This is a genomic window from Stenotrophomonas maltophilia group sp. msm4 (assembly GCF_032025605.1).
GTDB lineage: Bacteria > Pseudomonadota > Gammaproteobacteria > Xanthomonadales > Xanthomonadaceae > Stenotrophomonas > Stenotrophomonas sepilia.
This window is the reverse complement of sequence record NZ_JAVSKK010000001.1, coordinates 1,872,649-1,923,687: the sequence shown is the minus strand read 5'-3', so window position 1 is coordinate 1,923,687 and position 51,039 is coordinate 1,872,649. Positions and strand designations below refer to the sequence as shown.

The window sequence follows — 51,039 nt, the reverse complement described above, 5'->3', positions numbered from 1 at the left end:
CCCAAGGGTGAGGGCGCTTTGCTTGCGAAGCACTGCTTCGCAAGCGCCCGAACGCCCAGCCGCCAGCGGCTGGGCCGGACCGCGGAGCGGAGTTTACGGCGTGTCCTGCCCACCCACACCGCCCCACCTCTGACAAATTCCTTCGGCTGTTGGTAGGTGTCGACCTTGGTCGACACGGTAGATCCACGCGTGGATGACGTTTCCGGTGGCGGCGATGGGGTCAGATCCCTTTTCCGTCGGAAAAGGGATCTGACCCCAGGGCCGTCAACCGACTTCGTACAGTTCCAGCGGCAGGCCGTCGGGGTCGGCGAAGAAGGTGAAGCGGCGGCCGGTGTATTCGTCCACGCGGATCGGTTCGCAGTCCACGCCGTGGCTGGCCAGGCGTTCGATGAACGGCTCCAGCGCAGCGACCCGGAACGCGAGGTGGCGCAGGCCCTGGGCCTCCGGGCGGCTGGGGCGGGGCGGTGGCGAGGGGAACGAGAACAGTTCCAGCTGTCCGCCGTCGGGCAGGGCTAGGTCCAGTTTCCAGGAATCGCGCGCAGCGCGGTGGTTCTCGGCCAGTACGCGCAGGCCGAGGATACGGACGTAGAAGTCTTTTGAACGCGCGTAATCGCTGCAGATCAGTGCCGCATGGTGGATGCCCAGCAGGGCGTCGGAACCAGTGTTCATTGCAGGGTGTCCAGCCAGCGCTGGGCGATCTTCAGTGCCAGCGGATAAGGTTCGGGGGCGTTGCGGTTGGTCAGCACGATCACGGTCAGGTGCTTTTCCGGGTGTCGCACGACCACATTGCGGAAGCCGATGCTTTCGCCACTGTGCCATTGCACCGGGCCGTTCAGGCGCCAGCCGAAGCCGTAGTGCGGCACATCCGGTTCGGATGTCGATGTGGCCGGGCTGAACATCGCGCGGCGCGAGGCCTTCGACAGCAGGCGGTCGTCGTACAGCGCCGCATCCCAGCGGGCGAGGTCGTCCAGCGAGGAGTAGATCCCGCCATCGCCGAGCACGGCACTGGTGGCGCTCTGGTCGGTGCGCTGCCAGCGGCCATCGATCCAGCTGTAGCCATAGGCGCGTGCGGCGATGGTATCCATGCCGTCCTGATGGGCCACAGTGTGGGCCATGCCTAGCGGGCGGAAGATGCGCTGTTGCAGGAAGGCTGCGAAATCCAGGCCGGAGGCGCGGCCGACGATCAGTGCCAGCAGCGCATAGCCGCTGTTGCTGTAGTGGTACTGCGTGCCCGGCGCGAAGTTCAGCCGGTCCTGGCGTGACAGCAGGGTCAGCACATCGGCGTCATGCACCTGCCGAGTGTCAGCCGGATCCATCAGGTCTTCGTAGTCGAGCAGGCCGCCGGTGTGCGAGAGCAGCTGGCGGATCGTGATGGCCGCGGCAGCCGGTGGCAGTTCGGGCAGCCACTGCCGGGCGGGTTGATCCAGCCCAAGCCGGCCATCCTCCACCAGCAGCAGCACCGCCGCAGCGGTGAACTGCTTGCTGACCGAGGCCAGCCGGAAGTTGCTGGCCGGGGTGACCGCAGTGCCGTCCTCCACCACCGCCAGGCCGTAGCCACGGCGGAACACCGCTTGCCCGTCGTGCAGCACCAGGACTGCAGCACCGGGTACCTGGCCGTCGTAGGCCTGCATCAGCCCGTCGATGCCCGCATCCGGTGGCGTCAGCACCGGTGCGGCGATACCCGTTGAAGGCAGCAGGCCCAGCACGACGGCGAACAGGGCGACGGCAGGGCGCATGGTGGCTCCGGAGGGGTCAAGGAGAAGGCGTGGGCGTAGTGCTGGCCGGCTGAACCATCCAGCGTTCCATCTTGCGGTCAAGCACGTCCAGCGGCATCGAGCCGTCCTTCAGCAGTTCGGCGTGGAAGCGGCGCAGGTCGAAGGCGGCGCCCTGGCGTGCCTTGGCCTTGTCGCGCAGGGCAACGATGGTGGTCAGGCCGGCGACATTCGACAGCGCCTGGCCGGGCTGGGCCATGATCCGCTCGACTTCGGCGTTGGCATCGTCGCTGCTCATGTCCACGGTCTTCTGCAGGTAGGTGACAGCCTGCTGCTTGCTCCAGCCCTGGGCGTTCACGCCGGTGTCGGCCACCACGCGGGCGGCGCGCAGCAGGCGCGAGTACAGGTAGCCGATGCGGTCGTAGGGATCGGTGTAGATGCCCAGATCCTCGCCCAGCGTTTCTGCGTACAGGCCCCAGCCTTCGACGAAGGCGAGATCGCCACCGAGGCGGCGGAAGCGTGGCAGCTTGGCCAGCTCCTGCTGCAGGCCCAGCTGCACGTGGTGGCCCGGGATCGCTTCATGCAGGTACTGCACCGGCACGTTCCAGCGCTTGCGGCTGGGCAGGTCGCGGGTATTGATGTACAGCACGCCCGGTTGACCGGCCGCCGACGGCTGATAGGCGGCAGCGGCGGCGGTCAGTGCACGTTCCGGTTCCACCGCACGGACTTCCAGCGGTGCCTGCGGCAAGGTATCCAGCACCTGCGGCAGGCGTGCGCTGACCTGCTGCTGCACCTGGCGGTAGCGGTTGATCAGCGCGTTGGCGTCGCCGTACTGGAACTGGCGGTCGTTGCGCATGCTGCGCAGCAGCTTGGTGGGAGAGCCGCGCAGCTTGGCGTCCTTCATCACCGTGGCGATCTGCGCCTGCAGTTCCTGCACGCGCTGTTCGCCCAGCGCATGCAGTTGTGCGGCGGTCTGGTCGCTGGCGGTGGTCTGCACGATCAGGTTGGCGTACCAGGCCTGGCCATCGGGCAATGCGCCCAGGCCGCTGCTGGTGCGTGTGGCCGGCAGGTATTCGGTGGCGATGAAGCCGCGCAGGGCACGGTAGGCCGGCATGATGCGCAGCTCGATCATGCGCTTGTATTCGGCGCTGATGCGCGCCTTGTCCTCAGCCGGGATGGTGTTCGGCATGGTGCGGATCGGCGACCAGAAAATGCTTTCCTCGGCGGTGGGCTTGATCACCGCATCCAGCTGCGGCAGCACTTTTTCCATCAGGTCGCGTGGTTGCACCACGCCGGCCTTCATGCCCTGGCGCATGTTGTCGATGGCCTGGTCGAACAGCTCGGGAATGCCCAGCGAACGGCGTGACCAGGTGTCGTAGTCCTGCACGGTGTTGAATGGCTGTGCGCCCGCACCGGAGCCGAGGATCGCCATGATGCTGCCGATGTTGTAGTACTGGCTGATCGGCATCATCCAGCTCGGGTAGCGCTCGGCGGCCAGTGATGCGCGCGCGTCGCGCACGAAGATCTCGTAGCTGAGCAGGTCCTGGCCCTGCAGGCCGTCACTGCCGAGCTTCTCGACCTTGCCCAGCCATTGCGTGGTGAAGTCGTGCGACTGCTGGCGCCAGGCGGCGGACAGGATGTTGGGCAGCTGGTCGTTGTAGCGGGCCTCGCCCTGGAAGGTGGCCTGCAGCGGGTTCAACCGCATCGAGGCATCCCAGTACTCGTCGTACAGGCGCTCCAGCTGCACCTGCTTGGGTACGGCCCGGGCCGGGGCGACCGGGCGCGGCGCGGCGCGGCGCGCCGAGCTGCCACGCGCCGGCGCGGTGGCGCGGGCGGGCCTGGCCTTGGGCTTGGCAGCCTGGCGGGTCTGCGCGGCGGCAGGGCGGCTGGCCTTTTTCTTCGCTGCTTCGGCCGACGGTACGGCACTGAACAGGAACAACGCGGCAATGGCGGCGGCCAGGGCGCGGGTGCGATGCGGCATCAGGAGCTTCCGTGGAACACAGACCGTGGAGCTTGCACGATCCGGCCGCGTACGGCCAGCGTGAAGGCGCAGTCAGCTTGCCGTCGCTGGGGCTTCAGTCAGCCGCGGCGGCGGCGCGCAGCGCGGCGGCCCTGTCTGCGCCCAGGTAGCGGGTGATCGCACGCCGCATCAGGTACAGCAGTGGAATCAAGGCAATCGCAAAGCCCATCTTGTAGATGTAGTTGACGCTGCTGACGGCCAGGAACAGTGAGGTCGGCCAGTGCTGCGGGCCGAGCACGAAGGCGATCCAGATCACTACAAAGCTGTCCACCACCTGGGAGATCGCGGTGGATCCGGTCGCACGCAGCCACACGTGGCGCTCGCCGGTGGCCTGGCGGATGCGGTGGAACACGGCCACGTCGATCAGCTGGCCGAGCAGGAAGGCCACCAGCGAACCGGCGATGGTCCACATGCCCTGGCCGAACACCGCTGCGAATGCCGCCTGGTAGTCCGGCACGCCGTGGCCGTCCATCGAGGTGACCCACCAGCTGGCCGGCGCCAGCGAGATCGCTGCGAAGGCGAACAGGAAGCCATAGGCGATCAGCACCACGGCCAACCACGAGATGAAGCGCACGCCGCGCTTGCCGAAAAACTCGTTGATCGTGTCGGTCATGATGAACACCACCGGCCACAGCAGGGTACCGGCGGTGAAGCTGAGCGAACCGGTCTGGCCAAACAGGTTCCAGTTCAGCGGATCGATGCCGAGGGTGTCTTCCAGCGCGAAGATCTTCACCCCGATCAGTTCGGCCAGCACGGCGTTGCCGCAGAAGAACGCGGCCAGCACGATGAACAGCAGGACCGCGCGGTCCTGCAGCGGGCGCTCGATTGGCGCCGCGGTGGTCATTCGCTGCGTTCGCCTGCGCGCGTGAACGGAACGCTGGACGGTGCGACGGCACCGCCGGAAATGATGAAGCTCATGGCCTGGTCGACGGTCCAGTCGGTCGGGGTCAGCAGCTCCACCGGCACGATCTCCAGGTAACCCGAGGTCGGGTTCGGCGTGGTTGGCACGTACACCGCGGCCAGTTCACGGTCGGTGCCCTGTTCCTTGATCACGCGGGTGACCAGCCCGACCGACTTCATGTCGCGGTGCGGGAAATCGATCAGCACCACGCGCTGGGTGCTGCCCGGCTCGGTCTGCAGCATGTCCAGCAGCTTCTTGGCGCTGTCGTAGATGATGCTGGCCAGCGGAATGCGCTTGATCACCGCGCCGACCCAGCGCAGCAGGCGCTGGCCGAGCACGCGGCGGCTGGCCACGCCCACCGCCAGGATCACCAGCAGGGTGGCGAGCAGGGCGATGGTGTTCTGGATCCACTCGGCACGGACCCAGCCGAGGTAATGCGGGAAGCTTGTCGCGATCTGCTCGGAAAGCGGCACCACCAATGGGCTGGAAATGCCCGAAAGGAGCACGAACACGAATTTGACCACGACCCAGGTCAGCCAGATCGGCAGCAGGGTCAGCAGGCCGGTCAGGAACAGGCGCTGCAGGGAGGGGCGGGGGACCAGGACGGGGGCTTCGAGCGACATGCGCGCATTGTAGCGGCCACAGCCGGTCGATTACGCTGGGGGATCGACTGCGGCAACGATGCATGGAAGGGAAGCAGTGTTGAAGATTCTGCGCGGACTGGGCTGGGCCCTGGCAGGACTGCTGGTGCTGGCCATCGTGGCGTGGTGTGCCTCGCGCATGTGGCCCGTGCCGGAATCACGGCTGCAGGCCCAGCAGCGGTTGCAGGCCCGCCTGCCCGCTGATGGCCGCAACGGCTTTGCGCTGCTGTGGACACTCGCGTTCGACGATCTCGACCCGGGGGGGGGGCGGGGGGGGGGGGGGCCGGGGGGGGCCGCCCGGGACGTACAGCGCTGGGAGGCGGATCCGCGCGGCAAGGGCGGCGCCCGTCCGCAGCTGGCAGAGGACCACGTCGAGCTGCAATCACGGCCTTCGGCCAGCTGCGGACCAACCGCCAGTGACTGCCTCGCCCAGGTGCGCGCGGACCCGCAGCGCTTCGTCGATGCCCACGCTGGCCACCAGCAGCTGCATGCGCGCCTGGACCAGCTGGCCGATGCGGATCACTTCGTGTCGCCGTTCCGGCCCAAAGGGGAAGGCATCCTCGTGCCGATGCCGACCTATGGTTTGGTGATCGACGCCACCAGCGCACGCGCGCTGGCCTATGTGCAGGGTGATATCGACGGTGCGCTGCGTGGCAGTTGCCGCGGGCTGCAGCTGGGCCGCCGGCTGGTGACGGGCGGCAGCTACCTGGTGGAGAGCATCATCGGTGCCAGCCTGGTGCAGGCCAATGCCCAGCTGCTGGCCGACATGCTGGTTGAACTGCCGGCCGACCAGCCGCTGCCTGCGGAATGCGAGCAGGCGATGAAGCCGATGCGGGCCGCCGAACAGAGCCTGTGCCGTGCGATGCAGGGCGAGTATGCGATGAGCAGGGCTGCGATCGAAACCTCGGCGCAGGAGTTCGGTGGTGTGCTGGTACTCGATCGCAGCAGCACCCTGGCGCGTGTGGCGGGCAACCTGGGCTGGGCCTGTGGCGCGGCGGCGATGACCGCGCTGGAGGCGGATCGCCCGCTGCCGGTGCCGGCACCGCCGCAGCATGACTTCGGCTGCCTGTCGAACATCATGGGGTGCGTGCTGGCCGATATCGCGGGCCCGGCCTATCCCGCCTATTCGTCACGGCCCCAGGATGCCGCCGCGATGGTGCGGCTGATCGGTGCGCAACGCTGGCTGCGACAGCAGGCCGAGGACCCTGTGGATGCGCTGAAGCGCTTGCCTGCCCAGTTCCGCTCGCAGGTGCGGGCACCGCAGTTGTCGGCCGATGGCCGCCGCCTGCAGGTAGCGCGGCGCTCAGCGCCGCGCAGCACCGACGAGAGCCCATGGTTGTCGGTACCGATGGTGGCGGGGGACGCCCCGGCCGCCGCCGCGCGCGACTGAGCAGCGGCGGCCAGTGCGCGCTGTCCCCGTCATCCTCGCGGCTGCCTTCGCTCCGCAGGTGCACACGCGCATACGGGCGCATCGGAGCCTCCCTGGCAGGGCAGCAGAGGACAGCGCCCGCGCCGGATCAGCGCGCGTGTGGCTTCAACCGCAGATAGACCTGCTTGCGCACCTGGGCGACCACCTCGCCGCTGTCGTCGACGACGTCGTTGCTGAACCAGCGCAGCACCTTCTCGCCGCCCGCTGCTTCGGCACGCAGTTCGGCCAGCAGCGCATCGTCGATGCGGAACGAGGTGCGCACCGTGCCCCGGCCAGGCTTGAGGAAATCGATCGCACCGGCCCGGTCCCACACGTAGTAGTCACGGCCGAGGATGTGCAGCAGGCCCAGCATCCAGAACGGGTCGGTCATCGCGAACAGGCTGCCGCCGAAATGCGTGCCGACGTAGTTGCGGTTCCACGGGCGCAGCCGCAGCTCGACGTCGATCTGCCGATAATCGGGCGTGATGCGGGTGACATGGATGCCGGTGAACAGGAACGGTGGCCACAGGTTGATGCCGAAGCGGAACAGGCGGGCGTTCATGCGGGTCCGGGGGCGCGAGGCGAGGCGCCCAGTCTAACCATTCGCATGCGTATGTTGCACCCCGGGCGTGTGTCCTACGGCGGCGTGCATGTCCTGCCTCATGGGCCGTCGATCATGTACCCGTCGCGGCCGTTGGCCTTGGCCTGATAAAGGGCGGTGTCGGCGCCTTCCACGAAATGGTGGGGCTGCAGTTCGCCGTCGGGCACGCGGGTGAATACGCCGATGGTGAGCGTGACGGTATCGTCGCTGCCATCGCCCGGCGCCGGCAAGGCGCGCACGCAGGCAATCAGGTCCTCGATCACCTGGCGTGCGCCCTCGGCCGGTGTATCCGGCAGCACCAGCGCGAATTCGTCGCCACCGTAGCGTGCCGCCATGTCGCGCGGGCGGCGCGCATGGGCGCCGATCAGGCGGGCGACATCACGCAGCACGCGGTCGCCGACCTGGTGCCCGTGGCGATCGTTATGGCGCTTGAAGTGGTCGACGTCGATCAGCGCCAGGCTCAATGGCTTGCCGCTGCGCCGCGCTGCATCACATTCCTGCTGCAGCGACTGCTCGAAGCGGAGGCGGTTGCCCAGGCCGGTAAGGGCGTCGCGGTTGGCCTGGCGGTGCCAGGCCGAGATCCGCCACACCGCCCAGACCAGCAGTGCCAGCGTCACGCCCAGCATCGCGCTGGCCGGCGCCCACCACAGGTCACTCGTGCGCAGCAGCAGCCAGCTCAGCAGGGCAGGCATCGGCAACGAACACAGCGCGACCAGCCAGGGCAGGCGCAGGCCGAGCAGGATCACGCACAGCGCCACCAGCACACCGCTGGTGGCGTGCTGCCAGGCATGCGGTAGAACATCGATCTGCCTGTGCTGCAGCAGCATCGAGGTGATGTTGGCCTGGTACTCGCTGCCGCTCATCCAGAACTCGCGGGTGGTCGGGGTCAGCAGGCGGGGCGCGATGCCGCTGGCCGTCATGCCAACTACGATGCGGCGGCCATGCAGCATCGCCATGTCCACGTGGCCATCGAGAACGTCCGCATAGGACACCTGCGGCAGCCGCTCGGGGGGGCCGGCGTAGCGCACGCGAACGTAATCGTCGCGACGCCATTGATAGGGCGAGCCCAGTTCCGGGTCGGGATCGGGCAGGCCGCGTACGGCACCGGCAGGCAGGTCGGCCAGTGCCAGGCCCAGTGCCGGCCAGTGCGGCTGGCCGATACCTGCGTGCAGATAGACGCCACGGGCGACGCCGTCGCCATCCACCTCGACATCGGTGTGGCCGATGGCGGCAGCACTGGCAGCGATCTGTGGGATCGGCAGCATCTCCTCGGCCATGCGGTCGCCGGCCGCCGGTGCGGCCAGCACCGGCAGCACCACCCGGCCATTGCGTCGGATGGCGGCCGCCAGTTGATCATCCTGTCGGCTGTCACGGCGATCCGGTTCGGACAGCATCAGGTCCAGCGCGACGCGTTCGGCGCCGGCATCGGTCAGGCGGTCAAGCAGGCGTGCATGCACCGAGCGGGGCCAGGGCCACTGGCCGATGCGCTGCAGGCTGCCTTCGTCGATGGCGACGATCAGCACGCTGGGATCGGGGCGGTAATCCCAGTTGCCGACCAGCGCGTCATAGGCCGCCTCGTCCTGCCGCCACAGCCATTGTCCCTGGCTGGCCACGATGGTCAGCACGCCGGCCAGCAGGGCCAGCAGGATCCGCTTCGACCATGGCAGCGGCGAGCGCCTCACAACAACAACCAGAGCAGCAGGGCACCGCCACCCGCGCCGTAGCACAGGCGGCACGGCAGCGGGACCTGCTGGGCAGGCGAGAACGCGCTGGCGTGGCCGTCATCGTCGATGTACTGCACGCGTACATGCAGGGTGCCGCTCCAGGGGCGCTTGAAGCTCACCTGCGGCTGGTCCACGGTTTCGTCGACCAGCGGTGCCTTGAAGTCGCCGCGGCGATCCACCTGCACCCGGTAGCGCTGGCCGTCGCTGCCGGCCTGCCAGCGCAGCGTCAGCTCGCCGTGTGCGGCCTCGGGTGGTTGCAGGGCCGGGTCCACCGGTTCGTTGCTCAGCTGCAGCGGCAACGCCTGGCCATAGCGGCCCTGTCGGCCTTCGCCATCGCGCGAGGCCACGCGCCAGTAGTACTGGCCGGGCGGCAGCGGTTGCGCCAGGCGCAGGTCGGTCGCATGGGTGGCCTGCTCCTGCAGGGGCTGCAGGAAGCTGGGTTCGGTGGCGATCTGCAGGACGCTGCTGCGCGCACCGGGGGCCTGGCTCCAGCGGAAACGCGGGCGGTCGCTGTTGATCGTCTGCCCATGCAGCGGCGATACGGTCAGCGGCGGTGGTGGCTGGTCACCGAGCTCGAAATCGGCGCTGGCATCCAGGCCTTCGACCCCCTGGGCGTCGACCGCGCGCAACAGGATGCGCAGTTGGCCAGGCGGCAGATCGCCGATCGCCAGCCGGGTGTCGGCGGTGGTGGCGGCGAACAGCAGGATCTCCGGCGTTGCCGCCTGCACCACTTCCACCCGGTAATGATCGGCGCCATTGACCGGTTCCCAGGCAAGCACGGTCGGCAGCGGCGCCAGGCGCAGCGCGTCATTGCGCAGCGCCGGCGCCGGCAGCAGTGCGGAGACCGCAGCGGGCGCCGCATCGGCACTGCTGCTGCGGGTCGCCTGGCCCGGCCGGACCAGGCGCTGGCCATGGGAGTTGCCGACCTGCACCTTGCCCTGCAGGACCTCGGTGGCACCGACGTGCCCGTTATCCCCGGCGCTGACCCGGAACACCGTGCCGCGCACGCTGCTGGTCGCGGTGGGCGCATCGATGATGTAACGCGAGGCGGGGCCGCGCGCCGGCGTCACCCGGTTGCTGGCTCGCCCCTGCTGCAGGCGCAGTCGGGTGTCGACCATGCCGGTGTGGCCGTAACGGCTCAGCTGGTCCAGGCGCAGGCGCGAGTACTCGCGCAGCTGCAGGCGCGAGGCATCGGCGAATTCCAGGGTGATGCTGGAATCGCCTTCGGTCTCCACGGTGTCACCGATATGCAGCTGTTCGCCGGCCTGGAGCGCGCGGGTCGCCGTGCCATCGGCGCCTGCCAGCGCGACCTTGCCGCGCACGGACAGCACCCGGGCCGGCGCCGGTTCGGTGCGCAGCCAGCTGATCGGGAAGCGCAGCAGCTGGCCCGGCGGCAACTGGTAGGGGTTGTCGATGCGGTTGTGCTGCTGCAGCTGCTGCCAGCGTACCGAGGGCTTCAGGTAGAGCCCGCCCAGGTCCCACAGGGTATCGCCGGGCCGGACCCGGTAGTTCCAGTCCTGGGCGCCGGCAATGGCGGGCATCAGGAAGAGGGCGCAGAGCAGAGCGCCCGTTAAATGCATGGCGAACGACAGAGAGCGGACGACGGTCACAGTTTGCAATCCCGGCAATGCGGGGGTGCAGCTGCAAGACCCCATGGCCCCGACCTCATCCCCCCGAACGGATCGTGGCGACCGCGTGGCCACCAGCGCGGGCATTATTGCCCGCGTTCAGTGCAGGGATTCTGAACGGAGCGGGTTCCCGTTCAGAACAGCAGCGACGCCATCCTGCGGCGGTACTGGCCGACCAGATCCTCGTCGGAGATCACATTGAAGGCGTCGATCAGCGCCTTGCGCGGCAGGCCTTCCTCGAATCCGCGGTCGATCCGCAGCATTTCCAGGAACTGGGCCAGCGCGGCCTCGTCATGACCGCCGAGCAGCAGTTGCACGCCGCGCAGGTGGCGGGCCTTGAGGTCCTTGCCGTCAGCGGCGATGCGTGCGTCCAGTACCTCGGCGGCCGGTGCATCCTTCAGCGCGGCGGCGAAGGCCAGGCGGGCGCGGGCACGCACGGCGCGGTCGTCGGTGGCCAGGTTGGCAGGCAGGCCGTCGATCAGGGTGCCTGCCTCGTCCACGCCACCGATCTGCAGCAGGGCCAGGGCCAGGTCGAGCTTCAGTTCATCCTTGTCCGGCTCGGCGGCGATCTGCGCACGCAGCACATCGACCTGCGCCTGCGGATCCAGCGGGGTGTCATCTTCGGGGACAGCATCGCCCACATCGGCCGGTACGATGCCGTGCTGGGCCAGGAACTCACGCAGCTGGCCTTCCGGAATGGCGCCGGGGAAGCCGTCCACCAGCTGGCCGCCCTTGACCAGGAACACGGTCGGCACCGAGCGGATCTGGAAGGCCGCAGCGATCTGCTGTTCCTTGTCGACATCGACCTTGGCCAGCTCGAACGCACCGTTGTACTCGGCAGCCAGCTTTTCCAGCATCGGGCCGAGGGTCTTGCACGGCCCGCACCAGGTGGCCCAGAAGTCGACCAGCACCGGCGTCTGCAGCGACTTCTGCAGGACTTCGGCCTCGAAGGTCGCAGTGGTGGCGTCGAATACGTAGGTCGTCTCGGTCATGGGGAAAGCATCGCTTGGCATCTGGAGACCGATTCTATGGTGACGATCGATGTCCGTCTCAACCCTGCCATCACATCGCGCGCGACGGCCTCGGGGGCGTGGCACGCAGTACAGCTCGTGGATCACCCGCTTTCCGGAGCTGACCGGCGTAGTGGTCGCGGTGCGCCGGAAGCACCCGGCCTCGGTCGCGCGCTTGGCGCACCGCGTCGCTGCCGCGACAATGCGCTGATCCATTCTTTTCCGGGTGACTGCGCGCAATGTCCATGGTCCGGCTTGATCGTTGGTTGGGACTGCTTGCTGCAGTCGTGTTCGTCCTGGCTGTGTCTGGCTTCGGTGCCGGCCTGGAGGGTTATGCACAGGCGCGCCACCCGGTGGCGCTGCTGGGTGCGCGGGGTGTACCGCATGCGCTGGCCTTCAATCTGCTTGGATTTGTGCTGCCCGGCGTGCTCGCCGCGGTGGTGGCTGAGCGCCTGCGCCGCAGCCTGCCCGCCACTGCCGGCTGGGCATCGAGGGTCGGCAGCCAGATGCTGCTGCTGGCTGGCCTGGGCTTTGCCGCGATGGGCTTGCTGCCGCTGGACGTGGACGATCTGCATGGGCCGGCCAGCCAGCTGCATGCCAGTGCCTGGATGATTTGGGTGCTGGGCTTCGTCGCCGGAACCCTGTTGCTGGGCACGACACAGCTGCGTCAGGCGCATGGCCGCGCCCTGGGCGCCTTGGCCCTGGGCTGCGGCATGCTGGCTGCGGTGGCCGCGTTTGCCCTGCAGGGCGTCCTGCCGGCGCCGCTGGCACAACGGCTGGCGTTCGCCTGCTGGGTGGCCTGGCTGGCCACCGCACTGCCGCTGTCGCGCCAACGCTGAGACGGCTCCCGGGGCATCGCGGCGCCCACCCCCAGCAGGCAGGATTGGAGACGTTTGCCGCACTGCGGTACGCTGTACCGCTTTGCCGCCGCATCCGCGTGTTCCATGACCAGCGCTGAAACCAACGCCTACGACCCGCAGCAGGTTGAATCCGCCGCCCAGCAGTACTGGGACGCCACCCGTGCCTTCGAGGTCGACGAGACCTCGGACAAGCCGAAGTACTACTGCCTGTCGATGCTTCCGTACCCGTCCGGTGCGCTGCACATGGGCCACGTGCGCAATTACACGATTGGCGACGTGATCAGCCGCTACAAGCGCATGACCGGCCACAACGTGCTGCAGCCGATGGGCTGGGACGCGTTCGGCCTGCCGGCGGAAAACGCCGCGATCAAGAACAAGACCGCGCCGGCGGCGTGGACCTACAAGAACATCGACCACATGCGCAGCCAGCTGAAATCGCTGGGCTATGCCATCGACTGGTCGCGCGAGTTCGCCACCTGCCGTCCGGACTATTACGTCCACGAGCAGCGCATGTTCACCCGCCTGATGCGCAAGGGCCTGGCCTATCGCCGCAACGCGGTGGTGAACTGGGACCCGGTCGACCAGACCGTGCTGGCCAACGAGCAGGTCATCGACGGCCGCGGCTGGCGCTCCGGTGCGCTGGTGGAGAAGCGTGAGATCCCGCAGTGGTTCCTGCGCATCACCGACTACGCCCAGGAACTGCTGGATGGCCTGGACGAGCTGGACGGCTGGCCGGAATCGGTCAAGACCATGCAACGCAACTGGATCGGCCGCTCGGAGGGCCTGGAAATCCAGTTCGACGTGCGCGACGTCGATGGTGGCGTGCTGGATCCGCTGCGCGTGTTCACCACCCGCCCGGACACGGTGATGGGCGTGACCTTCGTGTCGATCGCCGCCGAACACCCACTGGCGCTGCACGCAGCGAAGAACAACCCGGAACTGGCCGCGATGCTGGCCGACCTGAAGCAGGGCGGTGTGTCCGAGGCCGAGCTGGAGACCCAGGAAAAGCGCGGCATGGACACCGGCCTGCGCGCGCTGCACCCGGTCACCGGCGAGCCGGTCCCGGTGTGGGTCGCCAATTTCGTGCTGATGGGCTACGGCACCGGTGCGGTGATGGCGGTGCCGGGCCATGACCAGCGCGACAATGAAGTGGCCAACAAGTACGGCCTGCCGATCAAGCAGGTCATCGCGCTGAAGGACCCGCGTACTGAAGAAGAACGCAACTGGGACGGCAGCCGCTGGCAGGACTGGTACAGCGACAAGAACCGTGCCTTCGAACTGGTCAACTCGGCCGAATTCGACGGCTTGGACTTCCAGGGCGCGTTCGAAGCGCTGGCCGAACGTTTCGAGCGCAAGGCCCAGGGCCAGCGCCGCGTCAACTACCGCCTGCGCGACTGGGGCGTGAGCCGCCAGCGCTACTGGGGTTGCCCGATTCCGGTGATCTACTGCGCCAAGTGCGGTGCGGTGCCGGTGCCGGAGGAGCAGCTGCCGGTGGTACTGCCGGAGGACGTGGCGTTCTCCGGGACCGGTTCGCCGATCAAGACCGACCCGGAATGGCGCAAGACCACCTGCCCGGAATGCGGTGGCGCCGCCGAGCGCGAGACCGACACCTTCGACACCTTCATGGAGTCGAGCTGGTACTACGCCCGCTACACCTCGCCGGGTGCCCGTGACGCCGTCGACAAGCGCGGCAACTACTGGCTGCCGGTCGACCAGTACATCGGTGGCATCGAGCACGCGATCCTGCACCTGATGTATTTCCGCTTCTATCACAAGCTGCTGCGCGACGCGCGGATGGTGGACAGCAACGAGCCGGCGCGCAACCTGCTGTGCCAGGGCATGGTGATCGCCGAGACCTACTACCGCCCGAATCCGGACGGTTCGAAGGACTGGATCAACCCGGCCGATGTGGAAGTGCAGCGTGACGAGCGCGGCCGCATCACCGGCGCCACCCTGATCGCCGACGGCCAGCCGGTGGTGGTCGGTGGCACCGAGAAGATGTCCAAGTCGAAGAACAACGGCGTGGACCCGCAGGCGATGGTCGGCAAGTACGGCGCCGACACCGTGCGCCTGTTCTCGATGTTCGCCGCGCCGCCGGAGCAGTCGCTGGAGTGGAACGAGGCCGGCGTGGACGGCATGGCGCGCTTCCTGCGCCGCCTGTGGGCCCAGGTGCAGAAGCATGCTGCCGACGGTGCCGCCCCGGCGCTGGACGTTGCAGCACTGGATGCCAACCAGAAGGCGCTGCGCCGCAAGACCCATGAAACCATCGGCAAGGTCGGTGACGACTACGGCCGCCGCCACAGCTTCAATACCGCCATCGCAGCGGTGATGGAGCTGATGAACGCGCTGGCCAGGTTCGAGGACGACAGCGAGCAGGGCCGCGCGGTGCGCCAGGAAGCGCTGCAGGCCGTCGTGCTGCTGCTGAACCCGATCACGCCGCATGCCAGCCACGCCCTCTGGCAGGTGCTTGGCCATGGCGAGACGCTGCTGGAAGACCAGCCGTTCCCGCAGGCCGACAGCAGTGCGCTGGTACGCGATGCGCTGACCCTGGCGGTGCAGGTCAACGGCAAGCTGCGCGGCACCATCGAGGTGGCGGCCGATGCCGCGCGCGAGCAGGTCGAGGCGCTGGCGCTGGCCGAGCCCAACGCGGCCAGGTTCATGGAAGGCCTGACGGTGCGCAAGATCATCATCGTCCCGGGCAAGATCGTGAACATCGTCGCCGCCTGATGTACCTCGCACCGGCCACCCGCGCGGTGGCCGGTGCCTTTCCAGAAGCAGGGCCGGGTGCTTGATGGCCCTGCATTCACGCGGCTTCGGGCACGCTGTGTGTTGCCGTGATCGCCCGGCTCCGCCAGACTGTCTCCATGACCCGAATCCTGCTTGCCCTCGTTCTTGTCCTCGGCCTTGCCGGCTGCGGCTTCCATCTGCGCAACAAGCTGATGCTGCCGACCGACACCGCCCCGGTGAAGGTGGTCTCCACCGCCCCGTACAGTGAACTGGTCAAGCTGCTCAATCGCAGCCTGCTGGCCTCCGGTGCCAGGCTGGCCGATGAGGACAGCAAGGAACCCAGTACCCAGCTGCAGGTGTTGTCCGAGCGCTGGGGTGACCTCCCGATCGCCATCGACTCGCAAGGTCGTGCGCAGGAGTACAGCCTGCGCTATGCGGTGATCTTCATCTTCCGCCGCGAGGATGGCAGCGAACTGGTGCCGCAGCAGGTGATCGAACTGTCGCGCGACTACGTGTCGCCGCCGACCGACGCCACCGGCACCACCACCGAACGCGAAATCCTGGCCACGGAGCTGCGCCGGGAAATGTCCGCCTCGATCATCCGCCGTATCGACAGCGTGGTCCGCGCCGAGATCGAGAAGGGGGGCAGCCTGTCCGCGCCGAAGGCCAAGCCGATCGAGGGCGCGGTGCCGGCAGAGCCGGCCGCCGCCGTCAAGCACTGAGCGGCAGCGACGATGGAACTGCGTCCGGAGCAGCTGGCCAGCCAGGGCGCTGACACGGCGTTGGCGCCGGTATACCTGATCGCAGGCCCGGAAACACTGCGCGTGCTGGAGGCCGCAGATGCCATCCGCGCGCGTGCGCGCGCCTCGGGCATCGGCGAACGCGAAGTGTTCGACGCCGACGGGCGTGATTTCGACTGGAACCAGCTTGACGCCAGTTTCAATGCGCCCAGCCTGTTCAGCGCCCGCCGCCTGGTCGAGGTGCGCCTGCCCAGCGGCAAGCCGGGCAAGGAGGGCGCCGAGGTGATCAGCCAGTTCTGCGCCAACCCGGCGCCGGACGTGGTGTTGATGATCACCGCCAATGAATGGAGCAAGGCCCACCAGGGCAAGTGGGCCGAGGCGGTCAACCGCATCGGCGTGCTGTCGGTGGCATGGGCGATCAAGCCGCATGAACTGCCGGACTGGATCGAGCGCCGCCTGCGCGGCAAGGGCCTGCGTGCCGACCCGGCTGCCGTGCAGCGCCTGGCCGAGCGGGTGGAGGGCAACCTGCTGGCCGCCGCCCAGGAAATCGACAAGCTGGCGCTGTTGGCCGACGGCCAGCCGTTGGATGTGGAACGGATGGAGTCGCTGGTGGCTGACGCTGCCCGCTACGACGTGTTCCGCTTGGTGGAGGCGACGTTCTCCGGCCAGCCGCCGGCGGTGCTGCGCATGCTGGCCGGCCTGCGCGGTGAAGGGGAGGCGGTGGCCGCATTGATGCCGATCGTGATCCGCGAGCTGCTGGCGGGCGCAGGCCTGGCCCGCGTGCAGGCGCGTGGTGGCAACCTGGCCGCTGAAATGAAATCGCGCGGCATCTGGGAATCGCGGCAGGCGCCTTACAAGCGCGCGCTGCAGCGGCACCCGGAAGGCAAGCGCTGGGAGCGCTTCGTGGCCGAGGCGGGGCTGGTCGACCGCATTGCCAAGGGGCGCGCTGACGGCGACGCCTGGCTGGCGCTGGAACGCCTGCTGGTGGCCGTGGCCGAGCCGCGTGCCGTGCGCCTGCTGGTGCGGGCCTGAGTGATGAGCCTGCGGATCTACTACGGGGGCACCTTCGATCCGGTGCACCTCGGGCACCTGGCGATCGCGCGTGCGGCCCGTGATGAACTGCAGGTCGCCGTGCGCATGCTGCCGGCCGCCGATCCGCCGCACCGCGCGGTGCCCGGTGCCACTGCTGAGCAGCGCTGCACGATGTTGTCGCTGGCCATCGGCGACGAGCCGGGGCTGCTGCTGGACCGTCGCGAACTGGATCGTGCCACCCGCTGCCCCGGTCGCCCGTCGTACACCGTCGACACGCTGCGCGAGCTGCGTGGCGAGCTGGGCCCGAGCCGGCCGCTGGCCTGGCTGGTGGGCGCCGACAGCCTGCTGGGGCTGTCCGGCTGGCATGAATGGGAGGCCCTGTTCGGTCTGGCCCACTTCGTGGTGGCCGAACGGCCGGGCAGTCCGTTGCAGGCGTCGATCGATGGCGAGCTGGGGCGCGCCCTGCAAGGGCGCTGGGCCGACAATGAGCAGGCCCTGTTCGCCAGCCCGGCCGGGCGCATCCTGCGCCTGCACCACCCACTGCGCGAGGAATCGGCCAGCGCCGTGCGCTCGCAGATTGCCGCTGGCGGTCCCTGGCGCGCACTGCTGCCACCGGCCGTGGCCGACTATGTCGCTGCACACGGGCTGTACCGCCCGGCCACGGCGTGAATGGCGCGGCCGCGCCATCCCCGTATAATCGCCCCCACGTTTATCGAGTCGATCCATTTTGAGCAACCAGACCCAGCCCCAGACCATCAAGGTCGATCTGCCCAGCCCGCCGCCGTCCGTGCCGGAACTGCTGGCCAGCGTCCGCCAAGCCACCGAAGACCTGAAGGCCAAGGACCTGGTCGAGATCGACGTGCGCGGCCGGTCCAGCGTTGCCGACTACATGATCGTCGTTTCGGGCACTTCGACCCGCCACGTCAAGTCGATTGCCGATGAAGTCGTGCGCTTCGCCAAGAACATCGACGTGATGCCGCTGGGTGTTGAAGGCGAGCGCGAAGCGGAGTGGGTGCTGGTCGATCTGGGCGACGTGATCGTCCACGTGATGCTGCCGCGCGTGCGTGAGTTCTACGCGCTCGAGCGCCTGTGGACCGTCGGCGACCAGCCGCCGTCCAGCGACGACGAAGTGGCCTGAGCCGCACGTTGACGCATCCCTTCGACGGCGCCGGGGGCGCCGTCGACGTTTTGGAGGACCGTTGATGAAAGCCCGCCTGATCGCCACCGGTGAACGCGCGCCCAGCTGGGTCGCGCAGGGGTTCGCCGAATACCAGAAGCGGCTGTCGCATTGGCTGCCGTTCGAGCTGGTGGAAATCGAACCCGGCCTGCGCGGCAAGGGGCGCGATCCGCGCCGTGCCACCGAGGATGAAGGCAAGCGGGTCATCGCCGCGCTGCCGAAGAACGCTTACGTGGTGGCACTGGACGTGCCGGGGCGGCAGTTGAGTTCCGAGCAGCTGGCGCAGCGCCTGGAGCATTGGCGCGGGCAGGGCCGGGACCTGGCGTTCCTGATCGGTGGCCCGGAAGGGCATTCGCCAGAGGTCTCCGCGCTGGCCGACGAAAAGTGGTCGATCGGACCGCTGACGCTGCCGCACATGCTGGTGCGTCTGGTGGTGGCCGAGCAGCTGTATCGGGCTGCCGCAATGATTGCCAATCACCCCTACCATCGCGCGTGAAGAGTGGTTATACTAGTCGTCTGCCCGAATAGCTCAGCCGGTTAGAGCACTTGACTGTTAATCAGGGGGTCGTTGGTTCGAGTCCAACTTCGGGCGCCATATGATTCAAGCACTTAGGCCGCGCATCGTCGCGGCCTTCGTCTTTTGTGGGTTGCTGAAAACACGAAAGCAACACAGAAGCGTCACCCTCGCTGCTTAGACCCCTTCCGCGTCTTCGGTGACGTCGCACGCCCACGCTGCGCCAGGTACTCGCCCAGCAGCTCCTGCGGGGCGACGCCCATGGCCTCGGCGAACTCCACCAACTCCACGGCGTCGATGCGCCGCTCCCCGCGCTCGCACTTGGACACGAAGGTCTGCGTGTTACCCAGGCGCTCGGCCAGCTCGATCTGCGTCACGCCCACCCGCTTACGGACCGCCTTCAGGACGGCCAGCAGGAGTTGGTAATCGCGGTTGTGGGTCGATTGGGCCATCGCGCGGTGACATGAAGTTCACCGCACGCTAGAGTCCGTGTTGGATTAGTCCAAAATGGACTATTCAAAGCCACCACATCAAGGGGACATAAACATGAGACTTTTGGCCTTCCTGTTCTTCGCCATGCTCACCGGGTGCTCGACCACTACGGGCAGCGGCGCCAACGTCACCCGCAGCGGATTCGACGGCGCGCGGGTCGTGACCATCAACGGTCACGGCAACGCCTGCAAGTCGATGCGCTGCACCGGCCTAGGCGCGCAGTGGACCTCCAAGAACCCGAAGGAGTCGGTCCTGATCGTCTATCTCTTTAACGACATCAAGGGCATCACTGGCGCATCGCTCAACATCGACGGACAGACCTACGACCTCTCGACCATGCAGCCCTTCACCAACTTCAATGAGTTCGGCGCGGCGACGCAGGAGTCTCGCAAGGGGTTCCTCGTGCCACTTGACCTCATCCGCAAGATCACCGCATCGCAGCGGACGTGGCTGAGGGTTCAGACCACCGGGGGATACGTCGAGGACGCGGTCATCGACGGGCAGACCGATAGCAAGGCGTACCACGCGCTCAAGCGCTTTCTGGCCTCAGTGGATCAGGGCTAATCCACAGTCGCGCGACGGCGCACAAGGCAATGAAAGGAGGGCCACCTTCGCGGCGGCCCTTTCTTGTACACGGCGGGAGAACGGCGTCAGCCGTCGGACGGCGCGGGCTCGACCACGCGCACGGTGGACAGCGCCTCGGCGGACTGCTCCCCGTCCATGTCGGCTGGGTGGTGCTTCTGACGAGGCGGCACCTCGACGCCTTTCTTGCGCATGTCGTTGGCATACCACCGAACTGACTTGGCCGTCGCCGCCGCGCCCTCAATCTGCGCGTTGACCATCTCGGCCACTAGCGCGTGGGGGAAGCCAGCGGGGTCCATCAGGATCGCGCGGGCGAGCGCGCCGACGCCCTTGCCGTGGAGCTTCTTCTCTGTCGCTTCGGGTGCCTCGGCGGCCTCGGCTTTCGGCTCTGCGCGCTCCTTGGTCGCCTTGGGCTTCTTCGGCTGCCCGAACGAGGCCAGGTCTATGTCCTTGGCCTCGGCGACCTGCTCGATCCGGGCGACGAGCTTGCTCCGGGTCGCGAACGTCTTGGGACCCGCCGGCTTGTCGGCGATCCGGTTGTGCAGGTCCAGCAGTGCCTTGGTGGGCATGTCTTCCAGCTTCATGGCGTTCTCCTACGTGTTGGTGGGCACGCAGGCATTAGGTCGCGGTTCCCTCGACCCGGGAGCCCCCCCCTCTTTTATGGAACGGGCTCTGACTCACTCATCGCCATCGCCCTCTTCGCCACTCTTTTGCTCCACTGACGCAGCCCCACCTAGTGCGGCATACCGCCGATCAGCAAGCCACTGCAATCGTTTTGCTTGAGTGAGTAAGACCCTACGCAAACCGCCTTGAACTTTTCGCTCCGATATCACCTGCGCCAATCTGGAGATAATTAGCGCACGTCGTGCAATACGGAAGTCGGGGTGAGATCGCAGCTTGTAGACCTCATCAGACACGATCTTCATCCTGAAGGACTTCGGCAGCGTCACTTCAACAGTGGGAGGCGGCGGGTCCTTTTCGTTCAGAACCGCCTTGAACTCGCTCTTTTCAATCGCGTCTTTATAGACCAATGATTCAAGCGCATTCAAATGCGCCTTCGCTGCCTCTTTCTCTGCCTTTGACATGCTCTTCTGAAAATCGGGCAGAGGCCAAACTTCAATCTCATAGACTTCGAATGGATCAAGCACCGACATGGCCACGGCGTCGGTCCTCTGATTCGTCAGATGCCGCCGAATGCGCGTACGCAACTTCTCATTCGTCTGACCGACGTAAATCGGCTCGCCGTCATAGTCGAAGAATGCATAGACGCCCCAAGTGAAGTTCCCGACCTTACTTTTCACCTGCGTATTGGGATCCTCGAAAGCAGCATCGAGGAAGGCTGCCAAATTCTTGCGGAGATCCTCCGTCTCGAATGGCGGCACGTTGATGTTATCGGCAGTGATCTTTGCTGCGCTCAAGGCGGAGCTCCCCGGTGGTACACCCCACCGAGGATAGCGATTTGCAATTCAAATTGCGACGAAGTCTAGGCTGCTACCGCGATCTGCCGTTGAGGCAAGATCTTCTCCAATAAATTGGATGCAAGAAAGCGGACAACTGGCACAGCCACGCCGTCACCCGCTAAGTGGTAGGCCTCGTTGTAATTTACGGGCAACCGGTAAGAATCCGGCAACCCCATCAGCCTTGCCGCCTCGCGGGGTGACAGAAGCCGAGAACGAATTCGTCTCCCGTCAACAACGAGAATCGTTTGTCGACTTGAGCCGCCACTAGGCGTACGCAGACATCCAGCGACATCATCGAAACGAACCTCGGCGCGTTGAGTGCCATTTCGCGTCCTGCGATACAACGCACCCACCATCTTCTTTTTGCTTTTCTTCGCAGTCTCAACTTTGGAACGGTTGAGGGGGGTCATCATGTCCAGCAGTTTCTTCGTCTCTTCAGGCGTATGCCATTTAACACCTTGAGGCTCATCTTCTATGAGGTCTGCAAACGTCGTAAGACGCGGCCCAGGAGAAGGCAGATTCCACCAGACCCACTTGGATTTCGCACGTCCAGACAAATCCTCGTGAGCATTCACCAAAGCCTCGTTTTGCCACGGCAACTGCGGTTGCGACGCGCGAAGATAGCTTGGGACTTCAATGTCTCCGGCCACGCCGATGAAGAACAGGCGAGGTCTGGACTGCGGCAGGAAGCGCACCGCATCTATGACCACAGCACCGAAGCGATAACCCGCTCCAGCTAGGGCGGACGAGATCGCGGAGAAGTCGCGCCCCCCGTGTGAAGTGAGTGCTCCGCAAACGTTCTCTAGGACCACGAGCTTTGGAGCACGGTTCTCCTTAGCGAGCTTCCGCACAAGTTCCCAGAATGGCCAAAACGTGCCCGACCGGTTACCGTCAAGGCCGGCTCCAGCCCCGGCAAGCGAAAGGTCCTGACAAGGAAATGACGCCCACACCAGGTCTGGCCGACCTGGGAGATCCTCGGCTCTAATCTTCGCTACATCGCCGACATGCAATTCGTCCGAACCCCAGTTAGCCGCGTAAATCGCCGCCTTCTTAGGATCGAAGTCATTGGCAAACGCGCAGTCCCAACCCTCGCCCAAGCCTGCACGCGCCATCCCACCGCCAGCGAAAAACTCAAAAAATTTGTGCACGGGCTTGTATCTTCCTATTTGGTTTTTCGCCGATTGCCCGCTGCCAAAGGAGCTTCAAGCAGCGGCCACTGATCTCGTACGTATTGTTCTGCTGCATCGCGGACCACCCAGGCCAATGACACCTTCTTTTCTCTGGCGAGCCCTTCGAGGGTTTCGTACAGATCAGCAGGAAAACTGACCGAGAGCCGCGTGCTCCTCAGCTCCACGTCGCGTTCTGTTGTCGGTTTGCTGACCATCTGGCGCATCCGGAAAGGATGCACCACGTTACACCACTACGGTGCAGTTGAAAACGAGGGGGCCCAGCTCGGTTCGATTAGATCAACGTCGGTTCTCGGGAGGTGAGATCCGCCGGTAGAGCCTGTCCAAGTTCGTCGGGCTCAATTGACACTCCCACACCGTAAGGACGCGCCAGCCAAGCCGGCGCAGCCTCCCCGCTACGAGTTGATCGCGCTCCTTATTCTTCCTGATCTTGGAGAGCCAGTAGGCGGTAGTTGTCTCCGGTAGGCGGGCGCGGCGACAGTTCTCGTGCCCGTGCCAGAAGCACCCATGAACAAACACTACGGCCCCGCGCTTGGGGAACACCAAATCAGGCTTACCCGGCAGCCGGCTGTCGTGCAGCCGGTAGCGGAGGCCGCGCTTGTGAAGATACGAACGCACGACCATCTCCGGTTTGGTGTCGCGGCTCCGGATAAGGGACATCCGGTGGCTGCGTGCCGCTGGATCCAAGAAGTCCATGCCGCATCATGCCGCGGAAGCGCCGACATGTGAGGCGCTCTGATTGCCTGTCGGCGGGGGCGTGCTGCCTAAGTGATTGAAAAAGAAGGGGATGCCCTTGGGGCATCCCCTCCGAAACACGGCCGGGCCACCCGTTGCCCTCTGCGCACCTAACCAACCCGGCCGGGTTTGCCCGGTCAGGCTGAGCAGAGCGCGAGGTGCGCCTGGTGGTAGCCAAGTCGGTCGGCCCGGCGCTTCGTGGCGCGGTCCACGTACAGGTCCAGCGCGCGGCAGTACGGCATCCCCGCCAGGCGCGCCGCGTCGTCGAAGTAGTCGGAGTACGGGCGGACGCCCGCGGCCTCGGCCCGCTCGGCCAGGGCTTCGAGCAGGTCGCGGCCGGTGCGCAGGGCGACGGCCAGCCCGGCGAGCGCGATCGCCACCGGGTGGTCCGCCGAGTAGTGGGCCAGCTTATTCATCGCCGCCCCCGATCAGTTCGTGGTCGATGTCCCGCTCGCGCATCGCGAGCTGGATCGAGCTGATGGGGTTGGCCTTGCCGGCGTTCCAGGCGCGGATGGTGACCAGGATGCCCTGGAGGCGCGCGTCGCCCAGCTTCACGTACTCCTGGACCTTGAGGTAGTCGTCCATGCGCATGGCGGTGGCCAGCTCGACGGGGCCGACCGGGCGGTCCTTGGACGGCATGCGGTCGATCAGGGACAGCACCGCCGAGGCCAGGGCCAGGTTGCGCGTGCCGACGGCGACCTGGGCCATGTGGCCGAGCTCGGCGGGGCCGGCGTGCTGGAGCTGCTGGAGGTACTCGGTGCGCTTGGGGTCGCCCAGGGCCGCGCGGGCCAGGACTTTCGCCGGGGAGTCGTAGAACTGGCGCTGGCCGATCAGCTGGGCGTGCGGGGCGCCCGCGTCCTTGATGATCTTGTCGAGCTCGGCCTTGGAGTTGTCCTTGATCTCGCGGACGGTGGCGACGGTCTCGTGCTCGGCGAAGCGGGCGACGTCAGCCCCGCCGATGCCGGGGGCGCTCTTCCAGCGCGCGGCGATCTGCTGCTTGCGGGTCGCGATATCCTTGTTCAGGCGCTCGATCGCGGCGAGGGTGCGCTTGTGCAGCAGGTCCAGGGTCGAGGCAAGCTCGCCGATCTGCTGGGTGCTGAGGAGGGGGGTATCGCTGAGGTTGATCTTCATGGGTCGTTGGCTCCTGCGAGGGTTGTGGTCCTCCGGTCGCCTGTCACGAGCGCATCCCCAGCCTTGGGGTGGTCTGCGCGCCAATGCGCTGACCGGATGCCTGCAATGTGTCGCGGAGCGTTGGGCGCGAACGCCATCGTTCTCCTGACGTGTTTCCCTCGAAGCTGCCGCCGTCACTGCGGCTTACCAATCATGGGCTTGGCATCGCGCGACCCACCGATGGAATGTTAGAGGGTTGAAGTCGTCGCAGGATTTGCGACGCGTTCGTGGTTCCATTTACTGGCATCAAACCGATGCGCACGGGGGAGCCAACCAATGGCGAACAATCTGATTGTGTCGTACGACCTGTACAGCCCAGGGCAGGATTACTCGAAGGTTATTGATGCGATCAAAGCCCTGGGCTCGTGGGCGAAGATCCATAAGTCTGTCTGGTACGTCAATTCCAACTACACGGCAGCCCAGGCTGTTGATAAAGTCTGGGCGACGATGGACCGCAACGATTCCCTGTTCGTGGCAGATGCCACCAACAACAATGCAGCTTGGCAGAACCTGAGTGACGAGGTCTCGAACCACATCAAGGATCAGTGGTTCAAATAGCAGGGCGTTGGCTGGGTGGCTGTGACTGGCTCTCGCGATTGATGCTGCCATGCTCGCGTCGCCCCTCGTACTCCTGTGACATGCGCTCCCAGGTATCGGCGTCCAGGCGCGGCACTGGGCCGATGCAGGTCATCTCGCTGCGACGAGCCAGGGCATCGCGCCCACCCATCGCCTGGACTGCATCTGGCGAGGTGTCGTGGATCGCGTCCAGCATTGCGTCGATCTGGGCGGCGCGCTGCACCACCTCGGCCACGCTCAGGTTCTCACTCATCGTCTTGCTCCTTGTTCGCGTTGTATTTGCCCAGTAGGGCGACAAGTTGCGCACGCTCAGTGGCAGGCATCCGCAGCAGCCCATCTGCTGACAGGCCTGTGTCTTCGACTTTGACGCGCAGGCGTTCAGCCATCTCGTCGCCGTAGTGGAACTTAAGCATCACTTCCAGCAGGCGATCGCTGTGCTTCTTCACTGTGAGCGCGCGCTGTTCGCCTGTGTGTGGGTCGCGTTCTGTTGAGACTTGGCCTTGGTAGATGACTGGCTCATCCACGCCGACAACAGCGCGCCGATATGCTTCTTCGAGAAGGGCATCCATCGCGATCTGGATGGACTTCTCCCAGCGACGCTTGAAATCTAGGTCGTTCTGCTTGTACTCGAACGCAAGGCGCCTGGAGATGCCGCACACCTGAGCCGCCTGTTTCGGCGAAGCTGTGTCCTCCAGAACCTGGAGAAAGACCTCCTGCACCTCTGGTGTGAACTTCTTCGTGGCCATGGCCAGTTCCCAAAAGGTGGTGTTGAACTTGATCGTGCCGTGTCATGCGCGCGAGGCACGCCAGCACTTATGCATGCCGATCAATCGCTTGGGATGCATGGGTCACCCGAACCCCGATTAGATGTCCTGAGTCCACGCGCGCGAGGGAGAGGTCTGGCGCGCAGTTGGACGAAGATCCGACGCATTCCCCGCATTGGTGCCACGCCCACCACATTCGACCAGGTACTCGCCTTTTCGATGTCTGTTGCACTCCCTTGCTGCTGCGCCAGGCGGCCAGAAATCCTTATGCTGCAAGACTTGTTGCTTCGTTGCTGCAGTTGCGCTCGATCTGCTTTAACTGCCAGGACTGTCTTGCCCTTCAGCCCCTAATCTGGCTAGGGCTTTCTCTTTCCAGGGTTTAAGTAAAAAAGAGCAACAAGAGCAACAGAGCAACGAGTCTTGCAGCACAAGGCTTTCGGGCGCTGCCCATGGCCACTGAGGGTCAGCAACCAAGGCAGCGCCCAGCCTCATGTCATGGCCTCATGTAGCCGCGTCCCTGCTTTCCTTCATGTCCAACGCGCACGTTGTTTTTGTGTTCCCAGCCCAAATACTTCTCCATCACGATCTTCAGGCGCTGTGTGTGCTCAGGACGCAGGCTTCCTGCGGGAATCTGTAGCGCATCGGTCAACAGCATGCTGGTATGCACACGATCCATCGGCTCGACTTCTTTGTAATTTTCATCGCCAACCCAGACGATCTTGCGATCAACATAGGCGCGTAAGATGTCAGCCCACGGGTCTTCTGAAACACGCTCTTCCTGCTCGATGGCTGCCATCGCCCACAGGTCCTGCGGCAGGAACAGTGATTCGCCTTCTGCCTCCCTGGTAGCAGCTTCTGCCCAGAGCTGGTCGCGATCAGCTACCAAGGCCTCCAGGTCGATAACGCCGACCTTCACGGGCCAGAAGCGCCTGTTGCCTGTCTGGTCCTTCAGATAGGTCGCTTGGTTGGTAGTGCCGATGAAGATGCACTGACGCCGCAATTCTTCATGCATGCGGCCATAAGGGCGACGGACATTGTCGATGCTGCTCGACACGAACGCCTTGAGTGCCTCGACGCCTGACTTGGACAGGACGGACATCTCACCCAATTCGATGATCCAGCGCCCCTCCAATGACAGCGGTGCATCTTTTGACTCTGTGTTGCCAATGGGTGAATCCGAGAACCACTCGACGTGCGGCGACAACAGCTTGACGAACGAGCTCTTGCCGCTGCCCTGACTTCCTTCCAGGACAATGACGTTGTCGAACTTGCAACCAGGCTGGCGAACGCGCCTCACAGCGGCAATCAAGGTCTTGGCGCCGATGGCGCGAACGTAGGCACTGTCCATCGCACCTGCATACGTCACCAACAGCTTGTCGATGCGGGGAACGCCATCCCAGGTCAATCCATCCAAATAGTCACGCACTGGATGCACGGTATTTTCGCGGCCAATGGTGAGCGCAGCCTCCAAGACGTCTTCCTTTGTCCAGTTTGCATCAGTAGCCTCGACGAAGTACTGGCGGATACGGCGCACCACGTCATCATCCAACCTGCGGCCTACGTCCACATTCCATGGCAAGTCTGCTGCCGTGAGGTGCGTTGATCCGCAGAACTCGTCATACGCCAAGCCAAGCTGGTCGCGGATATGGCGCATCAGCTTCAGGCAGTTCGGGAAACTGCTGACGATCTTGCCAGCGTCAGTGCGTCTCATCGCGGGCAACTGCTCGCCCTCGAACGGCACAATGTCGAAGTCCTCTTCTGGGGCTGAGCGTGGCACGGCTCCACCTGCGGCCTGCACCACCTTGTGCAGGTACTTCACGGTGATCGGCTTTCCTGCGCGCCCTGCCGAATGCAGTGAATCCCAGCGGCGCCCGATGATGTGGCGATGATCCGCGTATTCGGGGTCGTCGGTACTCCAGTCGATGAACTGCTCGCGCCCCTCACCAGCAGTGGCGTGATGGCATGCCATCATCAGGCTGAGCCATTCCTCATGTTCGCGGAAGTTACTGGGGTCGAGATGTTCCAGGGCTGAGGCAAGCATCTCTGGGGTAAGTTCGCCCCACAGTTCTGCATCCGTCCCCTGTTGTAGTTCGGGCCTGCGGATCAGCTCCAGGAGCGAATCTGGCGCTTGCGGAGTCTCATCCAGGCCAACCAGGAAGAACTCGGGCTCATAACGCTTGCCATTGGGGTGCACGGAACCTGCCGCGACGACCTGCTGGCCTGCCGTCTTGAACTCGACACCTGGGTACTTTGCCAGCGTGCCAAGGATGGGCATGTCTGCAGGCTTGTGCAGGTGATAGTGGTGGCCGCCACCGCCCGTGATTACATGCGGGCACGCATCCAAATGCAGGCCGATGTCGCTGGCGAGTTCAGCTAGGCTGTCGCGGCCTGCAGGATAGTTACGCGGATCGGCATCGATGACGAGGTCAATCGGGCGCAGGCGGACGCCCACGTTCAGCCCTTCGCGTTCCGCGTGTGCCAATACTTCGGCGGGGTCGGTCTGGGCGCGTGTCCAGCCCGTTGAGATCGGCCGCTTGTCGCCGCGATGTAGGAGGATCAGACAGTGACCTGCTTCGGCGTAGGCCTGCATGGATGCAAATGACGGCTTCAGAGCGGCTGGTCCCGCGACATCATTGCCCCAGTGAGCCTTGGACAGCTCCGTCTCCTGGTCAGTCGTACCCTTGCGCCCGCCTTGCCCGCGGGCGTTTTCTTTCATGTCCATACTCAGCCCTCCATATCAGCGCCACGGCGCTTCATGTGGGCCCGCAGGTCGCCCATGCGGTATCGGACTGTGCGCGACCCGACTACCAAGTGTGGCGGATGGCTTTCGGGGCGCTGCGTACGGCTCCAGGCCAGCGTGCGGGGTGTCAGGCGCAGGAAGGCAGCAGCCTCGATGCTGGTGACGACGGCGTCGTCAGGCAGGGCATGCAGTTCAGATAGTTCTTGGGGATTGAGCCTTTTGGGCTCGTAGGGTGTGAGCCTCTTTGGCTCATTGGCGGTTGCCATTGGCAAGTTCCTTGTCAGAAGCCGCCCCATGGGCACCATGCCCTTGGGACACATCCGCAACCTTTCGTCGCAGATAGGACCCGTGCATCCCTTGTTATCGGGCGGGCCTCGGCTGTTCTTGCCGCCGAAAGCACTTCTGACCGCCATAGCAATTGCCGACGATCCTCCGGGTCAGTTGCTGACCAAGATTGAGTCGATAGTAGCGGCTAACGACAACCAAGGAAACCATCGTCTTGCCAGATTGGCCAGGTGGCTCCGTGTCGCGATCGAATGGCCTCGGGCTGCTCAGCACCAGGGTCGAAGCCATCGGAAGCGACACGGCCCATCTGGTGAGACCGCGCGGCTATTCTTTGAGCCGTGGCGGCCACGATCCAGGTTCGTGGACCAAGCCCAGAGCGTCGAGGATGTAGGCAGATGCCTTCTCTTGATGCTCGCGCAGGTGGTCGAGCGAAGGGTGCAGGTAGCCCATGGTGACGCCGCCGCTGGATGCGCTGTGATTCAGCAGGAACTTCAGTTCCAGCAGTGGTACGCCGGCCTGCAAGGCCAGCGATGCGTAGGCATGGCGCAGCGCATGCCCCGTGAGGCCGTCCAGTTCGGATTGCTGCACCTCGGCGACGTGCCCACTTTTGCTGTCGGAAGGAAACAACCATGGATTCCTGCGGCTCATCGCAGAATTGGTGGCAGCCCTGTGGGCGACCAGATCAGCCAGCGCAGATGACAACGGCAGGTCGAAGGCGCGGGCAGCGCCGCCCTTGGGCGAGGGAACGTGCAGGGCATTACCTTCCTCGCTGATGTGCTCCATCTTGGACTCGCAGGTAGCTGTGCGCCGCATCCCTGACAGCATCATGAACAGGTTAAGGTCTCGCCTGACGGGTGACAGACCCAGCACTGCCTTGCCCCACGCCTTTAGGCGATCCGCCTCGACGTCCACCTTCCTGCGCTTCTGGCCGTGGAAGTCCACATTCATCGCCGGGTTGGCGGGCAGTTCAGGATGCTCACGCAGACCGCGGTTGTACACCGCACGGAAGATGCGAAACACCGCGTCGGCGGTAGTAGCGCCGTTCTTTTTGGTGATGCGAGCATGGCGCTCGCGCACGCCAGCACGATCTGCACCTAGTTCGGCCAATGGCCTTTCTAGCCAGTCGGAAAGATACTGACCACAGTTGTAGCGGTATCCCTCGACCGTCTTCGCCGACAGCTTCTTTGCCGCGATATGCAGGTCCAGCGCCTGCTGTAGTGTCATCCCCCGAGCGCGTGCCTTCCTGCGCTCTTCGGTCGGATTGACGCCCGCGCGCATGGCGACCAGCGTCTTGGCGGCAAGCGCCCTCGCATCTTTCGCTGCCAGCGCAGGGTGCTCCCCGATTTTGGTTCGCACCTGCCGCCCGCGCACTAGGCTCTGCGTGTAGTACGAGCGTTTGGTGTTGGACACGATCAAGTAGAAACCCCGCAGTTCGGGATCGGCATACAGGACTGTGCGGCCACGCTCCACCGTCGGCGCCCGCTCGACGAGCGCCTGAGTGATCTTTGCTTTCATGGGTTGGATTCCTCGACGTTTGCGACACCGTCTGAACACGGTTTTTGCGCACAACAGCGCAAAGCTGCGCAAGCTCAAACCCTCAGACTCACCACCATAATGTCGTGCAAAATCAACGGCGTAAGCCTGTTTTTGCCCAAGGAATCAAGTCACGGCAAAGCCCATTCGTGCCGTCTGTTAATCAGGGGGTCGTTGGTTCGAGTCCAACTTCGGGCGCCACCTTGCAAAACCTGCATCGCGAGATGCAGGTTTTTTTTTGCCGTGTTGTGGCGGCGAGCCCATGCTCGGCTGCATCCTCCAAGCCGGGCACGCGCTCGGCGCTACAGCGTGATCCGGCCCTTCCAGAACGCTGCCAGCGTGGCGATCGCTACTGCCAGGATCGCGCCGAACAGCGCCCACTCCCAGCGCGTGAAAACCGGCTCGCCGCGCTGGCGCCGGGTCTGCGCAAACAGAACAACGCCGGGTACGTACAGCAGCACCGACAGCAGCAGGTTGTTCAGGCCGCCGGCATACACCAGCCACAGCGCGTAGGCGCTGGCCAGCAGCGCGACGACGAAATCGCGCCAGCGCTCGCGTGGCTCACCCGCGTAGGACTGCCCGCGCCAGGCCAGTTGCACGCCGAACGCGGTGGACAGGAAGTAGGGCACCAGGCTCATCGATGCGGCCAGCAGCACCAGGCCGGTGTAGCTGCCCGCATTGAACAGCACCAGCAGCAGGAACAGCTGGATCAGCCCGTTGCTCAACCACAATGCATTGGCCGGCACGCCACGCGCATTCTCGCGTCCCAGGAAGGCGGGCATCGTGCCGTCGCCAGCGGCGGCATACAGCACTTCGGCACACAGCAGCACCCAGGCCAGCAGCGCGCCCAGCACCGAAATGATCGAACCGGCGATGATCACCGTCGCGCCCCATTCGCCGACGATGGCGCGCAGCACGTAGGCCATCGACGGGTTGGGCAGCCCGGCCAGTTCGGCCTGCGACAGCACGCCCATCGACAGCAGGCTGACCAGGACCAGCAGCAGCCAGACCCCCAGGAAACCGATCACCGTGGCACGGCCGACGTCGGCACGGCGCGCGGCTCGCCGCGAATAGATGCTGGCGCCTTCGATGCCGATGAACACCCACACGGTGACCAGCATCATGCCGCGCAGTTGCTGGCCGAGGTCGCCGAGCGCAGGCGTGCCGAAGAAGTCGGCGCGGAACACCTCCATGCGGAACGCGCCGGCGGCCAGCACCAGGAACAGTGCGATGGGCAGCAGCTTGGCCACTGTCACCAGGCCGTTGACGATGGCTGCTGTGCGCAGGCCGCGCAGCACCAGCAGGTGGACGGTCCACAACAGTACGGACGAAGCGGCCACGGCGGCTGGCGTGTTGCCTTCGCCGAACACCGGCATGAAATGGCCCAGGCCGCTGAAGATCAGCACGAAGAAGCTGGCATTGCCCAGTACCGAAGCGACCCAGTAGCCCCACGCCGCGGAGAAGCCGATGTAGTTGCCGAAGCCTTCGCGTGCATATGCGTAGATGCCGGTGTCCAGGTCCGGACGGCGGTTGGCCAGGGCCTGGAACACGAAGGCCAGCATCAGCATGCCCGCACCGCTCAGCGCCCAGCCGATCATCGCGGCGGCCGGGCCGGCACTGCGGGCAACGTTCTGCGGCAATGAGAAGATGCCGGCGCCGACCATCGAGCCGACTACCAGTGCAGTCAACGCCGGCAGGCCGAGGCGTTGCGATGTCGTGGCCATTGAGATCCCCTGCGGCCCGGATGCCGCGAGCACACCCTAGCCATGTACTCGTGAACATGGCTGCAAGGCCGGGTGTGCGGGAGCCGGCATGGACAACGAACAGCCAGGAAACGACGAAGGCCCGGGCAACAGCCCGGGCCTTCGAAGCAAACACAGCAGCGGGATTATTTGAACGTGTACTTGGCGCCGACAGTGAAGTAGCGGCCAATCGCACCACTGAAGTGCAGCGGGTTGTAATTGACTGCACCGTAAGTGCTCGGGTCGAGCGGCGCGATGCGGTCGAACACGTTCTGCACCGAAGCGTTCAGCTCGAAGGCTTCGGTGATGTTCCAGCGGCCGGACAGATCGAAGGTGGTGAACGAGGAGATCTTCTCTACCGGCTCGCCGTCTTCATAGAAGGCCAGGTAGTCACCGCCGCGGCGGTCCTTGTTCTCCAGCTTGCTGATGTAGTTGGCCACGCCGCTGATGCTCCACGGGCCCTGCTTCCAGGTGGTGCCGAAGTTGATGCGGTCCTTCGGCGTGCCGATGCAGTTGGTCACGTCGCAGTTGCCGTGGGTGCCCACATAGTCGACGGTGGTATCACCCTCGGTGCGCTCGAACTTGAGCACGTGGCTCCACTGCAGGTCCATTTCCAGCTGGCCCGGGCCGATGTCGAAGGTCTGGCGGATGTCGGTGTCGATACCGCGGACGCGCGAGGAGTTGGCATTCACGTAGGCGGTATTGACGGCCAGGATGGTGCCGCTGTTGGCGACTCCGCCGATGTTGTTGGCATCGCGGAGAACGTTGCCCGCGGCGATGGCGTCGGCCGTGCTGCCCTGCGCGATTTCGTTGGTGCGCTTGATTTCCCACGCATCCACAGTCAGCGAGGTGGTCGAGGTTGGCTGCAGCACGATGCCCACCGAGTAGCTCTTGGACTCTTCCGGCTTCAGGTTCTTGTTCGGCCGCGTGATGATCGCCACTGAGCGCGCGGTGCATTCGTTGGCCGGGTCGATGGCGCAACGCACCGGATCGCGGGCGTTGGAGAAAGCGGCCAGGCCACCGTCACCGTTCTCGGCCGGGTTCGGCGCACGGAAGCCTTCAGCGTAGCTGGCGCGCAGTGCGATCCAGTCGGCCGGGGTCCACTTCACGCCCAGCTTCGGCGTGGCCTTGCCTTCGCCGCTTTCGTACTTGTCGTAGCGGACCGCAGCGCTCAGCTCCAACTGCTCCAGCACCGGTGCGGACAGTTCGGCGTAGCCGGCATACACATTCTGCGTGCCGTCGTAGGCCGAGTAGCCCAGGCCGATGATCTGGCCGATATCGGTGAAGGTCTGCGGCGTCAGGCTGTTGCTCGTCTTGCGCCACTCCGTACCGAAGGCCAGGCCCAGCGGACCGCCCTTGAGATCCATCAGGCTGCGCGAGATGGTGAAGTCGAACATGTCCAGGCTCGACTTGGCACGCGCGCTGATGGTCGGGCTGATGGCATCGTAGACCGACTGCGGCGTCTGCGAGGCATTGTCGCCGATGCGCCAGGTGCCATAGGGGCAGGCCGGATTGCCCAGCACGCAGCGTACTGCGTCATAACGCAGGAAACCCGTGCGCTTGTTGACCAGGTCGGTGCCGGAATGCAGGTAGGCGGTGTCGTAGCTCCAGTCGCCCCAGTTGCCCTTGACACCCACCAGGAAGCGGTTGAACTCATTGGTATTGTCGGTCACGCGCGGGCCCACGTCCCACGCGCTGTAACGCAGGCGGGCCGCGGTGGGCAGCGGGTTGTCCGGATGACCTGCATACAGCTGGGTCGCACCGGCACCGCTGTTGGCGTTGACCGGGCCGCCAGGGTAGCCCCAGCCGCCGGATACGCCGGATGGCGTATTGCTGAAGATCGTTTCCTTCTTCGAGTAACCGATCTCGGTATAGACCTCGCCGCCTTCACCAAACGCGAAGCTGGCGCGGCCGAACACGTTCACGTACTTCTCTTCCGGGCTCAGGTCGCGGTACTGCTGCGCCGGATCCCACAGGCAACCCTGGGCCTGCGCGGTCGCGTCACTCTGCCCGGGAATCGTGGTCAGCCCGGCGCAGCCCGGCAGGGCAACCAGATGGCCGGTGGCATCGAACACCGAGCCATTGGGACCCACGCCGCCGGCGGTACCGCCCGACAGGTAGGCACCGCCCAGGAACTGCGCGTCTGCAGCGTCGTAACCCCAGCGCCGGATATCGCCGGTGCCGATCCACTTGCGGTTCTTGCGGTCGCTGATCTTGATCGCGTCGGTCTTGCCGACGTCCAGGCTGAAGAACGCATTCCAGCCATCGCTGGACAGGTCGCCGGTGCCGGCAGTGAGGGTCGCCTTCTTCGCGTCGCCATCGCCGTCACCGGAAATGCCGTAGGAACCGCGCAGGATGGCGCCTTGGAAGTCGCTGCGCAGGATGATGTTGACGACGCCGGCGATGGCGTCGGAGCCATAGATCGCCGAGGCGCCGTCCTTGAGCACTTCCACGCGCTCGACGGCATCGAGCGGGATGGTGCTGAGGTCGGTGAAGACCTTCTGGCCGTCATCGGCCAGGCCGTAGGTGGCCATGCGGCGGCCGTTCAACAGCACCAGCGTCGAGCCGGCGCCCAGGCCGCGCAGCGAGATGCCGGCGCCGCCACCGGCGAAGCCGTTGCCGAAGGTCTTGGGAATGGAGCCTGCGCCGTCGGCGGTCAGGGTCTGCAGGTACTCGGCGACCGTGGTCTTGCCGGTGCGGTCGATTTCCTGGCGGGTCACCACCTGCACCGGCGACGGTGTCTCGGTGTTGGTGCGCGGGATGTTGGAGCCGGTGACCGTGATGCGGTCGAGGTTGGTGGCCTGCTCCTGTGCAAAGGCTGAGGAAGAAGCCACGGCGCCGACCAGCAGCAGGGTGCTGCCAGCAAGGATATGGGTGATGGACGATGCCAGGGTGGTGCGGCGGCGGCTGGCGGGCCGTTGGATCGGGTGTTTCACAGCTTCTCTCCTAACTGGAAAACCGTAGCGTTGAGGGCTGTCGCCGGATCGATACCGGGACGCGCCAATCTAGGTTTCCAGCAGGTGACGAAGACGTGAATTTTTGCTTAATCAGTAACGCTTGGCCCGGGCATGTCCGCATTTGTCGGGCAGTGGCAGGGGCCGGCCCGGCGCGGGGCCGGGCCGGTGGGACGCTCAGTCCGGCAGCGAGAACTGCACCGGCACCATGCCGATGGCCGGAACCGCCACGCCGTCACGCTGGGCAGGCTCGAAGCGCCAGTGCTTGAGCACCTGCTGGCGGGCGGCCTGGTCCAGGTTGCGCGAGCCGCTGCTGCGCTCGACGCTGACCGCGACCGGCTGGCCACGGGTGTCCACTTCCACCCGCAACAGCACCGTGCCCTGTTCGTGGTTGCGCAGGGACTGGATCGGATAGGTCGGCGGCGGAGCGCTGCGGTACTGCAGCTGGGCGCCGGCCAACGGGGTGGAGGTGTCGATGCTGGGCGCCAATTGCGGCGGAGCCGGTTCGGCGGCCGGCAATGCGATGCCCTGGGTCTCTTCCACGGTCGCGGTGGGTGCGGGCAGTGGCGGTACCACCGGCTGCGTCCGCGGCTTCGGTACCACCTGGACGATCTCTTTTGGCGGGACCGGAACCGGCGGCGCCGGCGGTGGCGGGATCTTCTCGATCAGCCGGACCGGCGTCTTTTCACGCGGGGCCTGCACGGCCTGGTAGGTCGCAGGGATGAGCAGCAACAGGAAGGCCAGCAGGTGCAGGGCGATCGCTGCACTCCAGGCGGCTACGCGGGCGGGGTCGAAGTGCGGGGATGCAACGGGATAGGTACGAACCATGGTCCACCTCCATGCCAGTGACGAAGTCCTCAACGCACCAGGGTCCGTGGCGGGGTTGCCGCACGCGGCTGGCAGTCCATCAGTAGCGCGGCATGGCGGCCACTGCCTAGAGGCAGGGGCATGCGCGTTGGGCTGGCCTTCAGCCAACGCCGCCGGAATACACGAAAAAGGCGGGCCCCTGCGGGACCCGCCTGTGTCGGCCGTGCCGGGCGCGATCAGCGGCCCAGTTCGAACACCACGTCCAGGTTGACCGAGACGGTCGATTCACCCGGTGCGACCGGGGTAGCCTTGTCCATCGCCGCGCCGGCGGCCATGGTGCGCATCATCGGCATCGGGCGGAAACCGCCGTTGCTGTTTTCAGAGATGCTGACGATGCGGCGCACCTGCAGGCCCAGCGATCTGGCATAGGTCTGGGCGCGGGCCTGGGCCTTCTTCAGGGCGGCCAGGCGGGCTTCGTCATAGACCGGTTCGGGCTGGTCGATCTCAAACTGCGGACCGTTGATCTGGTTGGCCCCCTGCGCGGCCAGCGCGTCGAGCACCTTGCCGAGCTTGGCGATGTCGCGGACCTTCAGGCTGACCGTGTTGCTGGCCTGGTAGCCGGTGATCTTCGGTGCCTCATTGTCGGCATAGCGGTACTGCGGGTTGAGGCTGACGCCGCTGGTCTGCACGTCGCGCTCGGCGATGCCGGCGGCCTTGATCGCGGCCAGCACCTTGTCCATCTGCTGGGCGTTCTGGCGCATGGCGCTGTTGCCGTCGGCAGCCTGGGTGACCACACCGGCCGACAGGGTGGCGACGTCCGGCACGCGGGTGGCGTCGGCGTTGGCCGAGATGTTCAGCAGGGTGCCTTCGGCCGCGGCGGCGATCGACGGCGACGACGGAGCGGCATGAGCAGTCATCGAGGTTCCAAGGGCGAGGGACAGGGCAAGCAGCAGCGGGGTGGCGGTCAGGCGCATGGGATCTCCTTGTTGTGCCGGTGAGGGTGGTGTCGTAGCGATGAACGCGCTGTGAGCCTGTTCGGGGTTGTACGCGTTCCGTAACGGGTTGCCGACGATTCAGGTGGCGGCGTCAGGTTATGCTGTGCCGATGCTCTATCTTGCTTCCCGCTCCCCCCGACGCAACCAGCTGCTGGCCCGACTCGGACGCCCCTTCCAGGCCCTTGACCTGGAGGTCGTCGAGCAGCGCGCGGCCACTGAAAGCGCCGAACAGTATGTATGCCGGGTCGCCGCCGACAAGGCGCGCGCCGGGCTGGCCCGGGTGCTGGCCGACGACCGGCAGGCGCGGGTGCTTGGTTCGGATACCGAGGTGGTCCTGGACGGCGAGGTCTTCGGCAAGCCGGTCGATGCCGCTGACGCGCGGGCGATGCTGGCGCGGCTGGCCGGGCGCACCCACCAGGTGATGACCGCCGTGGTGGTGGTCGGCGCGGGCGGCCTGGACAGCGAGCTGGTCATTTCCGAAGTGACCTTCGCCCCGATCGATGCCGCCGACATCGCCGCCTATGTCGCCACCGGCGAGCCGCTGGACAAGGCCGGCGCCTACGCCATCCAGGGTGGGGCCGAACGCTGGATCGAACACCTTTCCGGCAGCTACTCCGGCGTGATGGGGCTGCCGCTGCTGCATACCGATCGTCTGCTGGCGCGCTGTGGCGTGCCGGTCCCCACTGCCGATGCCGCCAGGGAGGCTGCCGATGTCTGAGGAAATCCTGGTCAATGTGACCCCGCGCGAGACCCGTGTCGCGGTGATCGAAAACGGCATGCTGCAGGAACTTCACATCGAGCGCGGTTGGCGCCGTGGCGTGGTCGGCAACATCTACAAGGGCAAGGTGCAGCGGGTCATGCCCGGCATGCAGGCCGCCTTCGTCGAAGTCGGCCTGGAGCGCGCGGCGTTCCTGCACGCCAACGACGTGGTGCGGCCGGCGCCGGTGGCCAGCGCCGACACCGAGAATACCACCCTGCCGCCGCCGGCCAGCGTGCCGATCGTCGAGCTGCTGCGTGACGGCCAGGACATCGTGGTGCAGGTGGTGAAGGACCCGATCGGCACCAAGGGCGCGCGCCTGACCACGCAGATCAGCATTCCCTCGCGCTACATGGTGCTGCTGCCGCAGTCCAAGGTGGTGGGCGTGTCGGCGCGCATCGAAGACGAAACCGACCGCGCCCGCCTGAAGGCGCTGGTGACCGAACTGTCGGCCCAGCACGGTGGCTACGGCTACATCGTGCGGACCAACGCCGAAGGGCAGCCGGCCGAGGCCATCGCCGAGGACATCGCCTACCTGTCGCGCGTGTGGAACGTGGTCGAGCGCCGCGGCCGCGAGGCGCCGTCGTGCAGCATCATCTATGAAGACCTGAGCCTGCCGCTGCGGTCCGTGCGCGACCTGATCCGCAAGGACGTGGACAAGGTGAAGGTGGACTCGAAGGAGACGTTCGGCCAGTTGCAGGCCTTCGTCGCCAAGTACATGCCGGTGCTGGCCGAAAAGCTGGAGCTGTATTCCGGCGATCGCCCGATCTTCGACATGTTCGGCGTGGAAGACGAGATCGGCCGCGCGCTGGACAAGCAGGTGCCGTTGAAATCCGGTGGCTACCTGGTGATCGACCAGACCGAGGCGATGACCACCATCGACGTCAATACCGGTTCGTTCCTCGGCCAGCGCAACCTGGAAGAGACGGTTTTCCGCACCAACCTGGAAGCAGCGCAGGCAGTGGCGCGTCAGCTGCGGCTGCGCAACCTGGGCGGCATCATCATCATCGACTTCATCGATATGGATGATGCAGAGCATCGCCGCCAGGTGCTGCGCACGCTGGAAAAGGCGCTGGCCCGCGACCATGCCAAGACCACGGTGTACGACTTCTCGCCGCTGGGCCTGGTGGAAATGACCCGCAAGCGCACGGTCGAAAGCCTGGAGCGCCAGCTGTCGGAAACCTGCCCGCAGTGCAGCGGCCGCGGCAGCATCAAGACCACCGAGACGGTGACCTACGAGATCTTCCGCGAAATCACCCGCGCCGTGCGCCAGTTCGATGCCGCGCGGCTGCTGGTCATCGCGTCGACCAAGGTGGTCGCGCGCATCACCGATGAGGAGTCCTCGGCGGTGGCTGAGCTGGAGGAATTTCTCGGCAAGAGCATCCGCTTCCAGGCGGACGAGCAGTACCTGCAGGAGCAATTCGATGTTGTTCTGCTCTGATCCTCGCCGGCTGCAGGCCGGCGGTGGCCGATGAGCGCGCCGCCGCGCCTGCGACTGCGAAGGATCCGCCGTCATTTCATTGCCGCCTGTGCGGTGGGCCTGGTCGGGCTTGCACTGCTGGTGGGCACCTTCAGCCAACTGCTGCCGCTGGCCGAGCGTCATCCCGACAGGATCGCTGCCTGGCTGAGCGAGCGGGCTGGCCAGCCGGTGCGTTTTGACCAGCTGCGGACGACCTGGACCCGTCGTGGCCCGCTGCTGCAGCTGAAGGGCCTGCGCATCGGTGCCGGGCAGGGCCTGGCGATCGGCGAGGCCGAGGTGCTGGTATCGATGTACAGCGGGCTGCTGCCCGGGCGCTCGCTGACCGAACTGCGCCTGCGTGGCCTGGCCCTGGACCTGCAGCAGGGCGAAGACGGACGCTGGTCGGTGCGCGGGCTGCCGCAATCCGACAACGGGGGGGATCCGCTGGATGCGTTGCGCCGGCTCGGCGAGCTGCAGGTGATCGGCGGCCGCCTGGGCGTGCACGCGCCGGGGATCGGCATCGACACCACGCTGCCGCGCATCGACCTGCGCATGCGGGTCAATGGTGATCGCCTGCGCGTGGGTGTACGCGCCTGGGCCGATGCGCAAGCGCTGCCGCTGACGGCGGTACTGGACGTGGACCGTGCGCGCGGCAACGGCCAGGCCTGGCTCGGCGCCGACCCGGTCGATTTCCATGCCTGGTCGCCCTTGCTGGCGGCCGGCGGCGTGCGCCTCCGCGAGGGCAAGGGCGAGCTGAACCTGTGGCTGACCCTGCGTGATTTCGCGCCGGTCGCACTGACCACCGATTCGGACCTGCGGGACGTGCGCGTCGACGGTGCACCGATGCCCGGCGTGGCAGCGCCGCAGCTGCAGCTGCAGCGGCTGCAGGCCCGCCTGCGCTGGCAGCGCCAGGCCGATGGCTGGGCGTTGCAGGTGCCGCGCCTGCGCCTGAAGACCGAAGATGGCGCACAGCAGCTCGATGGCCTGCAGCTGCAGATCGGCAAGCAGCTGCGGGTGAACGCCGGTGCGGTGCAGGCCGGCACCGCGCTGCGAGGGCTGGCCCTGAGCAATCTCCTTGAACCGGGACTGCGGCGCTGGCTGTTCCTGTCCAGGCCGCAGTTGGAGATGCGCCGATTGCAGTTGGCCGGCGAGCGTGATGGCCCGTTGCGGGCACAGGGCGAACTGCAGTCGCTGGGCTTTGCCAGCGTCGGCAATTCTCCGGGCCTGCGCGGCCTCGGGGGGCGTTTCGAAGGCGATGCCGATGGCTTCAGCCTGCAGCTGCAGCCGCAACGGCAGCTGCAGTTCGATTGGCCGACCGGCTTTGGCGTGCGGCATGACCTGCATCTGGCCGGACAGATCGTGGGGTGGCGCGACGAGGGCGGCGGTTGGCGGATCGGAACGCCGGCGATGCGCGTGGAGGGCACCGACTACGCGGCCGACGTGCGCGGCGGCGTCTGGTTCCAGGGCGACGGCACGCGGCCGTGGCTGCAGCTGGCCGCCAAGCTGGACGACGTGCCGATGACGGCAGCCAAGCGCTTCTGGATCCACTCCAAGATGAGCAAGGGCGCCACCGACTGGCTGGACATGGCACTGGCCGGCGGCCAGGTGCGTGGCGGTGTCGGCCTGGTCACCGGTGACCTGGACGACTGGCCGTTCGACAACAACGATGGCCGCTTCGAGGCCACCGGCCACATCAGCAATGGCGACATCCGCTTCCAGCACGATTGGCCGCTGATGCGCCAGGTCGATGCCGATATCGCCTTCATCGGCCCCGGCTTCGAGATGCGTGGACGTGGCGACCTGGCGGGCGTGGCGGTGCAGAAATTCGAAGCCGGCATTCCGGACTTCGGCCACCAGCCGCTGTACGTGCGCGCCGACGCGCCGAGCGAGGCCGGCAAGCTGCTGGCGATGCTGCGCCAGAGCCCGTTGCACAAGGACTATGGCGATACCCTGGACAACCTGGTCGCCAGTGGTCCGGCACATGTGACTTTCGATCTGCTGCAGCCGCTGCACCACGATGAAGGCGGTGGTCATCTGCAGGGGACGGTCGACTTGACCGGCGTGAAGCTGGTCGACAAGCGCTTCCAGCTGGCCTTCGACAACATGCGAGGGCAGGCGCGCTACAGCAATGGCGGCTTCGGCGCCGACGAACTGGCGGTGCGCCACCTCGGCCAGGATGGCCGCCTGAGCCTGCGCGCTGGCGGCTACGTGCACGACAGCACGCAGGCCTTCGAATCGAAGCTGACGGCGCATCTTGATGCGGGCGTACTGATCGACCGCGCACCGGAAATGGCCTGGCTCAAGCCCTACATCACCGGCACTTCAGCGTGGACCATCGCGGTCAACCTGCCCAAGGTGGCCCCGGGGGCGCCCGCGCCGCCGAGTGAACTGCGGTTGAGTTCGGATCTGGTCGGCACGCGGCTGGACCTGCCGGCACCGCTGGACAAGCCGGCCGCCGAAGCGCTGGCGACCACGGTGGCCGCGCAGTTGCCGATGGGCGCCGGCCGCATCGATGTGGCCTTCGGCCAGCGCCTGGCCCTGGCCGCACGCAGCCACAACAACCAGACCGGCGTGCAGGTCACGTTGGGCAGTGATCATGTTGATCGTGAGCCGCCGCCGAGCGGGCTGACGGTCAATGGCCGCAGCGCGACCCTGGATGCGCTGGAGTGGATCGGCCTGGCGCGGGGCGGCGGTGACGACGATGCGATGCCGCTGCGAGCGGTGGACGTCCAGGTCGGCCAGTTGAAGCTGATCGGCGGCGTGTTCGAGCAGACCCGGCTGCAGCTGCACCCGGGTCCACAGGCACTGGATGTGCGCCTGGACGGCCCGTCGCTGGCCGGACGCCTGACCGTCCCCAATGCGGACGGTGGCACGATCAGTGGCCAGCTTGACCGCGTGCACTGGCAGTCACTGCCGGCGGCACCGGGTGCGCCGGCTGCACCGGCGCGGGTACAGGCCGGTGCCAACGACATGGACCCGGCCAAGCTGCCGCCGTTCGCGCTGGACATTGCCGACCTGAAGTTCGGCAAGGTGGTGCTGGGCCAGGCGGTGCTGCGCACGCGGCCGCTGGCCAACGGCCTGAACGTGGATGAGCTGCGTTTCCGTGCGCCGGACCAGGAGATCGACATCAGCGGTCGCTGGCTGGGCCGGACCGGCGGTGCCCGTACCGAGTTGACCGCACAGGTGCGCAGTGAGGATCTGGGTGGGTTGATGCAGAATCTTGATTACGGTGGCCAGTTGCGCGGCGGTTCCGGCCAGGCGCAGTTGCAGGCCTCGTGGAGCGGAGGCCCGTCGGACTTCCAGCTGGGCAATCTGCAGGGCAGCCTCGACCTGCACGCGCGCAATGGCCAGCTGCTGGAGCTGGAGCCAGGCGCCGGCCGCGTGCTGGGCCTGCTCAGCGTCGCGCAGCTGCCGCGGCGCCTGATGTTCGACTTCCGCGACTTCTTCTCCAAGGGCTTCGCGTTCAACCAGATCGACGGCAGCATGCAGTTCGGCCAGGGCATGGCGCGCACCGACAAGGTGCTGATCGAAGGCCCGGCGGCCAACATCACCATCCGTGGCCAGGCCGACCTGCGCAACCAGCGGTTCGACCAGACCATCGACGTCAACCCGCGCGCGGGCAACCTGCTGACCGTGGTCGGTGCGGTGGCCGGCGGCCCGGTGGGGGCCGCGCTGGGCGCGGCCACCAATGCGGTATTGTCCAAGCCGCTGGGCGAGATTGGCGCCCGAACCTACAAGGTGACCGGTCCATGGAAGGAACCTAAGGTGGAAGTGATCGAGCGCAGCCGCGACAAGACCCCATCACCGCCCGAGCCGGCGTCTGCACCGGCCATTCCGCCGACCGTCACCGACCTGCCGCGCTCGCGCTGAGCGCGGTTCCCTGTTCACGGGGCTTGCCTGAGCGCCCCGGCAACCCCAGATCGAGACCATGACTGATATCGCCCTGACGCTTGCCCAAGACCGCCTGCTGCGCCCCGGCGGCCTGGATACCGCTGGCCTGGAGCGCACCTTCGGCCAGTTGCTCGGCCCCGGTGTCGACTTCGGTGACCTTTATTTCCAGCACGCCCGCCGCGAGAGCTGGAGCGTGGAAGACGGCATCGTCAAGGACGGTGCCCATTCCATCGAGCAGGGCGTGGGCGTACGTGCGATTTCCGGCGAGAAGACCGGATTTGCGTACTCCGATGACATCCATGCCGACGCGCTGCTGGCGGCGGCGCAGTCGGCGCGCGCGATCTCGCGTGAGGGCGGTGCGCAGTCCGGGCGATCGCTGCTGCGCGGCAATGCGCGTGCACTGTACCCGGCGCTGGACCCGATCGATGGTATCGGCAACGAAGCCAAGGTCGAGGTGCTCAAGCGCCTGGATGGTTACCTGCGTGCCGCCGACCCGCGCGTGAAGCAGGTGATGGTGAGCCTGTCCGGCGGCGTCGATACGGTGCTGATCGCGCGCAGCGACGGTGTGCTGGCGGCCGATGTGCGTCCGCTGGTACGCCTGAATGTGCAGGTGATCGTCGAGCACAACGGCCGTCGCGAGTCCGGCTATGCCGGGGGCGGTGGCCGCTATGGCTACGAAGACCTGTTTGCCAGCGGCCGCCCCGAAGCCCTCGCCCAGGAAGCGCTGCGCCAGGCGCTGGTGAACCTGGAAGCGGTGCCGGCGCCGGCCGGCATGATGCCGGTGGTGCTCGGCCCGGGTTGGCCGGGCGTGCTGCTGCACGAAGCGGTCGGCCACGGCCTGGAAGGCGACTTCAACCGCAAGGGCACCAGCGTCTACGCCGGCCGCATCGGCGAGCGTGTGGCGGCACCGGGGGTGACCATCGTCGACGACGGCACCCTCGACGGCCGCCGCGGTTCGTTGAACATCGACGACGAAGGCCACCCCAGCCAGTGCACCCCGCTGATCGAGGACGGCATCCTGGTCGGCTACATGCAGGACAGCCTCAATGCGCGGCTGATGGGCATGGCCCCGACCGGCAACGGGCGCCGTGAATCGTTCGCGCACCTGACCATGCCACGCATGACCAACACCTACATGCGCGCCGGCGAGCACGACCCGCAGGAGATGATCCGTTCGGTGAAGAAGGGCCTGTACGCGGTCAACTTCGGCGGTGGCCAGGTCGACATCACCAATGGCAAGTACGTGTTCTCGGCCACCGAGGCCTACCTGATCGAGGACCGCCGCATCACCACGCCGGTGAAGGGCGCGACCCTGATCGGCAACGGCCCGGAAACCATGCAGAAGGTGCGCATGGTCGGCAATGACCTGGCCCTGGACGAGGGCGTGGGCATCTGCGGCAAGGACGGGCAGAGTGTGCCCGTGGGTGTCGGCCAGCCCTCGCTGTTGATCGAGGGCATCACCGTCGGCGGTACCCAGGCCTGAGCGTGGCGATGGCCACAGCAACCGCCCGGGCCGACGGGGACTCAGTCCTCGTCGGCCTTGCCGGTCCCGATGTGGTCGGCGTCTTCGGCGCCGGCCTTCAGGCCCAGCGCGGCTGGCAGCATCAGGCCGCGCAGCACCTGGAAGATCTCGCGGTAAGCGCGCGGCGGCTTGTTCCTGGCCTTCTCGGCCTGCGCGTTGCGTACCAGCGTGCGCAGCTGCTGGCGGTCGGCCTGCGGATAGTCATCGAGCAGAGCGGCCAGCGCCTTGTCTCCCTCGGCCAGCAGGCGGTCGCGCCAGTCTTCCACACGGTGCATCATCGCCACTTCGCGGCGGCCGGTTTCGCTGTTGGCGTCGAGCGCATCGCGGATCGCATCCAGCGTGGCCTCTTCTTCGCGGCGCATGTGCTTGGCCAGGAACGCCAGTTGGCGCTTGTGGGCGATGTGGGCGGTGATGCGCTTGCACTCGGCGATGTGCGGCAGCAGGTCTTCCGGAATCGGCAGGCGCGCCAGCTGGGCCGGGGTCAGCGACACCAGCTTCTCACCCAGGGCCAGCACGTCGAGTGCATCGCGCCGGTTCTGGCTGCGGCTCTTGTCGTGGAATTCACCGGTTTCTTCGTCGCGTCCGCGCATCGTCCCTACCTGATTTCAAAAAAAGTCGCCCGGCGTGATGCCGGGCCCAACCCGCACAGGATAAAGCATTGAACGTGATCGCCCCTGAAGTGGCCGTCGGCGACGACAGCCTGGCCCGGCTGGAACGGCTGGCCGACCTCTCCCAGCAGCTGCTCGACCGCGCCCGCGCGCTGGGCGCCAGCCAGGCCGAGGTCTGCTGCAGCGAGGACCGCGGCCTGGAGGTCAATGTCCGCCTCGGCGAGGTCGAGACCGTGCAGTCCACCCGTGACCGTGGCATCGCCGTGACCGTCTATTTCGGGCAGCGCAAGGGCAGTGCCAGCACTGGCGACCTGAACGAGGCCAGCCTGGCCGCTACGGTCGAGCAGGCCTGCGCGATCGCAAGGCATACCGAGGATGACCCGGCCGCCGGCCTGGCCGAGGCCGCACTGATGGCCACCGACTTCCCGGACCTGGATGGCTGGCACCCGTGGGCGCTGCAGGCCGATGAGGCGGTGGACCTGGCCCTGGCTTGCGAGGCCGCTGGCCGCGAGGCCGATGCGCAGATCCGCAATTCCGATGGCGCTTCCGTGTCGAGCATGCAGAGCCTGTCGGTGTACGCCAATTCGCACGGCTTCTTCGGCCGTGAGCGCGGCACCCACCATTCTATCGGCTGCGCGCTGATCGCCGGGCAGGGCGACGGCATGCAGCGCGATGGCTGGTACACCAGCGCGCTGGCGCAGGGGGACCTGGAAGACGTGGGCCTGGTCGGCCGTCGCGCCGCCGAGCGCACCATCGCCCGCCTGCAGCCGCGTTCGTTGGCCACTGGCAGCATGCCGGTGCTGTTCGCCCCGGAAGTAGCGCGCAGCCTGGTCGGCCACCTGCTGTCGGCAGTGTCCGGCGGCGCCTTGTACCGCCAGGCCAGTTTCCTGCTGGACAGCGTCGGCCAGCGCCTGTTCCCGGAGTGGATGCAGATTGACGAACTGCCGCACCTGCGCCGCGGCCTGCGCTCAGCCGCCTTCGACGGCGACGGCGTGGCCACCCGTGCTTCGGCGCTGGTCCGTGACGGCGTGCTGCAGCGCTATGTGCTGGGCAGCTATTCGGCGCGCAAGCTGGGCCTGCAGACCACCGCCAATGCTGGCGGCGTGCACAACCTGCAGCTGGCGGCCAATGCCGGCTCGCTCGAAGAGATCGCCCGGCAGATGGGTGACGGCCTGCTGGTGACCGAGCTGATGGGGCAGGGTGTGAACGGGGTGACCGGCGACTATTCGCGCGGCGCCGGCGGCTTCCGTGTCGAGAACGGCGAGATCCAGTACCCGGTGGACGGCATCACCATCGCCGGCAACCTGCGCGAGATGTTCAGCAGCATCGAGGCGGTCGGCAGCGACGTCGACCCGCGCTCGCACATCCGGACCGGCTCGATCCTGCTGGGGCGGATGACCATTGCCGGTAATGATTGATGGCATCGATGGCGTAAGCTATGCCCGCCTGACGCATCCAGCTTGGTGCTGGTGGGTCAAGACCACCCAATGAAAAGGAGTTTTGTCGTGAGTGAATTCGATAACGTCCCGCCGCCGCCGGCAACCACCAATGCCCCGGCCGACCAGCGCACGATGGCGCTGGCCGCGCACCTGCTGGGCATCTTCACCTGGTTCATCGGCCCGCTGATCATCTGGCTGATCAACAAGGATGACGCCAGCAAGTCCTTCGTGACAGACCAGGCCAAGGAAGCGCTGAACTTCCAGATCACCATCACCATTGCGATGCTGATCTGCATCGTGCTGACCATCGTGATCATCGGCGGCATCCTGGCGCCGATCGTCGGCATCCTGAACCTGGTGTTCTGCATCATCGCCGCTGTGAAGGCCAACAACGGCGAAGCCTACCGCTACCCGTTCGCGCTGCGCCTGGTCAAGTAATACCGTCTGCGTGCGCAAACAGGAACGCCCGGCATTGCCGGGCGTTCCTGTTTGGCGCCAACGTCACGCCAGCGATCAGTGATCGCGTTCCACCGCCAGTGTTGCCAGCGCGCGCAGCGCATCGGCTTTTTCGCCATAGTCGGCCAGCGTGGCCTGCATGCGTGCGGCCAGTTCGCGCAGCTGCGCCTTCGCACCGTCCATGCCGAGCAGCGCGGGGAAGGTGCTCTTGTCCTGCGCCTGGTCCTTGCCGGCGGTCTTGCCCAGCTGTTCGGAACTGGCTTCGACATCGAGGATGTCATCGCGGACCTGGAAGGCCAGGCCGAGCGCGTCGGCGAAGCCGTCCAGCTGGGCCAGCTGTGGTTCGTGGGCCTGGCCGCACAGCGCGCCCAGGCGCACTGCCGCGCGGATCAGCGCGCCGGTCTTCAGCGCATGCATGCGGGTCAGTGCCGCCAGCGTCTGCTGCTGGCCGGTGGCGTCGATGTCCAGCGCCTGGCCACCGCACATGCCGGAAGCGCCGGAGGCGTGGGCCAGGGTCTGCAGGCAGGCCACGCGCAGCGTGGCCGGCAGCGGCGCATCGGCCAGCAGACCGAAGGCGCGGGTCTGCAGGGCGTCACCGGCCAGGATCGCAGTGGCTTCGTCGAAGGCGATGTGGGTGGTCGGCTTGCCGCGTCGCAGCGCGTCATCGTCCATCGCCGGCAGGTCGTCGTGCACCAGCGAATAGGCGTGGATGAGCTCGACGGCCATCGCCGCTGCGTCAAGGTGTTCAGGCTGCGCGCCAAACAGATGGCCACTGGCGTACACAAGCAGCGGTCGCATGCGTTTGCCACCGCCCAGCACCGAATAGCGCATGGCCTGGTGCAGGCGCTGCGGTGCTTCGGCGGGCGAGGGCAGGGCGGCGTCGAGCTGGCTTTCGATACGGTCGCGCCAGCGCGCGAACAGAACCTCAGCCGTCATGGCTGGGCGGATCGAAAGGCTCGGATGTTTCCGGCTGCGCCGGATCGCTGAGCAGGCGCACGCGCAGTTCGGCCTGTTCCAGCGCCTGCTGGCACTGGCGGTACAGACCGACGCCGCGTTCGTAAGCACTGAGCGAGGCTTCCAAGCTCAGCTCGCCGGTTTCCATCTGCTCCACCAGCTGTTCCAGCGATTCGAGCGACTGCTCGAACTGGGCGACCGGGGAGACGTTTTCGGGGGACTTCTTGGCCATGCGGCAAGTGTGGACGGGCTGCGCGCGGGGGTCAATTCACCAGCCGCCGGGACGCCACTGCAGCTGAGCATCCTGGGCCTGCAACCAGGCTTGCAGAGGGGCCGCAATGACCACGTCGGCGGCAGCGAGCAACTGTGGCCCATCGAAGATCAGCGGCAGCTGGGCGCGCCGCCAGGGGGCCAGGTGCTCGCGTTGCAGGCAGTCCTTCAGAGCATGCGAATGCGGGCGACCGGGCAGCACGATGCGCTCGCCGCCCACGCGCGCACGGACCTGAAGCGGGCGTTCGAAGGCCGCGGCGCCCCGCAGGCGCAGTTGACCACCATCGGGCAGCGGCAGGGGGGCACGCCCATCCCATTCGGCCTGCCACCCGCGGGGCAGCGATGGCAGCTGTGCGGGCAGCAGATAGGCGTGATCGCGCCATTGCTGGATGGCATGCTCGTGCCAGCGCACCCGCGCGTGGCGATCGTTGCCGGCCGGCAGCAGTTCGTGCAGACCCTGCTGCAGTACCGTGGCCGGCAGTGGGGCGGCACCGTGGCCGATCACCCAGGCGCGCAGCACGCGCGCGGCACGCCCCGGTGACACCTGGCGCAGCAGTTGCAGCGAAAGCACGCGTGGTGCCACTTCCAGGTGGGCGATCAGCTCGGCGTCTTCCTCGTCCAGCAGAGCACGGGTCTGCCCGCAGTGCATTGCGCTGCCCGCCAATGCCGCAGCCGCATGCGGCCAGCGCTGGCGCAGCAACGGCAGCACCTGCAGGCGCAGGAAGTTGCGATCGGCGTGGTCGTGGCCATTGCTGGGGTCTTCGATCCAGCGCAGCGCGTGCTGGCGCGCGTAGTCGAGCAGCGCGTTGCGCGTTGCCGGCAGCAGGGGGCGCCATAACGGATGCCCGCCAATGTGGCTGTGTGCGGACATCGCCGCCAGGCCGTCAATACCGGAACCGCGCAGGGCACGCAGCAGGAAGGTCTCGGCCTGATCGTCCTGGTGCTGCGCCAGTGCCAGCGTTTCGCCGTCGCGCAGTTCGGCCGCGAAGGCGGCGCGTCGCGCCTGCCGCGCCGCGCCTTCAAGGCCGAGGCCCGCGCGATTGTCGATCTGCACGTGATGCACGGCCAGTTCAATGCCCAGTGCCGCGCATTGCTGCTGGCAATGCAGCACCCAGCCGTCCGCATCGGCCTGCAGGCCATGGTGTACGTGCACCGCACGCAGCGCCGTGCCGGAGGCCTGTGCGCAGCGCCACAGCCAGTGCAGCAGCACGGTCGAGTCGACACCACCGCTGTAGCCCACCAGCAGCGGCGCATCGAGCGGAACGAGGGCAGGGAAGGCAGTCACGCCGGCAAGTATAGGGTTGCTCGGCAGGGCTGCGCCCTGCACCTGCCGAAGCCAAATCAAGATCAAAAGCGGCTCTGGTTTTCTGTGAGTTGGGCGGGACGGTGTGGCTGGTCAGGACACACCGTAAACCCGTCCATGGGGGCTCGATGGCGCCATCCATGGCGCCAACGGTCCTGCCCACCCACACCGCCCCACCCCCCGACAGATTTCCGGTGACGGTTGGACCATCCACGCCATGCGTGGATCAGATCTGTCAGATATCGAATTGAATCCGGGGTCAGATCCGTTTTCCTGCGGAAAACGGATCTGACAGACCGCGGGAAACTGTCGAAGGCGGGGTGGGTCCGGTTGCGGGGGCAGGACCGTTGGCGCCATGGATGGCGCCATCGAGCCCCCATGGACGGGTTTACGGTGTGTCCTGACCAGCCACACCGTCCCGCCCAACTCACAGAAAACCAGAGCCGCTTTTGATCTTGATTTGGCTTCGGCAGGTGCAGGGCGCAGCCCTGCCGAAACCCTACTTCACCCGGCGGCCCGAGCGGTCGATGCGGAACCGCTCTCCGCCTTCCATCGGCGTGTGGCCATCGGCATCCGGCGTGCCGCGCCGGCAGCCGTTGCAGACCTCGGCCACGCCATCCTGGAATGGCCAGGCGAAATCGAAGGTGCCGGGCACCACCTGGCGGAACTTCAGGTCGAAGTAGCCGACGCGGCTGCCGACGCGGCCGCGCAGCAGGCCTTCCTGCGGCGTTTCCGGGCCGTTGTCCCAGGTCAGCACCGGCAGGCTGCGGCCCGTGCGGTCGACGTAGTGGAAGCCCTGGTCGGCATACACCACGGCCAGGCCGTGGTCGTCGTAGTTCAGGTCCTTCAGCGTATCGGCGCTGATCTTCAGCCGGTGATCGACCACCTCGCAGTTGGGGAGCGGCCACAACCCGTGTTCGTCGGTCAGCAGCTTGCATGCCGGTGCCTGTGCCTGTGCATTGGCACTGACCAGCACGCCAAGCATTGCCAGCGACCGCGCAAGGCGGCCGCTGGCAGGGGCAGGGCGGGCCTGCCGCGCGATCACTTTGCCTCGGCCTTGCGTTCGAAGGCCGCCGGTGCCGGCAACTGCACCGGCACGCCCTTGTCATCGCAGGTGCCGGCCTGGCACAGGCGTTCGCGCAGGGCCGGGGTGGCCTGCACGATCATGTGGTAGATCGCGTTCTGTTCCAGCGTGCCGCGGATCGCCTTGCTGCCCGGGCCACGTGCCCAGATGCCGACGTCCTCACCACCATGCGATTCGGACTTCATCGGCACCAGCGCTTCCTGCATGTAGTCCGGATGCTCGGTGTCGACCTCGCGCAGGTTCGGGCGACCGTTGGCCGGTTCGAAGCTGCTTGGGTTGTGCGGGTAACGCTTCGGCCCGGCCGGCTGCTGGTTGCTGCTGCCGGTGTGGCCTGGGCCGTTGGCGTAGCTCAGCGTGGTGTACGGCTGGCCGGTGCCGTCCAGGGCGTAGTCCAGCTTGCCGGCGCCGTCTTCGCCGCCCTTGTCCTTCACCTTGCCCAGGATCGGGTTGCCGCGTGCCGGGTAGCCGACGAAGTTCAGCGTGTGCGAGTGGTCGGCGGTGACGATGATCAGGGTGTCGTCGGCCGAGGTCAGCTCGTTGGCCACGCGCACCGCATCGGACAGCGCCACGGTCTCGGTC

Annotated in this window: 48 protein-coding genes, 1 tRNA gene and 1 pseudogene (1 of these 50 only partly in view); 18 read left to right on the top strand and 32 right to left on the bottom strand. The window is 66.4% G+C overall.

Translation table 11 applies throughout. The annotated features are described in order from the left end of the window. Positions 1-264: 264 nt before the first annotated feature. From ROV93_RS09085 to ROV93_RS09065, 5 genes are all read right to left on the bottom strand, one after another. Entirely contained in the window at positions 265-669 is a 405-nt protein-coding gene (locus ROV93_RS09085) for a VOC family protein (RefSeq protein ID WP_072169114.1), read from the bottom strand. Continuing rightward, the gene (locus tag ROV93_RS09080; protein WP_072169115.1) at positions 666-1,736 is read right to left on the bottom strand and encodes a serine hydrolase domain-containing protein; all 1,071 of its coding nucleotides are present in this window, start codon (positions 1,734-1,736) and stop codon (positions 666-668) included. Before ROV93_RS09080 ends, ROV93_RS09085 begins: the two co-directional genes overlap by 4 nt. Positions 1,737-1,752: 16 nt before the next feature. Further along, positions 1,753-3,693, bottom strand: coding sequence for a DUF885 family protein (locus ROV93_RS09075; protein WP_312539386.1), 1,941 nt, complete (start codon positions 3,691-3,693; stop codon positions 1,753-1,755). A gap of 94 nt (positions 3,694-3,787) precedes the next feature. Beyond that, complete coding sequence (locus ROV93_RS09070; protein WP_065185485.1) at positions 3,788-4,576, bottom strand: queuosine precursor transporter; 789 nt, start codon at positions 4,574-4,576, stop codon at positions 3,788-3,790. Next, positions 4,573-5,256, bottom strand: coding sequence for a DUF502 domain-containing protein (locus ROV93_RS09065; protein WP_072168540.1), 684 nt, complete (start codon positions 5,254-5,256; stop codon positions 4,573-4,575). Before ROV93_RS09065 ends, ROV93_RS09070 begins: the two co-directional genes overlap by 4 nt. Before the next feature lie 76 nt (positions 5,257-5,332). On the opposite strand from ROV93_RS09065, the gene ROV93_RS09060 reads away from it, so the two are divergent. Further along, on the top strand, positions 5,333-6,664 hold the full coding sequence (locus ROV93_RS09060) for a hypothetical protein (RefSeq protein WP_312539382.1): 1,332 nt from the start codon (positions 5,333-5,335) through the stop codon (positions 6,662-6,664). Positions 6,665-6,791: 127 nt separating this feature from the next. On the opposite strand, the gene ROV93_RS09055 is transcribed toward ROV93_RS09060, so the two are convergent. The 4 genes from ROV93_RS09055 to trxA form a co-directional block, all read right to left on the bottom strand. Next, positions 6,792-7,244 (bottom strand): DUF4442 domain-containing protein, encoded by a 453-nt coding sequence (locus tag ROV93_RS09055; RefSeq protein ID WP_072168538.1) that lies wholly within the window; start codon positions 7,242-7,244, stop codon positions 6,792-6,794. 98 nt (positions 7,245-7,342) lie between these two features. Beyond that, positions 7,343-8,965 (bottom strand): CHASE2 domain-containing protein, encoded by a 1,623-nt coding sequence (locus ROV93_RS09050; protein WP_312539377.1) that lies wholly within the window; start codon positions 8,963-8,965, stop codon positions 7,343-7,345. Next, positions 8,962-10,662, bottom strand: a complete 1,701-nt coding sequence (locus ROV93_RS09045) for a FecR domain-containing protein (RefSeq protein ID WP_072168537.1) — start codon at positions 10,660-10,662, stop codon at positions 8,962-8,964. Before ROV93_RS09045 ends, ROV93_RS09050 begins: the two co-directional genes overlap by 4 nt. A gap of 107 nt (positions 10,663-10,769) precedes the next feature. After that, positions 10,770-11,627 carry a thioredoxin gene (gene trxA / locus ROV93_RS09040; RefSeq protein ID WP_069139614.1) on the bottom strand — a complete coding sequence of 286 codons (858 nt, stop codon included), beginning with the start codon at positions 11,625-11,627 and terminating at the stop codon, positions 10,770-10,772. Between the two features lie 49 nt (positions 11,628-11,676). On the opposite strand from trxA, the gene ROV93_RS09035 reads away from it, so the two are divergent. The 9 genes and pseudogenes from ROV93_RS09035 (at position 11,677) to ROV93_RS08995 (ending at position 18,776) form a co-directional block, all read left to right on the top strand. Next, entirely contained in the window at positions 11,677-11,856 is a 180-nt protein-coding gene (locus ROV93_RS09035; RefSeq protein ID WP_141653594.1) for a hypothetical protein, read from the top strand. Between the two features lie 28 nt (positions 11,857-11,884). After that, entirely contained in the window at positions 11,885-12,484 is a 600-nt protein-coding gene (locus ROV93_RS09030; protein WP_072168536.1) for a DUF998 domain-containing protein, read from the top strand. A gap of 105 nt (positions 12,485-12,589) precedes the next feature. Next, a complete protein-coding gene (gene leuS, locus ROV93_RS09025; protein WP_072168545.1) occupies positions 12,590-15,232 on the top strand; it encodes a leucine--tRNA ligase in 2,643 nt (880 codons plus the stop codon). A gap of 137 nt (positions 15,233-15,369) precedes the next feature. After that, positions 15,370-15,876: pseudogene (gene lptE / locus ROV93_RS09020) on the top strand (LPS assembly lipoprotein LptE); the annotation flags it as partial. A 90-nt stretch (positions 15,877-15,966) separates the two neighbouring features. Then, positions 15,967-17,004 (top strand): DNA polymerase III subunit delta, encoded by a 1,038-nt coding sequence (gene holA / locus ROV93_RS09015; RefSeq protein WP_072168535.1) that lies wholly within the window; start codon positions 15,967-15,969, stop codon positions 17,002-17,004. Positions 17,005-17,007: 3 nt separating this feature from the next. Continuing rightward, a complete protein-coding gene (gene nadD / locus ROV93_RS09010) occupies positions 17,008-17,673 on the top strand; it encodes a nicotinate-nucleotide adenylyltransferase (RefSeq protein ID WP_072168534.1) in 666 nt (221 codons plus the stop codon). Positions 17,674-17,731: 58 nt separating this feature from the next. Next, positions 17,732-18,142, top strand: a complete 411-nt coding sequence (rsfS, locus tag ROV93_RS09005; RefSeq protein ID WP_005418109.1) for a ribosome silencing factor — start codon at positions 17,732-17,734, stop codon at positions 18,140-18,142. A gap of 64 nt (positions 18,143-18,206) precedes the next feature. Beyond that, positions 18,207-18,677 (top strand): 23S rRNA (pseudouridine(1915)-N(3))-methyltransferase RlmH, encoded by a 471-nt coding sequence (gene rlmH / locus ROV93_RS09000; protein WP_005418108.1) that lies wholly within the window; start codon positions 18,207-18,209, stop codon positions 18,675-18,677. 22 nt (positions 18,678-18,699) lie between these two features. Beyond that, positions 18,700-18,776: transfer RNA gene (locus ROV93_RS08995), tRNA-Asn, on the top strand. A gap of 83 nt (positions 18,777-18,859) precedes the next feature. Here the strand turns inward: ROV93_RS08995 and ROV93_RS08990 are convergent. Then, the gene (locus ROV93_RS08990; protein ID WP_180840068.1) at positions 18,860-19,147 is read right to left on the bottom strand and encodes a helix-turn-helix transcriptional regulator; all 288 of its coding nucleotides are present in this window, start codon (positions 19,145-19,147) and stop codon (positions 18,860-18,862) included. 94 nt (positions 19,148-19,241) lie between these two features. Between ROV93_RS08990 and ROV93_RS08985 the strand changes: the two genes are divergently transcribed. After that, positions 19,242-19,751 (top strand): hypothetical protein, encoded by a 510-nt coding sequence (locus ROV93_RS08985; RefSeq protein WP_180850682.1) that lies wholly within the window; start codon positions 19,242-19,244, stop codon positions 19,749-19,751. An 86-nt stretch (positions 19,752-19,837) separates the two neighbouring features. Here the strand turns inward: ROV93_RS08985 and ROV93_RS08980 are convergent, their stop codons facing one another. The 7 genes from ROV93_RS08980 to ROV93_RS08950 form a co-directional block, all read right to left on the bottom strand. After that, a complete protein-coding gene (locus ROV93_RS08980) occupies positions 19,838-20,353 on the bottom strand; it encodes a hypothetical protein (protein ID WP_180840064.1) in 516 nt (171 codons plus the stop codon). Between the two features lie 93 nt (positions 20,354-20,446). Continuing rightward, on the bottom strand, positions 20,447-21,187 hold the full coding sequence (locus ROV93_RS08975) for a GIY-YIG nuclease family protein (protein ID WP_180840062.1): 741 nt from the start codon (positions 21,185-21,187) through the stop codon (positions 20,447-20,449). Between the two features lie 65 nt (positions 21,188-21,252). Further along, a complete protein-coding gene (locus tag ROV93_RS08970; protein ID WP_180840060.1) occupies positions 21,253-22,377 on the bottom strand; it encodes a DNA cytosine methyltransferase in 1,125 nt (374 codons plus the stop codon). A 14-nt stretch (positions 22,378-22,391) separates the two neighbouring features. Next, positions 22,392-22,613, bottom strand: a complete 222-nt coding sequence (locus ROV93_RS08965) for a CopG family transcriptional regulator (RefSeq protein ID WP_180840057.1) — start codon at positions 22,611-22,613, stop codon at positions 22,392-22,394. 82 nt (positions 22,614-22,695) lie between these two features. Continuing rightward, positions 22,696-23,112 carry a very short patch repair endonuclease gene (locus ROV93_RS08960; RefSeq protein WP_180840055.1) on the bottom strand — a complete coding sequence of 139 codons (417 nt, stop codon included), beginning with the start codon at positions 23,110-23,112 and terminating at the stop codon, positions 22,696-22,698. Positions 23,113-23,288: 176 nt separating this feature from the next. After that, positions 23,289-23,567: a hypothetical protein gene (locus ROV93_RS08955; protein WP_180840053.1), complete on the bottom strand. Its 279-nt coding sequence runs from the start codon at positions 23,565-23,567 to the stop codon at positions 23,289-23,291. Next, entirely contained in the window at positions 23,560-24,282 is a 723-nt protein-coding gene (locus tag ROV93_RS08950; RefSeq protein ID WP_180840051.1) for a hypothetical protein, read from the bottom strand. Before ROV93_RS08950 ends, ROV93_RS08955 begins: the two co-directional genes overlap by 8 nt. Before the next feature lie 315 nt (positions 24,283-24,597). Between ROV93_RS08950 and ROV93_RS08945 the strand changes: the two genes are divergently transcribed. Continuing rightward, positions 24,598-24,879 carry a hypothetical protein gene (locus ROV93_RS08945; RefSeq protein ID WP_180834315.1) on the top strand — a complete coding sequence of 94 codons (282 nt, stop codon included), beginning with the start codon at positions 24,598-24,600 and terminating at the stop codon, positions 24,877-24,879. On the opposite strand, the gene ROV93_RS08940 is transcribed toward ROV93_RS08945, so the two are convergent. The 9 genes from ROV93_RS08940 to ROV93_RS08900 form a co-directional block, all read right to left on the bottom strand. Then, positions 24,872-25,150: a hypothetical protein gene (locus ROV93_RS08940; RefSeq protein WP_180840049.1), complete on the bottom strand. Its 279-nt coding sequence runs from the start codon at positions 25,148-25,150 to the stop codon at positions 24,872-24,874. The two genes, ROV93_RS08945 and ROV93_RS08940, sit on opposite strands and share 8 nt — an antisense overlap. Continuing rightward, positions 25,143-25,643 carry a hypothetical protein gene (locus tag ROV93_RS08935; protein ID WP_164212638.1) on the bottom strand — a complete coding sequence of 167 codons (501 nt, stop codon included), beginning with the start codon at positions 25,641-25,643 and terminating at the stop codon, positions 25,143-25,145. The genes ROV93_RS08940 and ROV93_RS08935 overlap by 8 nt, the downstream gene beginning before the upstream one ends. Positions 25,644-26,154: 511 nt before the next feature. After that, positions 26,155-28,383: a VapE domain-containing protein gene (locus ROV93_RS08930; RefSeq protein ID WP_180840047.1), complete on the bottom strand. Its 2,229-nt coding sequence runs from the start codon at positions 28,381-28,383 to the stop codon at positions 26,155-26,157. Positions 28,384-28,385: 2 nt separating this feature from the next. After that, positions 28,386-28,667: a DNA-binding protein gene (locus tag ROV93_RS08925; protein ID WP_180840045.1), complete on the bottom strand. Its 282-nt coding sequence runs from the start codon at positions 28,665-28,667 to the stop codon at positions 28,386-28,388. Positions 28,668-29,010: 343 nt separating this feature from the next. Beyond that, positions 29,011-30,201, bottom strand: a complete 1,191-nt coding sequence (locus tag ROV93_RS08920) for an integrase arm-type DNA-binding domain-containing protein (protein ID WP_180840043.1) — start codon at positions 30,199-30,201, stop codon at positions 29,011-29,013. Positions 30,202-30,521: 320 nt separating this feature from the next. After that, a complete protein-coding gene (gene arcD / locus ROV93_RS08915) occupies positions 30,522-31,943 on the bottom strand; it encodes an arginine-ornithine antiporter (protein WP_072168533.1) in 1,422 nt (473 codons plus the stop codon). Between the two features lie 164 nt (positions 31,944-32,107). Further along, positions 32,108-34,897, bottom strand: a complete 2,790-nt coding sequence (locus ROV93_RS08910; RefSeq protein WP_180890796.1) for a TonB-dependent receptor — start codon at positions 34,895-34,897, stop codon at positions 32,108-32,110. A 195-nt stretch (positions 34,898-35,092) separates the two neighbouring features. Continuing rightward, positions 35,093-35,743 (bottom strand): energy transducer TonB, encoded by a 651-nt coding sequence (locus ROV93_RS08905; RefSeq protein WP_072168532.1) that lies wholly within the window; start codon positions 35,741-35,743, stop codon positions 35,093-35,095. Between the two features lie 215 nt (positions 35,744-35,958). Next, a complete protein-coding gene (locus ROV93_RS08900; RefSeq protein ID WP_072168531.1) occupies positions 35,959-36,696 on the bottom strand; it encodes an SIMPL domain-containing protein in 738 nt (245 codons plus the stop codon). A 130-nt stretch (positions 36,697-36,826) separates the two neighbouring features. Between ROV93_RS08900 and ROV93_RS08895 the strand changes: the two genes are divergently transcribed. The 4 genes from ROV93_RS08895 to tldD are packed head-to-tail and all read left to right on the top strand — an operon-like array spanning position 36,827 to position 44,307. Beyond that, positions 36,827-37,435 (top strand): Maf family nucleotide pyrophosphatase, encoded by a 609-nt coding sequence (locus ROV93_RS08895; protein WP_072168530.1) that lies wholly within the window; start codon positions 36,827-36,829, stop codon positions 37,433-37,435. Continuing rightward, positions 37,428-38,915, top strand: coding sequence for a ribonuclease G (rng, locus tag ROV93_RS08890; protein WP_180890795.1), 1,488 nt, complete (start codon positions 37,428-37,430; stop codon positions 38,913-38,915). The genes ROV93_RS08895 and rng overlap by 8 nt, the downstream gene beginning before the upstream one ends. A gap of 30 nt (positions 38,916-38,945) precedes the next feature. Then, on the top strand, positions 38,946-42,803 hold the full coding sequence (locus ROV93_RS08885) for a YhdP family protein (RefSeq protein WP_072168529.1): 3,858 nt from the start codon (positions 38,946-38,948) through the stop codon (positions 42,801-42,803). Positions 42,804-42,861: 58 nt separating this feature from the next. Continuing rightward, complete coding sequence (tldD, locus tag ROV93_RS08880) at positions 42,862-44,307, top strand: metalloprotease TldD (RefSeq protein ID WP_312539338.1); 1,446 nt, start codon at positions 42,862-42,864, stop codon at positions 44,305-44,307. Between the two features lie 41 nt (positions 44,308-44,348). Here the strand turns inward: tldD and yjgA are convergent, their stop codons facing one another. Then, complete coding sequence (yjgA, locus tag ROV93_RS08875; protein ID WP_072168527.1) at positions 44,349-44,936, bottom strand: ribosome biogenesis factor YjgA; 588 nt, start codon at positions 44,934-44,936, stop codon at positions 44,349-44,351. Between the two features lie 68 nt (positions 44,937-45,004). Between yjgA and pmbA the strand changes: the two genes are divergently transcribed. Together pmbA and ROV93_RS08865 are read left to right on the top strand one after the other, a co-directional pair. Continuing rightward, positions 45,005-46,372, top strand: coding sequence for a metalloprotease PmbA (pmbA, locus tag ROV93_RS08870; protein ID WP_312539334.1), 1,368 nt, complete (start codon positions 45,005-45,007; stop codon positions 46,370-46,372). A gap of 87 nt (positions 46,373-46,459) precedes the next feature. Next, positions 46,460-46,831, top strand: a complete 372-nt coding sequence (locus tag ROV93_RS08865) for a DUF4870 domain-containing protein (RefSeq protein WP_005418071.1) — start codon at positions 46,460-46,462, stop codon at positions 46,829-46,831. A gap of 75 nt (positions 46,832-46,906) precedes the next feature. Here ROV93_RS08865 and ROV93_RS08860 read toward each other — a convergent pair whose 3' ends face one another. The 5 genes from ROV93_RS08860 to ROV93_RS08840 form a co-directional block, all read right to left on the bottom strand. After that, complete coding sequence (locus ROV93_RS08860; protein WP_312539332.1) at positions 46,907-47,785, bottom strand: farnesyl diphosphate synthase; 879 nt, start codon at positions 47,783-47,785, stop codon at positions 46,907-46,909. Next, on the bottom strand, positions 47,775-48,035 hold the full coding sequence (locus tag ROV93_RS08855; RefSeq protein ID WP_072168524.1) for an exodeoxyribonuclease VII small subunit: 261 nt from the start codon (positions 48,033-48,035) through the stop codon (positions 47,775-47,777). Before ROV93_RS08855 ends, ROV93_RS08860 begins: the two co-directional genes overlap by 11 nt. 36 nt (positions 48,036-48,071) lie before the next feature. Then, entirely contained in the window at positions 48,072-49,358 is a 1,287-nt protein-coding gene (tilS, locus tag ROV93_RS08850; RefSeq protein WP_172412115.1) for a tRNA lysidine(34) synthetase TilS, read from the bottom strand. Between the two features lie 517 nt (positions 49,359-49,875). Then, entirely contained in the window at positions 49,876-50,421 is a 546-nt protein-coding gene (locus ROV93_RS08845; RefSeq protein ID WP_072168522.1) for a WG repeat-containing protein, read from the bottom strand. Further along, positions 50,418-51,039: the 3' end of an alkaline phosphatase gene (locus ROV93_RS08840; RefSeq protein ID WP_072168521.1), read on the bottom strand. The gene runs 1,085 nt beyond the window's last position; only the last 622 of its 1,707 coding nucleotides appear in the window; its start codon lies beyond the right edge, outside the window; it ends in the stop codon at positions 50,418-50,420. Before ROV93_RS08840 ends, ROV93_RS08845 begins: the two co-directional genes overlap by 4 nt.

Coding starts and splice junctions, on each gene's coding strand:
- ROV93_RS09065 (WP_072168540.1), bottom strand. CDS start 5,256: ATGTCGCTCGAAGCCCCCGTCCTGGTCCCCCGCCCCTCCCTGCAGCGC.
- ROV93_RS09075 (WP_312539386.1), bottom strand. CDS start 3,693: ATGCCGCATCGCACCCGCGCCCTGGCCGCCGCCATTGCCGCGTTGTTC.
- ROV93_RS09035 (WP_141653594.1), top strand. CDS start 11,677: ATGTCCGTCTCAACCCTGCCATCACATCGCGCGCGACGGCCTCGGGGG.
- ROV93_RS09030 (WP_072168536.1), top strand. CDS start 11,885: ATGTCCATGGTCCGGCTTGATCGTTGGTTGGGACTGCTTGCTGCAGTC.
- ROV93_RS08940 (WP_180840049.1), bottom strand. CDS start 25,150: ATGAGTGAGAACCTGAGCGTGGCCGAGGTGGTGCAGCGCGCCGCCCAG.
- ROV93_RS08955 (WP_180840053.1), bottom strand. CDS start 23,567: ATGAATAAGCTGGCCCACTACTCGGCGGACCACCCGGTGGCGATCGCG.
- ROV93_RS09045 (WP_072168537.1), bottom strand. CDS start 10,662: ATGGGGTCTTGCAGCTGCACCCCCGCATTGCCGGGATTGCAAACTGTG.
- arcD (WP_072168533.1), bottom strand. CDS start 31,943: ATGGCCACGACATCGCAACGCCTCGGCCTGCCGGCGTTGACTGCACTG.
- ROV93_RS08930 (WP_180840047.1), bottom strand. CDS start 28,383: ATGGACATGAAAGAAAACGCCCGCGGGCAAGGCGGGCGCAAGGGTACG.
- ROV93_RS08855 (WP_072168524.1), bottom strand. CDS start 48,035: ATGGCCAAGAAGTCCCCCGAAAACGTCTCCCCGGTCGCCCAGTTCGAG.
- ROV93_RS08920 (WP_180840043.1), bottom strand. CDS start 30,201: ATGAAAGCAAAGATCACTCAGGCGCTCGTCGAGCGGGCGCCGACGGTG.
- ROV93_RS09080 (WP_072169115.1), bottom strand. CDS start 1,736: ATGCGCCCTGCCGTCGCCCTGTTCGCCGTCGTGCTGGGCCTGCTGCCT.
- ROV93_RS08900 (WP_072168531.1), bottom strand. CDS start 36,696: ATGCGCCTGACCGCCACCCCGCTGCTGCTTGCCCTGTCCCTCGCCCTT.
- nadD (WP_072168534.1), top strand. CDS start 17,008: ATGAGCCTGCGGATCTACTACGGGGGCACCTTCGATCCGGTGCACCTC.
- ROV93_RS08860 (WP_312539332.1), bottom strand. CDS start 47,785: ATGACGGCTGAGGTTCTGTTCGCGCGCTGGCGCGACCGTATCGAAAGC.
- ROV93_RS08925 (WP_180840045.1), bottom strand. CDS start 28,667: ATGGCAACCGCCAATGAGCCAAAGAGGCTCACACCCTACGAGCCCAAA.
- ROV93_RS08990 (WP_180840068.1), bottom strand. CDS start 19,147: ATGGCCCAATCGACCCACAACCGCGATTACCAACTCCTGCTGGCCGTC.
- ROV93_RS08935 (WP_164212638.1), bottom strand. CDS start 25,643: ATGGCCACGAAGAAGTTCACACCAGAGGTGCAGGAGGTCTTTCTCCAG.
- trxA (WP_069139614.1), bottom strand. CDS start 11,627: ATGACCGAGACGACCTACGTATTCGACGCCACCACTGCGACCTTCGAG.
- ROV93_RS08965 (WP_180840057.1), bottom strand. CDS start 22,613: ATGGTCAGCAAACCGACAACAGAACGCGACGTGGAGCTGAGGAGCACG.
- ROV93_RS08945 (WP_180834315.1), top strand. CDS start 24,598: ATGGCGAACAATCTGATTGTGTCGTACGACCTGTACAGCCCAGGGCAG.
- yjgA (WP_072168527.1), bottom strand. CDS start 44,936: ATGCGCGGACGCGACGAAGAAACCGGTGAATTCCACGACAAGAGCCGC.
- ROV93_RS08985 (WP_180850682.1), top strand. CDS start 19,242: ATGAGACTTTTGGCCTTCCTGTTCTTCGCCATGCTCACCGGGTGCTCG.
- ROV93_RS09085 (WP_072169114.1), bottom strand. CDS start 669: ATGAACACTGGTTCCGACGCCCTGCTGGGCATCCACCATGCGGCACTG.
- ROV93_RS09070 (WP_065185485.1), bottom strand. CDS start 4,576: ATGACCACCGCGGCGCCAATCGAGCGCCCGCTGCAGGACCGCGCGGTC.
- ROV93_RS08885 (WP_072168529.1), top strand. CDS start 38,946: ATGAGCGCGCCGCCGCGCCTGCGACTGCGAAGGATCCGCCGTCATTTC.
- ROV93_RS09055 (WP_072168538.1), bottom strand. CDS start 7,244: ATGAACGCCCGCCTGTTCCGCTTCGGCATCAACCTGTGGCCACCGTTC.
- rlmH (WP_005418108.1), top strand. CDS start 18,207: ATGAAAGCCCGCCTGATCGCCACCGGTGAACGCGCGCCCAGCTGGGTC.
- ROV93_RS08895 (WP_072168530.1), top strand. CDS start 36,827: ATGCTCTATCTTGCTTCCCGCTCCCCCCGACGCAACCAGCTGCTGGCC.
- ROV93_RS08960 (WP_180840055.1), bottom strand. CDS start 23,112: ATGGACTTCTTGGATCCAGCGGCACGCAGCCACCGGATGTCCCTTATC.
- holA (WP_072168535.1), top strand. CDS start 15,967: ATGGAACTGCGTCCGGAGCAGCTGGCCAGCCAGGGCGCTGACACGGCG.
- leuS (WP_072168545.1), top strand. CDS start 12,590: ATGACCAGCGCTGAAACCAACGCCTACGACCCGCAGCAGGTTGAATCC.
- ROV93_RS08905 (WP_072168532.1), bottom strand. CDS start 35,743: ATGGTTCGTACCTATCCCGTTGCATCCCCGCACTTCGACCCCGCCCGC.
- rng (WP_180890795.1), top strand. CDS start 37,428: ATGTCTGAGGAAATCCTGGTCAATGTGACCCCGCGCGAGACCCGTGTC.
- ROV93_RS08980 (WP_180840064.1), bottom strand. CDS start 20,353: ATGAAGCTGGAAGACATGCCCACCAAGGCACTGCTGGACCTGCACAAC.
- tldD (WP_312539338.1), top strand. CDS start 42,862: ATGACTGATATCGCCCTGACGCTTGCCCAAGACCGCCTGCTGCGCCCC.
- ROV93_RS08950 (WP_180840051.1), bottom strand. CDS start 24,282: ATGAAGATCAACCTCAGCGATACCCCCCTCCTCAGCACCCAGCAGATC.